General features: G+C 54.8%; 47 protein-coding genes and 1 pseudogene (2 of these 48 only partly in view). 29 read left to right on the top strand and 19 right to left on the bottom strand.

From position 1 onward, the window contains the following. Nucleotides 1–124, bottom strand: partial view of a GntP family permease gene (locus tag CHB79_RS20290; RefSeq protein ID WP_010485988.1) — the 5' end (the start) only. The gene continues 1,262 nt to the left of window position 1, outside the view; 124 of the gene's 1,386 nt are visible here — the first part of the coding sequence; its start codon is at nucleotides 122–124; the stop codon falls past the left edge of the window. Between the two features lie 310 nt (nucleotides 125–434). Next, complete coding sequence (locus CHB79_RS20285) at nucleotides 435–1,913, bottom strand: sigma-54 interaction domain-containing protein (RefSeq protein ID WP_089361252.1); 1,479 nt, start codon at nucleotides 1,911–1,913, stop codon at nucleotides 435–437. Nucleotides 1,914–2,248: 335 nt separating this feature from the next. Between CHB79_RS20285 and CHB79_RS20280 the strand changes: the two genes are divergently transcribed. The 4 genes from CHB79_RS20280 to CHB79_RS20265 all read left to right on the top strand — a co-directional run bounded on the left by CHB79_RS20280 (nucleotide 2,249) and on the right by CHB79_RS20265 (nucleotide 6,420). Beyond that, the gene (locus CHB79_RS20280) at nucleotides 2,249–3,247 is read left to right on the top strand and encodes a DctP family TRAP transporter solute-binding subunit (RefSeq protein WP_010485992.1); all 999 of its coding nucleotides are present in this window, start codon (nucleotides 2,249–2,251) and stop codon (nucleotides 3,245–3,247) included. A gap of 48 nt (nucleotides 3,248–3,295) precedes the next feature. Then, nucleotides 3,296–3,772: a TRAP transporter small permease gene (locus CHB79_RS20275; protein ID WP_010485994.1), complete on the top strand. Its 477-nt coding sequence runs from the start codon at nucleotides 3,296–3,298 to the stop codon at nucleotides 3,770–3,772. Continuing rightward, the gene (locus CHB79_RS20270) at nucleotides 3,762–5,057 is read left to right on the top strand and encodes a TRAP transporter large permease (protein WP_089361226.1); all 1,296 of its coding nucleotides are present in this window, start codon (nucleotides 3,762–3,764) and stop codon (nucleotides 5,055–5,057) included. Before CHB79_RS20275 ends, CHB79_RS20270 begins: the two co-directional genes overlap by 11 nt. Nucleotides 5,058–5,322: 265 nt before the next feature. Then, nucleotides 5,323–6,420, top strand: coding sequence for a GGDEF domain-containing protein (locus tag CHB79_RS20265; protein ID WP_010485999.1), 1,098 nt, complete (start codon nucleotides 5,323–5,325; stop codon nucleotides 6,418–6,420). Between the two features lie 33 nt (nucleotides 6,421–6,453). On the opposite strand, the gene CHB79_RS20260 is transcribed toward CHB79_RS20265, so the two are convergent. Both CHB79_RS20260 and CHB79_RS20250 read right to left on the bottom strand, forming a co-directional pair. Beyond that, nucleotides 6,454–7,416: a class I SAM-dependent methyltransferase gene (locus tag CHB79_RS20260; RefSeq protein WP_089361225.1), complete on the bottom strand. Its 963-nt coding sequence runs from the start codon at nucleotides 7,414–7,416 to the stop codon at nucleotides 6,454–6,456. 613 nt (nucleotides 7,417–8,029) lie between these two features. Next, nucleotides 8,030–9,112 carry a zinc-binding dehydrogenase gene (locus CHB79_RS20250; RefSeq protein WP_089361223.1) on the bottom strand — a complete coding sequence of 361 codons (1,083 nt, stop codon included), beginning with the start codon at nucleotides 9,110–9,112 and terminating at the stop codon, nucleotides 8,030–8,032. Nucleotides 9,113–9,357: 245 nt separating this feature from the next. On the opposite strand from CHB79_RS20250, the gene CHB79_RS20245 reads away from it, so the two are divergent. Beyond that, on the top strand, nucleotides 9,358–10,128 hold the full coding sequence (locus CHB79_RS20245; RefSeq protein WP_089361222.1) for a glucose 1-dehydrogenase: 771 nt from the start codon (nucleotides 9,358–9,360) through the stop codon (nucleotides 10,126–10,128). Nucleotides 10,129–10,273: 145 nt separating this feature from the next. Here CHB79_RS20245 and CHB79_RS20240 read toward each other — a convergent pair whose 3' ends face one another. Further along, entirely contained in the window at nucleotides 10,274–11,290 is a 1,017-nt protein-coding gene (locus CHB79_RS20240; protein ID WP_089361221.1) for an AraC family transcriptional regulator, read from the bottom strand. Nucleotides 11,291–11,705: 415 nt separating this feature from the next. Between CHB79_RS20240 and CHB79_RS20230 the strand changes: the two genes are divergently transcribed. The 4 genes from CHB79_RS20230 to CHB79_RS20215 all read left to right on the top strand — a co-directional run bounded on the left by CHB79_RS20230 (nucleotide 11,706) and on the right by CHB79_RS20215 (nucleotide 18,373). After that, nucleotides 11,706–13,568 carry a DUF1302 domain-containing protein gene (locus CHB79_RS20230; RefSeq protein ID WP_089361219.1) on the top strand — a complete coding sequence of 621 codons (1,863 nt, stop codon included), beginning with the start codon at nucleotides 11,706–11,708 and terminating at the stop codon, nucleotides 13,566–13,568. Nucleotides 13,569–13,595: 27 nt separating this feature from the next. Beyond that, nucleotides 13,596–14,951, top strand: coding sequence for a DUF1329 domain-containing protein (locus CHB79_RS20225; RefSeq protein ID WP_089361218.1), 1,356 nt, complete (start codon nucleotides 13,596–13,598; stop codon nucleotides 14,949–14,951). 76 nt (nucleotides 14,952–15,027) lie between these two features. Further along, on the top strand, nucleotides 15,028–15,978 hold the full coding sequence (locus tag CHB79_RS20220; protein ID WP_245851600.1) for a WD40/YVTN/BNR-like repeat-containing protein: 951 nt from the start codon (nucleotides 15,028–15,030) through the stop codon (nucleotides 15,976–15,978). Nucleotides 15,979–15,982: 4 nt separating this feature from the next. Next, nucleotides 15,983–18,373 (top strand): efflux RND transporter permease subunit, encoded by a 2,391-nt coding sequence (locus CHB79_RS20215; protein ID WP_245851597.1) that lies wholly within the window; start codon nucleotides 15,983–15,985, stop codon nucleotides 18,371–18,373. A 397-nt stretch (nucleotides 18,374–18,770) separates the two neighbouring features. On the opposite strand, the gene CHB79_RS20210 is transcribed toward CHB79_RS20215, so the two are convergent. The 4 genes from CHB79_RS20210 to CHB79_RS20195 all read right to left on the bottom strand — a co-directional run bounded on the left by CHB79_RS20210 (nucleotide 18,771) and on the right by CHB79_RS20195 (nucleotide 24,191). Continuing rightward, the gene (locus CHB79_RS20210) at nucleotides 18,771–20,066 is read right to left on the bottom strand and encodes a DUF1254 domain-containing protein (protein ID WP_089361216.1); all 1,296 of its coding nucleotides are present in this window, start codon (nucleotides 20,064–20,066) and stop codon (nucleotides 18,771–18,773) included. Between the two features lie 121 nt (nucleotides 20,067–20,187). Next, nucleotides 20,188–22,536, bottom strand: coding sequence for a sulfatase family protein (locus CHB79_RS20205; protein ID WP_089361215.1), 2,349 nt, complete (start codon nucleotides 22,534–22,536; stop codon nucleotides 20,188–20,190). 106 nt (nucleotides 22,537–22,642) lie between these two features. Next, nucleotides 22,643–23,458, bottom strand: a complete 816-nt coding sequence (locus CHB79_RS20200; protein ID WP_089361214.1) for a hypothetical protein — start codon at nucleotides 23,456–23,458, stop codon at nucleotides 22,643–22,645. Nucleotides 23,459–23,678: 220 nt separating this feature from the next. Further along, nucleotides 23,679–24,191 carry a 2,4'-dihydroxyacetophenone dioxygenase family protein gene (locus tag CHB79_RS20195; RefSeq protein ID WP_089361213.1) on the bottom strand — a complete coding sequence of 171 codons (513 nt, stop codon included), beginning with the start codon at nucleotides 24,189–24,191 and terminating at the stop codon, nucleotides 23,679–23,681. Nucleotides 24,192–24,828: 637 nt separating this feature from the next. Between CHB79_RS20195 and CHB79_RS20190 the strand changes: the two genes are divergently transcribed. Continuing rightward, nucleotides 24,829–26,460 (top strand): mechanosensitive ion channel family protein, encoded by a 1,632-nt coding sequence (locus tag CHB79_RS20190; RefSeq protein ID WP_089361212.1) that lies wholly within the window; start codon nucleotides 24,829–24,831, stop codon nucleotides 26,458–26,460. Nucleotides 26,461–26,559: 99 nt separating this feature from the next. Here the strand turns inward: CHB79_RS20190 and CHB79_RS20185 are convergent, their stop codons facing one another. Beyond that, complete coding sequence (locus CHB79_RS20185; RefSeq protein WP_089361211.1) at nucleotides 26,560–28,242, bottom strand: methyl-accepting chemotaxis protein; 1,683 nt, start codon at nucleotides 28,240–28,242, stop codon at nucleotides 26,560–26,562. Nucleotides 28,243–28,559: 317 nt separating this feature from the next. On the opposite strand from CHB79_RS20185, the gene CHB79_RS20180 reads away from it, so the two are divergent. Next, a complete protein-coding gene (locus tag CHB79_RS20180; RefSeq protein WP_089361250.1) occupies nucleotides 28,560–29,492 on the top strand; it encodes an AraC family transcriptional regulator in 933 nt (310 codons plus the stop codon). Between the two features lie 54 nt (nucleotides 29,493–29,546). Here the strand turns inward: CHB79_RS20180 and CHB79_RS20175 are convergent, their stop codons facing one another. Next, nucleotides 29,547–31,460 (bottom strand): tyrosine-protein phosphatase, encoded by a 1,914-nt coding sequence (locus CHB79_RS20175; protein ID WP_089361210.1) that lies wholly within the window; start codon nucleotides 31,458–31,460, stop codon nucleotides 29,547–29,549. 148 nt (nucleotides 31,461–31,608) lie between these two features. Then, entirely contained in the window at nucleotides 31,609–32,493 is an 885-nt protein-coding gene (locus tag CHB79_RS20170) for a LysR family transcriptional regulator (protein WP_089361209.1), read from the bottom strand. A 164-nt stretch (nucleotides 32,494–32,657) separates the two neighbouring features. On the opposite strand from CHB79_RS20170, the gene CHB79_RS20165 reads away from it, so the two are divergent. Further along, entirely contained in the window at nucleotides 32,658–34,010 is a 1,353-nt protein-coding gene (locus CHB79_RS20165; RefSeq protein WP_089361208.1) for an MFS transporter, read from the top strand. A 27-nt stretch (nucleotides 34,011–34,037) separates the two neighbouring features. Continuing rightward, nucleotides 34,038–34,493, top strand: coding sequence for a type II 3-dehydroquinate dehydratase (locus tag CHB79_RS20160; protein ID WP_089361207.1), 456 nt, complete (start codon nucleotides 34,038–34,040; stop codon nucleotides 34,491–34,493). Nucleotides 34,494–34,589: 96 nt separating this feature from the next. Here the strand turns inward: CHB79_RS20160 and CHB79_RS20155 are convergent, their stop codons facing one another. The 3 genes from CHB79_RS20155 to CHB79_RS20145 all read right to left on the bottom strand — a co-directional run bounded on the left by CHB79_RS20155 (nucleotide 34,590) and on the right by CHB79_RS20145 (nucleotide 36,953). Next, nucleotides 34,590–35,129, bottom strand: coding sequence for an arsinothricin resistance N-acetyltransferase ArsN1 family B (locus tag CHB79_RS20155; RefSeq protein ID WP_089361206.1), 540 nt, complete (start codon nucleotides 35,127–35,129; stop codon nucleotides 34,590–34,592). Between the two features lie 313 nt (nucleotides 35,130–35,442). Further along, nucleotides 35,443–35,763 carry a hypothetical protein gene (locus CHB79_RS20150; RefSeq protein WP_089361205.1) on the bottom strand — a complete coding sequence of 107 codons (321 nt, stop codon included), beginning with the start codon at nucleotides 35,761–35,763 and terminating at the stop codon, nucleotides 35,443–35,445. Nucleotides 35,764–36,050: 287 nt separating this feature from the next. Continuing rightward, the gene (locus tag CHB79_RS20145; RefSeq protein WP_089361204.1) at nucleotides 36,051–36,953 is read right to left on the bottom strand and encodes a LysR family transcriptional regulator; all 903 of its coding nucleotides are present in this window, start codon (nucleotides 36,951–36,953) and stop codon (nucleotides 36,051–36,053) included. A 145-nt stretch (nucleotides 36,954–37,098) separates the two neighbouring features. On the opposite strand from CHB79_RS20145, the gene CHB79_RS20140 reads away from it, so the two are divergent. Beyond that, complete coding sequence (locus CHB79_RS20140) at nucleotides 37,099–38,598, top strand: purine-cytosine permease family protein (protein WP_089361203.1); 1,500 nt, start codon at nucleotides 37,099–37,101, stop codon at nucleotides 38,596–38,598. Beyond that, entirely contained in the window at nucleotides 38,595–39,422 is an 828-nt protein-coding gene (locus CHB79_RS20135) for a nitrilase family protein (RefSeq protein ID WP_089361202.1), read from the top strand. The genes CHB79_RS20140 and CHB79_RS20135 overlap by 4 nt, the downstream gene beginning before the upstream one ends. Nucleotides 39,423–39,811: 389 nt before the next feature. Here the strand turns inward: CHB79_RS20135 and CHB79_RS20130 are convergent, their stop codons facing one another. Both CHB79_RS20130 and CHB79_RS20125 read right to left on the bottom strand, forming a co-directional pair. Then, on the bottom strand, nucleotides 39,812–40,582 hold the full coding sequence (locus CHB79_RS20130) for a nuclease-related domain-containing protein (protein WP_089361201.1): 771 nt from the start codon (nucleotides 40,580–40,582) through the stop codon (nucleotides 39,812–39,814). Between the two features lie 114 nt (nucleotides 40,583–40,696). Next, a pseudogene (locus tag CHB79_RS20125) lies at nucleotides 40,697–41,134 on the bottom strand (Fic family protein); the annotation flags it as partial. A gap of 29 nt (nucleotides 41,135–41,163) precedes the next feature. On the opposite strand from CHB79_RS20125, the gene CHB79_RS20120 reads away from it, so the two are divergent. The 8 genes from CHB79_RS20120 to CHB79_RS20090 all read left to right on the top strand — a co-directional run bounded on the left by CHB79_RS20120 (nucleotide 41,164) and on the right by CHB79_RS20090 (nucleotide 45,907). Beyond that, entirely contained in the window at nucleotides 41,164–42,141 is a 978-nt protein-coding gene (locus tag CHB79_RS20120) for a toprim domain-containing protein (protein WP_089361200.1), read from the top strand. After that, entirely contained in the window at nucleotides 42,141–42,506 is a 366-nt protein-coding gene (locus CHB79_RS20115; RefSeq protein ID WP_089361199.1) for a hypothetical protein, read from the top strand. The genes CHB79_RS20120 and CHB79_RS20115 overlap by 1 nt, the downstream gene beginning before the upstream one ends. Continuing rightward, the gene (locus tag CHB79_RS20110; protein ID WP_089361198.1) at nucleotides 42,499–42,915 is read left to right on the top strand and encodes a hypothetical protein; all 417 of its coding nucleotides are present in this window, start codon (nucleotides 42,499–42,501) and stop codon (nucleotides 42,913–42,915) included. The genes CHB79_RS20115 and CHB79_RS20110 overlap by 8 nt, the downstream gene beginning before the upstream one ends. Then, nucleotides 42,912–43,088 carry a hypothetical protein gene (locus CHB79_RS22100; RefSeq protein ID WP_176443235.1) on the top strand — a complete coding sequence of 59 codons (177 nt, stop codon included), beginning with the start codon at nucleotides 42,912–42,914 and terminating at the stop codon, nucleotides 43,086–43,088. Before CHB79_RS20110 ends, CHB79_RS22100 begins: the two co-directional genes overlap by 4 nt. 23 nt (nucleotides 43,089–43,111) lie before the next feature. Next, on the top strand, nucleotides 43,112–43,453 hold the full coding sequence (locus CHB79_RS20105) for a hypothetical protein (RefSeq protein ID WP_089361197.1): 342 nt from the start codon (nucleotides 43,112–43,114) through the stop codon (nucleotides 43,451–43,453). 19 nt (nucleotides 43,454–43,472) lie between these two features. Then, nucleotides 43,473–43,937 carry a 3'-5' exonuclease family protein gene (locus CHB79_RS20100; protein ID WP_089361196.1) on the top strand — a complete coding sequence of 155 codons (465 nt, stop codon included), beginning with the start codon at nucleotides 43,473–43,475 and terminating at the stop codon, nucleotides 43,935–43,937. Nucleotides 43,938–43,996: 59 nt separating this feature from the next. Beyond that, complete coding sequence (locus CHB79_RS20095) at nucleotides 43,997–44,785, top strand: hypothetical protein (protein ID WP_089361195.1); 789 nt, start codon at nucleotides 43,997–43,999, stop codon at nucleotides 44,783–44,785. Nucleotides 44,786–44,992: 207 nt separating this feature from the next. Then, entirely contained in the window at nucleotides 44,993–45,907 is a 915-nt protein-coding gene (locus tag CHB79_RS20090) for an Abi family protein (protein WP_089361194.1), read from the top strand. Nucleotides 45,908–45,917: 10 nt separating this feature from the next. On the opposite strand, the gene CHB79_RS20085 is transcribed toward CHB79_RS20090, so the two are convergent. Further along, entirely contained in the window at nucleotides 45,918–46,757 is an 840-nt protein-coding gene (locus CHB79_RS20085; protein ID WP_089361193.1) for a hypothetical protein, read from the bottom strand. 678 nt (nucleotides 46,758–47,435) lie between these two features. Between CHB79_RS20085 and CHB79_RS20080 the strand changes: the two genes are divergently transcribed. The 4 genes from CHB79_RS20080 to CHB79_RS20065 all read left to right on the top strand — a co-directional run bounded on the left by CHB79_RS20080 (nucleotide 47,436) and on the right by CHB79_RS20065 (nucleotide 52,478). Beyond that, a complete protein-coding gene (locus tag CHB79_RS20080; RefSeq protein WP_141133445.1) occupies nucleotides 47,436–51,182 on the top strand; it encodes a hypothetical protein in 3,747 nt (1,248 codons plus the stop codon). A gap of 23 nt (nucleotides 51,183–51,205) precedes the next feature. After that, entirely contained in the window at nucleotides 51,206–51,724 is a 519-nt protein-coding gene (locus CHB79_RS22475) for a GNAT family N-acetyltransferase (protein WP_089361191.1), read from the top strand. Nucleotides 51,725–51,862: 138 nt separating this feature from the next. Beyond that, a complete protein-coding gene (locus CHB79_RS20070; protein WP_089361190.1) occupies nucleotides 51,863–52,066 on the top strand; it encodes a hypothetical protein in 204 nt (67 codons plus the stop codon). 205 nt (nucleotides 52,067–52,271) lie between these two features. Beyond that, entirely contained in the window at nucleotides 52,272–52,478 is a 207-nt protein-coding gene (locus tag CHB79_RS20065; protein ID WP_176443234.1) for a carbon storage regulator, read from the top strand. Nucleotides 52,479–52,560: 82 nt separating this feature from the next. On the opposite strand, the gene CHB79_RS20060 is transcribed toward CHB79_RS20065, so the two are convergent. Next, nucleotides 52,561–53,151: a P-loop NTPase family protein gene (locus CHB79_RS20060; RefSeq protein ID WP_089361188.1), complete on the bottom strand. Its 591-nt coding sequence runs from the start codon at nucleotides 53,149–53,151 to the stop codon at nucleotides 52,561–52,563. 400 nt (nucleotides 53,152–53,551) lie between these two features. Between CHB79_RS20060 and CHB79_RS22095 the strand changes: the two genes are divergently transcribed. Together CHB79_RS22095 and CHB79_RS20050 are read left to right on the top strand one after the other, a co-directional pair. Continuing rightward, complete coding sequence (locus tag CHB79_RS22095) at nucleotides 53,552–54,607, top strand: hypothetical protein (RefSeq protein WP_176443233.1); 1,056 nt, start codon at nucleotides 53,552–53,554, stop codon at nucleotides 54,605–54,607. Between the two features lie 28 nt (nucleotides 54,608–54,635). Beyond that, a protein-coding gene (locus tag CHB79_RS20050; RefSeq protein WP_089361187.1) for an ATP-binding protein crosses the window boundary here: on the top strand, nucleotides 54,636–57,671 show its 5' portion. 207 nt of this gene lie beyond the right edge of the window; the window shows 3,036 of its 3,243 coding nt (coding positions 1–3,036); it begins with the start codon at nucleotides 54,636–54,638; its stop codon lies off the right edge, out of view.

Raw genomic sequence — 57,671 nt, 5'->3', positions numbered from 1 at the left:
TGGCTTCGCCGGAAAACAGCAGCGCCAGCAGGGCAAGCAACGGGGCGAGAATCAGCACATTGATGCCGCGATAAGCGAGGTACATCAACAGTGCGAGTGAAATCAGAATACCGAGGGTACCCATAGGTCATTCCTTTTTGTTGTTGTTTTAGGCGCCGCTCTAGTTGGCGGGCCGGCTAAAGCTGTGCGTCACAGACAGGCATACGCACATCTGGGTTTACTAGAGCGAAAGCTGTGCCAAGTGGTTCAAGACTTTAGTTGTATTGAGGCGAAAGGCCCGAAGAACGGGCCTTTCCGGCATCAATGAGCGGTAGGATTGGATTTAAAGACGAGAGCGGTACTGTCTATTAAATTGGACATGTATGATTTTTTGGAGCGGTTGGCGATTAAGGTGTCTAGTTTTCTAGACATTAAACATTCACCGTTCAGCCCAGTCAGCGCTCGGCCAGGCCGTGCTGTTGCAGCTTGTTGTAGAGGCTGGCACGGGATATTCCCAGCTGGATGGCCGCTTGCCTGCGGTTGCCGGAGCAGGCGGCAAGGGCCACCTGCAAGGCTTGGCGTTCTGCCTGTGCAAGGCTGTGGGCCAGTGGGGGCGCTTGATGCTCGTGCGCTGGCGGTGTCGATTGGGCTGGTACATCGGCCAGCACAGAGAGGCTCGGAGCGGATGAACTGAGCAGCGGTTGGATCAACTGTGCATCGAGCAGGGTGCCTTCAGCCGCGAGCTGCACCCGTTCCAGCAAGTTGCGCAATTCACGGACATTGCCCGGCCATAACTGCCTGGTCAACAGTTGTAGGGCGCCATCGCTAAGCTCCATGGGTGCCTGCCCCGAACGATTGGCGATGTCATCGAGCAGATGTTCGACCAGCGCAGGAATGTCTTCACGACGCTCACGCAGCGCCGGCACATTCAGGCTCAGTACATTGAGGCGGTAATACAGGTCGTCACGGAACTGCCCATTGGCGACCTTGGCTTCCAGGTCGATATGGGTGGCCGCAATCACCCTTACGCTCAAGGGTTTCACCTGGTTCGAGCCCAGCGGCTCCACTTCCTGCTCTTGCAGCACACGCAGCAGCTTGGCCTGTAGCGGCATGGGCAAATCGCCTATTTCATCGAGAAACAAGGTGCCGCCATCGGCCAGTTCGAACTTGCCAATGCGCGCTTTGCGATCAGCGCCGGTGTAGGCCCCGGGAGCTGTACCAAATAGCTCGGCCTCGACCAGCGTTTCCGGAATAGCCGCGACATTGACTGCAACAAAGGCACCGTTTGCCCTTGGCGATAGGTTGTGAATGCCCTGGGCCAGCAATTCCTTGCCGGTGCCGGTTTCGCCACGCAGCAATACAGTTGCATCCAGTTGCGCGGCACGCCGGGCCTGACGTTTGACTTCGCTGGCCGCGTGGCTGGCACCAATAAAACCGGCGATGGTGTAGCGCGCACGCCGGGCCTTGGCCAGCTCATGCTGAGTGGCGAGCAACTGGTTTTGCAGGCTGTTGTATTTGGCCATCAAGGGCTTCAAGTGCCGGGCGCGGTCAAACAGCACGAAGCCAAGTGCGCCGACCATGGTGCCGTCCTCGTCGCGTAACGGAATTCGCGTGACGACAAAGTGCTCATCCCCAAAGGCCATCAGATCCAACATGCTTGGCTGGCCGCTCTCTACCACTTCACGCAACTTGCTGGCAGGCAAGACGTCTTCGATGTCCTTGCCCAGGACGCTGCGGACATCGCTTATGCCCACCTTTTGGGCGTACTTGTCGTTTATCCAGACAATTCGCGCCTGGCGGTTAACCGCAATGGTGCCTTCGCACTGCGCATTGAGGTGATCGAACAATAGTGGCATGGCCACGGCGCGAAAGCGCTCGGGTGAGACGCCGACGATCAAGCCATCGTGGTCGAGGTCTTCGCGGGAAATAGTCATCGCCGGCAGCATCCTGAAAAGCAATCGGGCGATTATGGCCAGCGCCAAGGCCTGTTGTCCAAAGCAGGCGCATCATGCCTTTTGATAATGGCACTTTATGCGGGCATTTGAGATAGTTAGTAGGCTATGCGCTAGCCGCTGGCGAGCCGTTCGTGACTCACAAGGTCAAACGAGCGGTTTCAACGCATAAATGCGTGCATTTGGTGCCGACCCGGCACACCCAGGCGACTCATCCGCTCGCCGCTGGATCTGCCGAACACAGTTTTGAATGCTGTGATCGAGCCTTGAGCCTTACTAAATAAAAAAACGATATCGATCCACATCAAGGATGCCCGATGAAATTTCCCCGTTGCTTTACGCTGCTGGCAACTGCCGCTGCCTTGTCCGTAGCCATGACTGCCCAGGCGCGCGAATACTCAGTTTCAACCGTCCTCTCGGATGCATTTCCGTGGGGACAGGCTGCGCAGAAATGGGCAGACCTGGTCAAGGAACGCTCTGAAGGACGCATCACCCTGCGGGTCTATCCGAACGCTCAACTGGTTGCCGGCGACCAGACCAAGGAGTTTTCGGCCATGCGCTCCGGGCTGATTGATATGGCGGTTGGCTCGACCATCAACTGGTCGCCACAGGTGCCGGAACTCAATCTGTTCTCGGTTCCCTTCCTGATGAAGGATAACGCCGACCTGGATGCCATTACCCAGGGCGAGGCGGGCAAGCTGGCCTTCGCTGCTATCGAGAAGCGCGGCATCATGCCCTTGGCCTGGGGCGAGAACGGCTTTCGTGAACTGTCCAACTCGGTCAAGCCTCTGCGTGCACCGGCTGATCTTGCTGGCTTGAAAATCCGGGTAGTGGGTTCGCCCTTGTTCCAGGATACCTTCACTGCGCTGGGCGCCAATCCAACGCAAATGAGCTGGTCAGATGCCAAGCCAGCATTGACCACTGGTGCGGTTGATGGCCAGGAAAACCCGATCTCGGTGTTCGACGTCGCGCGGGTTGATCAGGTGGGTCAAAAGTACCTGACGCTTTGGCACTACATGGCTGATCCCCTGATCTTTGCGGTCAACCAGCGGGTCTGGAAAGGCCTGCCTGAAGCCGATCGCGAACTGCTGAGCCAAGCTGCTCTGGATGCTGGCAAGTGGGAGATCGAGCTGTCGCGTGGCCAGCAGGCACAACGCTTGGCTGATATCCGTTCGCGCGGTGTGGAAGTGGTGGAGCTTAGTGATGCCGAGCGCAGCGCGTTCGTTGAGGCCACGCAAAGCGTCAAGCAAAGCTGGGCGCCGAAAATTGGCCCGCAGTTGATGAAGGCTGCCGAAGACGCCATCGCCAAACCCTGATCCTGTGTGACCCGCAAGCCCGGGGCTTGTGGGTGTTTTGAGGTGTATATGAATAAACAACCGGACGCACGCCTGGAGCGTGCGCTGGCGACGCTGGCGCTGGTCATCATCAGCCTGATCAGCCTGGCTAACGTAGTAGTGCGCTATTTCACCAATGCATCCTTTGCATTCACTGAAGAGTTTTCGGTGTTCTTGCTGGTTATCCTGACCTTCGCCGGTGCGTCAGCTGCATTGCGCCGTAATCGGCATATTCGCATTGGCATGCTCGAACGCATGTTTCCGGCACTGCGCACACCTTTGATTGTGTTGCAGTGGCTGGCGGCGGTGACAGTACTGGGCTTGATTGTCTGGTATGGCGGTCAATTCGCGCTTGAGGAATACCAATGGGATTCTGAATCGCCAGGCTTGGGCTTGCCCAACTGGTGGTACGTGGTGTGGTTGCCATTGCTGGCCCTGTTGATGTTGTTCCGACTGACCCAGATGACCCTTGATCGACTGCGCGGGAGACTCAGCGATGAGCCCTGACCTGTGGTTGATTGTCAGCTTTATCGGCTTATTGGTACTTGGCGTCCCTGTTGCGTTTGCCCTGGGCCTGTCCGGCGCTATCGGCATAGTGGCCGGGCTCTCCCCGGACATGCTGGCGACCCTGGGCACCAACACCTATAACGGTGTCGCCAAATACCCGCTGATTGCTATCCCGTTGTTTATCCTCACCGGCCTGGTGTTTGAAAAGGCCGGTGTGGCCCTGCGCCTGGTGCGCTTTGCCCAGGCGCTCATCGGGCCACGTCATGGCGGCCTGGCGCTGGTTGCGATCCTGGTCTGCCTGATCATGGGCGGCATGAGCGGCTCCGGTCCGGCCGATGCCGCGGCCGTGGCCATGGTGATGTTGCCGAGCATGACCAAGGCCGGATACCCAAAACCCTTTTCTGCAACGCTGATTGCGGCGTCCGCCTCCACTGCGATTCTAATTCCGCCTTCGATTGCCTTGATACTCTATTCAATAGTGGTCCCGGGCGTGGACTTGCGTGCGCTGTTTGCTGCCGGCCTGTTCCCTGGAATCATTGCGGGTCTGGTGTTGCTGCTGCCCGCATGGTTGCTGTCGCGCCATTACGGCTGGGAGTCACCGGATAGTGCGGAGCGTCCTCCGGTATGGATGAGTTTTAAACAGGTCCTGCCTGCCTTGTTTGCTCCGGTCATCATCCTGGGAGGCCTGCGCAGCGGGCTGTTCACGCCGACCGAAGCCGCCGTGGTGGGCGTTGCCTATGGCGTGGCGATTGGCTTGTTTATCACCCGTGATCTCGACTGGCGCAGCCTGTGGAAACTATGCGGCGAAGCCGCGATGATCTCTGGCGTAGTGATGCTGATCATTGCCCTGGCCGGTATATTCGCCTGGGCAGGAACCATGCTCGGTACATTCCGTCATTTGGCTGAATGGCTGATCTCGCTGTCGGACAACAGCACGGTGTTGCTGATACTGGTGATGGTGGCGGTATTGCTCGCGGGGATGTTGCTTGATGCAATATCGATCTACCTCATCCTGATGCCAATCCTGATTCCGGTCATGCAGCATTTTGGCTGGAACCCGGTGTGGTTCGGTATTCTGCTGGCCATGAACATTGCTATCGGCCAGTTCACCCCACCTGTTGCGATCAACCTCATGGTGACGGCTGAGGTGGCCAAGATACGCCTGGAACAAACCGTGGGTTGGGCACTGTTATTCGTATTGGTGATGGGCAGCGCGCTGGTGCTGGTCGCTGTATTCCCGGAAATTGCACTCTGGCTGCCGCGTGTATTGGGCTATGCGGTCTGACGGCCAGGCCTCGCGCTTTCAGCCCTGAGAAGCGCGAGGCCTGGGGCCGCTCAAGCCTCTGCAGTTACTTGCAAGATGCACTCAATACTCTTTAATTAGGCTGCATGCAGGGAGAGGTTCCATGGATATTGGAGCCTCTGCTTAATTAATTTCTCTGCGCGAGGGCTATCAACGCCATGGGCTTGTATAGTGGCAATTGTTCACTATGGTGCTATTGCAGTGCTATAACTGGATAAGAAGTTACCCACGCGGTCAGGATAATAGGATGTCACTGTTGCGCCCCCAGCACCGCATTAACGACGAGCTAATCGCTTCGGGTATCGAAGACGCCAGCAAGCGTACATTGATGCGGATTATTTTGATCGCGACTGGCATTACGCTAAGTGGCTTTGCGGTCTTGCAGTTCCTTTCCGGCAATCACCTGTTCGCTCTGTTCGAACTCTGCGCCTCGGTGCTACTGGTGTTGGGCGGCTGGCGGATTGTCTATACCCGGCACCTGACTCCCTGGGTGTACCTCTACGTCCTGCCGACCGCATGTTTTCTGGTCTACATCATCGTCATGCCGCAAGCCTCGGCGACTGCATTCGTATGGATCTACATGATTCCATTGCTCAGTTATCTCTTGCTTGGCCGGGCCCGGGGGTTTCTGGTCGCGGTGCCCTTCATGGTGGTGTCGACGCTCTTGTACTTCCAGCAGCATCGCTACGATTTGGATGCCGAAGGCTTGATCGATGTAGGCAATGCTATCCTTTGCGGCCTGTTGACCATCGCCTTTGTGCATATCTACGAGACCCTGCGTGCGCAAGCCTATCGTCAGCTTGAGCGGCTGGCGCAGACCGATGCCTTGACCGGGGTCGACAGTCGCGGTTGCTTCCAGCAGGCGCTGGAACGCAGTATCCAGGAAGCCGAGCGCAGCAATCTGGCTGTGGTTCTGGTGATCCTCGATGTCGACCATTTCAAGCAAGTGAATGATCAGTGGGGCCACGTGGCCGGTGACATGGCGCTCAAACACCTGTGCTCGTCAATCTTGAAGCGTTTGCGCGCCACTGACAGCATGGGCCGGCTGGGGGGCGAAGAGTTTGGCCTGCTGCTGCGAAATACCGATCTCAAAGGTGCCAAGCCTCTGGTCGAAGACTTGCGCAAACAACTGGCCAGCTCGCCCTTGCTCTACGGCAAGCAGCAGATTCAACTCTCGGCAACCTTTGGCGTGGCTGAATGGCCAAGCGATGGGCGCAGTGTCGACGAACTCTATCGCTGTGCAGACCGACGCCTGTATTACGGCAAACAGCAGGGGCGTAACCAGCTGGTGACGGCGGATGAGGCTGGGGTAAAGGCAGATCTGGTCGGCGGTGCCAGCGCCTGAGCCTGGTCGGTTGAGAGCCTGCCAGGCAACTGGTTATTGAGCTGTTTGCCCAGTAGCTGTCGATTGGCTAAATACCAGTGCCTTCAAACCACTGTCTGGGTCAATGTCGGCAAATTCCGGCGGGTTGGCCAGGCGCTGCTCGAACCGCAAGCCCGGTGCATCATTGGCCATGCCATCAATCAGGAACTGCGGACCGACATCAGGGTCGTTGACGCAGGCCAGCACCAGGCCCTGCTCGGTCAGCAGCGTTGGCAGGCGGCGGATGATGCGCTGGTAATCCTTGCTCAAGGCAAAGCTGCCTTTCTGGAAGGACGGCGGATCGATAATGATCAAGTCATAGGGGCCGAGCTTGCTGACCTTGCCCCAGGACTTGAACAGCTCGTGTCCGAGGAAGCTTACCCGGCTCATGTCATGCTGGTTAAGGCGGTGATTGTCGCGGCCACGACTCAAGGCGGCACGCGCCATATCCAGGTTGACCACATGCTCGGCGCCACCTGCGATTGCCGCCAGGGAAAACCCGCAGGTGTAGGCGAATAGATTCAACACCCGCTTGCCTTGTGCATGTTCGCGTACCCATTGGCGGCCCAGGCGCATGTCGAGAAACAAGCCGTTGTTTTGTTTCTTGCCCAGGTCGAGCAGGTAGTTCAGGCCGTCTTCACTGATCACACGTTCATCAACCATCTCGCCATGAAGCACCTCCATGCTGCTGTCCTGCAGGTAGCGATGGTGCAGCAGCAACGTCTGCGCCTGGCTGGCCTGCCAGGCCGTCGATTGGGTCAGTTGCATCAGCATCTGTTTCAGGGCTGTAAGCTCGCCTGCCTCGGGCTCGCGGAACAGCGACACCAATAGAACGCCTTGCAGCCAGTCAGCGGTGACGTGCTCAAGCCCCGCCCAGAGGCGACCGCGACCATGGAACAGGCGGCGTGTTTCAGCAGGAACATGGTTGAGGGCTTCGGTCAGCTGGATGCTGAGGGTGTTCAGGGCTGCAGGATTCATAAATCACGACGTTTGCAAAGTTGCCCGCCATTTTAAATGGCAAGTCTCTGATCGGGTTGGAAAATTTCAAGCGCAGTTGTGATGCCCTGTAACCATGGGTTGTCGAGGCGCCTTAGGCTTGTCGTTAAATGACAACTGGCTGACAGGAAATGACAATTAGTCCGAAAAGGGGAGTGCGATTATTCAGGTCAAATAACAAGTAAATCCCTACGAGGGGAGATTCAACATATGCGCAATCATCTAATTGCACTGTCGCTTGTGAGTATTTTCCTGGGTAGCGCCTGGGCCATAAAAACAGATGTCCAGGCTAAAAAACCTGTAAGCCCCAGCGTTAGCATCGCCCAGGTTTTCAGCAGCCACTGATAGCGCTTTCTCTCCAGGCAGCACAGGCGACTTAGCATAAGCGGTGATTTCCGCTTGTCGCCATGGCGCAATCGCGCTGCAGATGTGAGCTGCCTCGTCATCCCCATTTCAACTTTGCTGCTTCACAATCCTACCCGGCGTCTGGATGGCTACGCGTGCTGATTCAAAGTTGACTCACAGTCCCTTACAGGCTGCACAGGTGGCGATAAACCATCGGGTGCAGCCTGTATTCGTGCAGGGTCGGTAAGCGTTATGCGTTCGGACGAATCATGACCTTGATTTGATCTTGTGGCGTGGCCAGTTGCTCGAAAGCATCGGCGATTTGCGAGAGCGGTACATCGTCAGTGATCATCGCACTGGCATCGAGCTCACCTTCGGCCAAATGGTGCAGGGTTTGGGCAAACTCCTCGGCCGAATAGAAGCTGGCAAAGCCCAGGTTCAACTCTTTCATCACTGGGAACACCGGTTCAATCTGGTCTGCCTGCATGCACAACCCGACAACCATGATGCGTGCGCCATACACGGCCCCAGCCATGACCTGCTGGATCATGCCAGGCACGCCTACACATTCGAAAATCACCGAAGGACGACGCCCTGTTCCGCCGAGCATTGGCGATATGGCGCCGAACAGCTCAGCATCATCGGTCTTGGCGGCTTGCTCCCAGGCTTCGTACGGCGACTGCTGGCGCGGATCGACCACCACATCGGCGCCGAGTTTTTTCGCCTGGGCCAGGCGTCCGGCAGAGAAGTCAGCCGCAACAATGGGTTCGATGCCACGCATTTTCAGCACGGCGATAATGGCCAGGCCGATAGGGCCACAACCGACGACAAGGGGGACGTCGCGCTGCGTGATCTTGGCCTGGTTAACGGCATGAAGTGCTACCGCCATGGGTTCGGTGAGTGCCGCCATTTCACTGCTCAAGCCATTGGGGACAGCAAAGGCCATACGGCTGTCGATGGTCATGCGTTGTGCAAAGCCGCCCGGAATATCGGTGGGGGCTGAACCAATAAAGACCATGCCGTCTTCTCGCGCTAGAAATGGCAAGGCTACAACCCGGTCGCCGCTCTTAAAGCGTGAGTCGCCCTTGAGCGGTTCAAGAACCTCCGCACAAAATTCATGGCCAAGGGAAATTGGCTTGCTGGGATCAACAATGGCCTTGCCCAAGGCGCGCAGGCTGGAGTCACTCATTTCCCTGGCATTATGAACGCAATGCAAATCCGAGCCGCAAACGCCGCAGACCAATGAGCTGACAAGCAACTCGTGGGCCTTGGGGATTGGCTCGGCAACATCCTCGATCCTGAGCGTTTTATCTATAACTACTGCGGCTTTCATGGCAGTTCCTTATGGGGTTCGGCTGCAATTACCTACGGATATTGGGCTGAAGAACGGGCCTGTAATTGTCATTAGGCACCTAATTTTTGGCATTTGACGTCAGCCATGGTGATATTTCAGGCTGGCGCAATATGTCAAATACTGGGCGTGAAATGCACAGCGAAAATGCATTGCCAGGCGCAACCATGCAGTTCGATTAAAAATTTGCCTTCCTTAATCCCCGGGAGGCATGTGAGGAGTCGCAAATGCGTTTACAAAATAAGATCGTTCTGGTGACCGGAGCAGCCTCGGGTATGGGCCTAGCTTTTACTCGCCGTCTTGCAGCCGAAGGTGCCAAGGTTTATTTCACCGATATCAATGCCGAGGCTGGCAAGTGCGCCGAAGTGGAGTTGCGTGAGCAGGGCCTGGATGTGATTTTCGACAGGCATGACGTCACCAGTGAAGAAGACTGGTCGCGCGTGTTGGGTGTGATTCACGACAAAGAACGGCGTCTCGATGTACTGGTCAATAACGCGGGCATGGTCATCCCTGGCAGCATCGAAGAATGCACCCTGAGCGACTTTGATCGCACCATGGATGTGAACCTGCGCAGTGTATTTATTGGCTGCAAGCAGTCATTGCCATTGATGAAAGACAATGGCGGCTCAATCATCAACATGTCATCAATTACGGCAATCTGCGGCGAACCCGCGGCGCTCTCATACAGCACCTCTAAAGCAGGGGTGCGTTTCCTGTCCAAGTCGGTTGCTTTGCATTGCGCGGCCAAGGGCTACCCCATCCGCGTCAACAGCTTGCACCCTGGCTACATTGAAACGCCATTGGTGGCAGATGCCACTCAGGCCATCGGCGAAGAAGCCGGGCGGGAGTTCCATGCACGGTTAATGCAAGAGATCCCATTCAAGCGTCTTGGAAAGCCTGACGAAGTGGCCGGTGCGGTGGTGTTTCTTGCCAGTGATGATTCTGTCTATGTCACAGGTACGGAAATGGTTGTCGATGGTGGCTACGCGTGCCACTAAGGCCCCCGGGGAACAGGCTCGATATGACTGCGTTAAAAAACTTATCGCAGCCTTTGGGTTGCTACTTCCCTTGATCGTTGCGCCTTGTCCTGTCTTTGCCTGCTACCTTTTTCAGCGGTTGCCACGCTGAAAAAGGTAGCCCTTGTCATAGTTGCGTCTCTTGCAGTTGCTTGCGCCGCTCCTTGGGCGAGATCGCATGCCAGCGCCGGCAGGCGCGATTAAACGAACTTTGCTCGGCATAGCCGAGCAGGCCCGCCACTTGCGCCATGGGCATTTTGGCTTCCACCAGGTAGCGGTCAGCCAGATCCATACGAGTTCGGTCAACCAGTTCTTCGAACAACACATCGCGCTCGGCCAGCCGGCGTTGCAGTGAACGTTCGCGCATGCCCAGTCGTTCGGCAATCAAGGGCAGGCTGCAGCGCTGGGTCGGCAATAGGCGCAGTATCAGTTGCTCGACCTGGTTGCAGATATCCAGCGGATTGGCGTCACTGATGGTGCTGACATAATCGATCAGGGTGTCATGCAGCTCCTGGTTGTGTTGGTCAATAACCTTGCTCAGATGCTCAGCTCGCATAACCAGTGCATTGCTCGCCTGACCGAAATAGACGTGTGTGCCAAAGAAGCGCTGATAGCGTATTGGCGGCAAGGTTGAGGTGGTGCGCATCATGACCGACTCGGCTTTAAAACTACTGCCAAACAGCATTTGCAGGGTTTTATGGGCGACACCGAGGGACAGCTCGGTTATTTGCCGGATCCGAGTCAAACCGGGCAGATGGACTTCCAATATCAATTGCGGGCGAGCGGGATCGGTTTTGATGTCGAGTTCAAGCAAAATGCCTGGGGTGTAGATATGCAAGAACTTGGCTATTTCTTGCAGGGCCCCACCCACGGTTGATGAGTTCTGGGCAATAACCGCCAGTGGGCCAAGAATCATCATGCTTTGCCGCTCGGCAAGCTGGAGGCCAAAGTCAGCACAGTTTAGTTGTTCTGCTGAATATTCCAGCAAGTTGATCATTGAACGATAAGAAATGACAGCGGAAATGCTCTCGAGCAATTGCGGCTCGATATTGAAGCGCTTGAGCATTTTGTCGGGGTTGCCACCCAGCTCACGAACAAGTTCTGGGAAGCCAGTGAGCGATGTAATTCTTATAAGTGCAGTCATAGGGCAAATAGCTGTGGATCAATGCCAAAGACTATGATCCTTGCTGCTGTTTAACGCCACTCTTTCTAAGAACTCTCCAGGCTACCTGCTGGTAAACCCCATATTTTTTAGGGATTGCTGATTGGTTTATGAAGCCAGGTCGCCTCGCTCAGAAGGGATGATGCAGCTCTGATTTAAGCGTCCTTGGTGGTCAGGAATCGACCGACTGGTTCTAATTGGAGTTTGCCGGAAGGAGATCTGCGCGCTTTATCGGGTATTGGGTATTTCAGGCTAAAGCTGACAGCTAATGGCAAAAAGGTGTCATTAAAAGACAAAAGGTTCAGCAGGCTGATAAGCATAATGTCGACCACAACAAAAATGCTCATCCTAGGCGCGCAGTAAGTGCCGAGGGCAAGAGCGCACCCGGAGGTCGCCAATGCATAACAATAAATCGAATTTCTGTGCCTTGCTAAAACCACTATCCATTGCGGTCGCCTGTGTCAGCGCTGGCTCTGCAAATGCCATTTCCTTCCAGACTGAAAACGGCTGGGAAGGGCAATGGAACACCACGCTTACTATTGGTTCGCAGTGGCGGGCCGAAGATCAGGACAGCGCCCTGTATAACTCATTCAACGGTGCCTCTGTCGGTAAGTCCGGTGGTACCAGTGGCACAGTCGACGCTGGCAACCTCAACTACGACAAGGGTGATCGCTTCTCAACCATTGGCAAGTTCGTGACTGACTTGTCGATGCGCAATGGCGACCTGGGTGGTTTTATCCGTGTTAAGGGTTGGTACGACTACACCCTTGATCATGAGGATGTGAATTACGGCAACATCTCCAACGGCTATCAAAAGAAGCCATTGGACGATGACGGCTACAGCGACCTGCAAAAATACAAGGGCCTGTACCTGCTCGACTCCTATGTCTACAACACCTTTTATTTTGATGACACCCCGGTTCAGGCCCGCCTGGGTCGTCAGGTCGTTAACTGGGGTGAGAGCCTTTATATCCAAGGCATCAACCAGATCAACCCGCTCGACGTTCCAGCCCTTCGCCGCCCGGGTACCGAGCTTAAAGAAGCACTGATCCCCGTTTGGATGGGCTACCTCAATATCGGTTTGCCAGCAGGCATTTCGATGGAGGCCTTTTACCAGCTCAAGTATGAAAGCACCGAGGTTGAAGGCTGCGGCCATTACTGGTCGGTGACCGAAAGCAACATCGGCCAGTCATTTGGCGATTGCGATGTGGGTGCTTTGCTGGGTGGTGCTGGTACTTCTGCAGACCGCGTAAATAGTGGCCGTTATGTACCTCAGTACAAGGGTGACAAGCCGAGCGACAGCGGCCAGTGGGGCTTGTCTTTCCGTATTCCGGTGGATGCCCTGGATGGCGAAGTCGGCCTGTACTACATGAACTACCACTCGCGCACTCCGTACTTGAGCGTGCGTAACGGTAATCCAGGTTCGCCAAAGCAGTTTGATGGTGCGCAATCAGTGGTGGTTGGTGCAACGGGCCAGACCCCCGGGCCTGCCTGGGAGTATCCAGAAGATATTCGTTTGTTTGGCGCAAGCTTCACCACCGCAATTGGTGGCTGGTCTATCGGCAGCGAGCTGAGCTACTCGCCAAACCAGCCTGTGCAGCTTAATGGTGCTGACTTGCTTAACGGTGCCATTGGCGGTGTAGGTCCTCTGGCGGAGTTGCAGCAGACCGTAATACTCGAGGGCGCATCGATGACCGAAGGCTGGGATCGTTATGAAAAGACCCAGTTCCAAATCAACGGTGTCAACCTCTATCCAAACGTGCTGGGCGCACAAAACCTGACCGTGGTGGGTGAGGTCGGCTTCCAGTGGAATAACGTGCCGCAAAGCGAGGGTGATCGTCGCTATGGCCGTGGCTTTATCTACGGCCTGGGCTCGGATCCATCTATTCCTGCTGGTGGCAGCACCTGCTCGAACCCGGTTGCAGGTTTGGTCAACAGCAGTCCTCAAGGTTGCAAGAACGATGGTTACGTAACCGATTTCGCCTGGGGTTATCGCCTGCGCGGACAGCTGGATTACAACAACGTATTTGGCACCAGCATTACGGCATCGCCCTTTGTTTTCCTCGGCCAGGACGTGGACGGCGTGTCGATGGACGGCCAATTCAACGAAGGCCGACTCACCACCTCGATTGGCCTGAGCCTGGATTACAACAAGCAGCAAAAAATCGATTTGAGCTATGTCAGCTTCGATAACAGCGCTCAGTACGACCCGCTGCACGACCGTGATTTCTATGCAGCGAGCTACAGCTATAGCTTCTAACAAATAGAACAACCAGAGGTTCTGTAAATGATAAATAAAATAAATTCTGCTCGAATGGGTGGGCTCACTGTTGCTGTACTGCTCGCGCTGAGCGGTACGGCCCAGGCTAAAATTACTGCTGATGAGGCCGCGCGCCTCGGGGCTGACCTGACCCCGCTAGGTGGCGAAATGGCGGGTAACGCCGACGGTTCCATTCCTGCCTATACTGGCGGTATGGCTCAGCCACCTGCGGGTTGGAGCGCTAGCCAGGGTTATGTTGATCCCTTCGCTGACGAGAAACCGCTATTTACCATTACTGCGGCCAACCTGGCCCAGTACAAGGACAAAGTGACCCCTGGCATGCAGGCGTTGCTGGCCAAGTACCCAAGTTTCAAAATGCCGGTATACACCACTCACCGTACTGCCATGGTACCGGCTGATGTGGCAGCCAAGGTCAAGCAAGAAGCAGTCAATGCTGAGCTTAACGGCTTTGGCCTGGTCAACCTCAATGGTTCGACGACGCCGTTCCCGATCCCGAAGAATGGTCTAGAGGCTATCTGGAACCACACCGTGCGTTATCTGGGTGGCGGTCTTGAACGTAGCTACAGCTCTTTCCCGGTGCGTGGCAGTGGTGACTACTACAACCTGCGCATTAAAGAGAATCGCGTATTTGACGCCAACATGGACAAGCAGTCGGACAACCGCTTGCTTAACTACACCGCACGCTTTCTCTCGCCTGCGACCCTGGCAGGTACGGTGCAGTTGGTGCACGAGCCTATCGACCAGGTCAAGGAAGTGCGCAACGCGTGGATCTACAACACCGGCCAGCGCCGCGTTCGTCGCGCTCCCGACCTTGCCTACGATAACGTCAACGACGGTACAGAAGGCTTGCGGGTAACCGATGATTTCGACGGTTACAACGGCGCGCCTGATCGCTTTGACTGGAAGCTGGTCGGCAAGAAAGAAATGTACATCCCATACAACGACTACAAGCTCGGTTCCAAGGACGTCAAGTACAAGGACATCCTTACACCGAGCACGCCAAACCCTGACTACATGCGCTACGAGCTGCACCGCGTATGGGTGGTTGAAGGCACCTTGCGTAAAGATGCCAAGCACGTCTACGGCAAGCGGACCATGTACCTCGACGAGGACTCCTGGACCGTCGTGGCTTCGGATGCATATGACACCCGTGGCACGCTGTGGCGCGTTGGCGTTCACCCGATGATCCAGTTCTACGATGCCCAAGTGCCTTGGTATCGCGCCAACATCTGGCATGACCTGAGCAACGGTGGTTACTACTTGGCCGGCCTGGCTAACGAAGAGTCCACACCATGGAAATTCGGGATCAAGGGTCGTTACGTTGACTTCCAGCCGGACGCACTGCGCCGCCTGGGCAAGTAACAGCTTCTACGTCTTTCCGGCACAGCACAGGCTTCCTTCATGGAAGCCTGTGCGTTAGCTATACAGGTTTACCTTTATGTTGTTTTTACGCCACTTGTCATGTCTGGCGGGGGTCTGTCTGGCCTTGGTCAGCGGCTTGAGTTGGGCTGAGAAAGCTCCGCTTGATTATCCGATCCACCCCAGTCGCGTATTGCTGCTCAATATTGTCGATAGCGGCAGGCAGCTTGTAGCCGTGGGTGAGCGCGGCGTGGTCATGCTGTCTGCCGACTCCGCCAAGACCTGGAAAAGTATTCGCACGCCGAGCAACCGCACCCTGACCGGGGTCGCCTTTGACAGCCCGGAAGTAGGTGTGGCCGTAGGTCACGGCGGGGTTGTCTTGCGCACCGAGGATGGCGGTCAATCCTGGAAGTCGATTGAGGCCGACACCAATGGCGATGCGCTGTTGGGCGTCATCTCCATGGGCCAGGGACGCATGGTCACCTGGGGCTCGTTCGGGCTTTTCCTGGTATCCGATGATGCAGGTGCCAGCTGGCAACGAGTCAGCATTATCGATCCTGATTTCGATCGGCATATTTCACAGGTCATTGCCCTCCAGGATGGTCGCTGGCTGCTGGTTGGGGAAAGCGCAACCCTGGCGATATCCGCTGACCGGGGCATGACATGGCAGCGTCTGGAAAGTCCTTACCAGGGCAGTTACTTCGGCGCGTTGCAGACCGCATCGGGCGACCTCTTGCTGTTCGGTATGCGTGGCAACGTCTGGCGATCGTCGGATATGGGCGTCACCTGGAGCAAGACTGAAACGGCTACCACCATGGCCTTTAATGGCGGACTGCAACTCAAGTCCGGGCGCATTGTGCTGTTCGGAAATAGCGGTTTGCTTATGGCCAGCGATGATCAGGGCCAGCAGTTCCAGCGTCTTGCTGCGACCCAGGCAAGCCTGGCCAAGGCCCTGCAGTTAAACGTGGGTCAGGTCGTGGCGGTTGGCGACCGTGGCGTGATGACCATCAATGTCGGGCGCCAGGAGTAACTACGTGAAAAAGCATGAAGAGACTGTAAAGAGCGCCGACGAACTCAATCGCAAGGATTTTTCCCGCGGCATCGTTGGCAAGCTTTCCTATTGGATTTTCCACCAGCGCAAGCCGTTGCTGGCGCTATTCGTTTTGATCACGCTTGGTCTTGGCTACAGCGCCACCCAGCTGAAGATCGAGGCGGGCTTCTTCAAGATGATCCCGCTGCACCACGAATACATGAAGACCTTCCTGGAGTATCAAAAGGACTTCGGTGGCGCGAACAAAGTTCTGGTGGCGGTGAAGAACAACAAGGGCGAAGTCTTCACGCCCGAGGCAATGAGCATCCTGCGCAAAGTCTCGGATGAAGTGTTCTTCATCAACGGCGTTGAGCGCAGCTCAGTCACCTCGCTGTTCACCTCAAACGTGCGTTATACCGAGGTTGTCGAGGACGGTTTTACTGGCGGTAATCTGGTTGAGTCCGATTACGCGGGACGGCCAGAGCAAATCGCCCAGGTGCGTGAGCGCACACTCAAGTCCGACTGGGTTGGGCGGATTGTCTCCAATGATCTGTCTTCGGCAATGGTGGTGGCCAACCTGCAGGAGAACGACCCGGAAACGGGCAAGCGCCTCGATCTGCAAACCGTCGCCAAAAAGCTCGAGGCCATTCGCCAAGAAAACCAGACTGACGATGTCAGCATTCATATCATCGGTTTTGCCAAGTCGATTGGTGACATCGCCGAAGGCGCTTCTGGCGTCATGGTATTTTTCATCGTTGCATTCCTGATCACGGCGGTGCTGCTGTTCTGGTACTCCGGCTCAATGATGCTGACCAGTTGGGCGTTGATTTGCGCGGTGGTCCCGGTGGTTTGGCTGCTGGGCTTGCTGCCCTTGGTTGGGCTTACGCTTGACCCGATGTCGATCCTGGTGCCCTTCCTGATCTTCTCGATCGGGGTTTCCCATGCGGTGCAGATGACCAATGCCTGGAAGCTTGAAACGCTGCATGGTGCCGACGGTGTCACCGCATCGCGCAATTGCTTCCAGAAACTCTTTATCCCGGGCGCGGTTGCCTTGCTGGCGAACGCCTTGGGTTTTGTGGTGATTGCGGTCGTCGATATCGAAATGGTTCGCGAGCTGGCAATCACCGCCACCCTCGGTGTTTCGGTGATGATCATCACCAACAAAATGCTGCTGCCGATTTTGCTTTCGTTCATGCGCTTGTCGGCTGATGACGCCCAGCGCCTGCGCGGCAAGGAAACCATGGGCGCAGGTTTGTGGGAAAAGCTTGGGGTATTGGCGACGCGTCGTGGTGCAACCGTGGCGTTATTGATTGCTGCCGGCTTGCTGGTATTTGGCCTGAATGAAGCGCGCAAGCTGCATGTTGGTGATCTCGGTGCCGGGGTGCCTGAGTTGCGTCCTGATTCGCGTTACAACCAGGACGTCGCCATGATCACCAGTGAGTTCGCCATTGGTGTTGATCTATTGCAGATCATCGTCAAGGCGCAGGGTGATGAAACGCCCTGCGTCAAGCGTGAAGTGCTCGACCCGATCAGCGAGTTCGAGCTTTATTTGCGCCAGGACGACGGTGTGTCCTCGGTGCGCAGCCTGTCCGGTTTCGTCAACAACGTAACCCAGGCTTATGCCGAGACTGACTTGAAGTGGCGCGTGCTGCCTGAGTCGACGCCGCAAATCGCCCAGGGTGTTGGCTTTGCTACACGGGTCGGCACCGAGTATATGAACTCGGCCTGTAACGCGATTCCGGTGTCCATCTACACCAAGGATCACCAAGCCGACACCATCAGCAAATTGATGGACAAGGTCAAAGCCTTCAAGGCGGCATACGACAGCGACGACATTGAGTTCCAGCTGGCTTCGGGCAACGTCGGCGTAATGGCTGCGACCAACGAAGTGGTGCACGCCGGCGACAAGCTGGTGAACATTGCACTGTTCGCCTCGGTCAGCATTCTTTGCCTGATCATGTTCCGCTCACTGCGCATTACCCTGTGCGTCATTATTCCACTGGCATTGGTAACGGTGCTGTGCAACGCGCTGATGGCCTTCCTGGGGATTGGCGTCAAGGTCAATACCTTGCCGGTCGTTGCCTTGGGCGTTGGTGTGGGCGTGGACTACGGCATCTACTTGTTCGAGCGGATCAAACACGAAATGCATGAGCGCAACATGGACCTGCGCGAGGCCTTTGTTGAGTCGCTTAAACAGCGTGGTACCGCTTCGGTATTTACCGCCGTGACCATGACCTTGTCGATTGCCACCTGGGCCTTCTCAACCCTGAAGTTCCAGGCAGACATGGGCATCCTGCTGGCGTTTATGTTCCTGGTAAATATGTTCGGGGCGATCTTGCTTCTGCCTGCTCTGGCGGCTTGGTTAATCAAGCCGACTGCTCACAAAAAACACTAACCTGTTTATTGAGCAAAGCGGTAGCCCAACTGGCTACCGCTTTTTTTTTGCCTGTTGTCTGGTGGTGCAAGAATGTGGGCTGTCGAACAAGGCTACGGCGCTCTAGCCTGCCGTATTGATAAAATACCTGGCATACCGGCCCCTGAAACAGCCCATCTATGGCAACAATGAGATAGGTCCATATACCTGTGGCTAGGCTGTGCTGGCGCGCGTAACAACCTAGTGCAGGGGAGGGATATCGACCCCATCAATGGCGATTTATCGAGTGGTCAGGCAGATGGGGGCTGCGAGGTCAGTTTGGCAGGGGGCATATCAGCGCGTTTGCTATGGGCAATGAATTCCATTGGTGACATTGCCCGATAGCTCTGCAGGTTTGAGCTACCGGGCCGCGAGGCAGCTAAGGCTTGACCACTTGCAGAGGCGGAAATTTATAACTGCCTTTCTGCACGTCTTTGCTAGGGCCGTACATACGCAAGATGATGTAGGCGTCCTTCTCCGGGATCGGCAGGTAATTAGGGTTGTTAGCGTCCCCTTTGGCAGCAAGCTCGATGGTGTACATCCCGTCAGCGTCCGCTTTCAAGGTGCGGTCGCCACGGCTATGACGGTTCAGTTCGTTATGGGCCATGAGTCGGTTGTCGGACCCATATACGGTGTATGACCAAAACTGGCTAACGTCCGGAGCCTTGAAGTGCATTCGGTACGCCTTGCCATTGGAGCCGTTGATTGGCTTGCCGTCGCTCCCTGTTTCCGATTTGAGGTAAGTGCTTTCCTCTGGCGGCAGGCCCCACTGGCCCAGGTAAGTGCCTTCGGCGAACAGGTCACGTGCGCCATCGCCAAGTTGTTCACGGGTGCCCAGCAACTGGGTGGAGTCGGTCATTTTTGGCGCGAGTGTCTTGATGTGCTTCATGCCCAGTTCTTCGCCTTTTTGCGCAGCGGCGAGTTGATCCTGGGTGAAGTCTTCCTTGCACGGCTTGAGGCCAACAGAGGTGAACTGATCCAGCCAGATTTTATCAGCCTGGCCCATGTTGCCGTCGCAGAGCACGAAGTTGACTCGTTGTAGCCAGTCAGTCTTTGCCGGGTCGGGGTAGGTTCGCTGTTTTTCCTTCGGTCCTGGCAGGCCTAGGTAGACTGAAAGCGTACGCACGTTCCAGTCATCCATATAGTTGAGCGCTATCTTTTCATCCTTTGGCCCGGTGGCCATGATCCGCCCCATGAGCTTGATCAGATTAGAGTCAACCCGTACCACCTCGTCCACACTGGGAGGTACTTCACCTTTCCAATCGGTTGCGGCGAACATGAAATTGCCGCCTTCGGTGCCGCGGGTGCGCGAGCCGATCATTGATGTTGTGTAGTGACCCATGTCCATGGTGTGCAAGATCCAGTAGCGGCCCTTGTCCATGTTCGGCACGCTGACAATCACGGGTTCAGAGGCCACATCCAGCCAGCCCATGAGGTGCAGGGTGTCGTTGTTGATGGTCGGGTGATCGGTGTAGGTGTCATCGGCCAGGTGCCTGATGTTCTGGAAGCGATTCAGGGGGGTATCGGTCTTGACCGCCGTTTTATAGAAAAACTTGTAAGCCTCATCAATCGAGTAGGCATAGATGTAGGCGTCTTGCGCAACCTTGTCCGGAATCTGGGCGAAGGCTGGAGTCGCCAGTGAAAACAAGGTGGCGGCAAACATGGTCCATTTCATGTGAACTTCCTGTAGTGCTTCATTGATCTTGTACTTAACGCATCCTGAATGGTTCAGAAAAGACACAGCTGCACCCCGCACGGCTATGTGCTGGGCGCAGCGATAAGTAGATGAGGCGTCCTTATTTGAGATCGATTACTACTTTTTCGATTTCACCTTCGAAAGGGAATGGGGGCTTGTAGGTGTTCACTACGGGCTGGGCGCTGTCTTCACCGATGCCGAACGTATCGATTCCAAAGCGGCCTGCCACGGTTTTGTCGACACGACCTTCAGCGACTTTCTTGCCATCAACCGAGATGGTTGCCATGCCGCCTTTGCCAGCACCGCCCCCATCGTAGACAAAGTCGACCTTGAGTGTGGATTCGCCTGCTGGCAGTGGCTTGTCGCCCTTGATTATGTAGCGATTTTCTTCAAACCAGTTGTAATGGAATACCGGCACACCTTTATCGAGATAGATCGAAATACCTGCCGCGACACCACCGAAGGCCATGACCACACCACTTGTTTTCGAACCTTCGGTTTTAATGCCTGCAGTTAATGTCCAGGAGCGGTTTTTCATCTGTGGTGCTGCGGTTTCTGGCAAATGAGTTGCCCCAGCATAGTAGGTGTACCGCTTGGCTTTAGGGTCCGAGCCGGGCACACCAGGCTTAGGCACGGCCAGGCGGGCAGCGCCGCGGTCGTCCAATGGATAGACGTTGTATTTGGTTGCCAATTCGTCAAACTTCTTCTTCATTTCCTCTACTTTTTCAGGCATCTGCGCGGCTAAGTCGTTAGCTTCGCTGAAATCTTCGTTGAGGTTATAAAGCTCCCACTTGTCCTTGTCCCAATTGCCTGGAGCAAGGTCTTGGCGCCAAGGCAGAGTGTGCTGCGCATCAGCTTTCCAGCCCTTGGAGTAAACCGAACGGTTGGACAAGACTTCGAAGTATTGCTCGTCACGAGGCGATGGTGCCTTGGCGTCGGTAAATGCACTGAGGAACGATGCACCGGCCAGAGGCTTTTGCTCAACACCCTTTACTTTGGTCGGCATTGGCAGGTGTGCTGCTTCAAGAATGGTCGGCACTATATCGACCAAGTGCAGAAACTGGTCGCGTGGATGGGTATCTGGCTTGATCTTGGCTGGCCATGAAACCACCATTGGGTTGCGTGTGCCGCCGAGGTGCGAGGCCACCTGTTTAACCCACTGAAACGGGGTGTTCCCCGCCCACGCCCAGCCTACTGGATAATGTGGCTCGGTATTAGGGCCGCCAATTTCATCGTAACGCTTGAGGGTTTCCTCAATGGTGGTCGGCTGTCCATTGAGCGCCTTGATCTCGTTTACTGTGCCGTCCGGGCCGCCTTCTGCCGAGGCGCCGTTATCACCTGCGATGTAAATGACCATGGTGTTGTCGGCATCAGGCAGTTGCTTGATCGAATCCAGCAGACGGCCAATTTCATGGTCGGCGAAGGCAAAGAAGCCAGCGTAGTTTTCCATCAGGCGGGTATAGAGTTTTTTCTGATCAGCAGACAATGAGTCCCATGCCGGCACCCATTCAGGGCGTGGCGTAAGTTTTGTGCCTTTAGGGATGATGCCCATATCAAGCTGTTGCTGGTAAACCACCTCGCGGTATTTGTCCCAACCCATGTCGAACTTGCCCTTGAACTTGTCGCGCCACTCTTTGGATACCTGATGTGGGGCATGCATGGCACCGGGGGCAAAGTACATAAAGAACGGCTTATTGGGCGCAACGCTTTTGGAGTAGCGCACACGGGCAATGGCTCGATCCGTTATGTCAGTCATGAAGTGGTAGCCCTCTTCAGGTGACTTGTCCGGATTTACAGCTTTGGTGTTCTCGAAAATGGTCGGGTAGTACTGGTTGGTTTCACCGGCGTTGAAGCCGAAGAAGTATTCAAAACCCAAGCCTGTTGGCCAACGGTCAAAAGGGCCGGCAACCGAGCTTTCCCAGTCAGGGGTGTTGTGGTTTTTGCCAAGCCAAGAGGTGCTGTAGCCATTGTCCTTGAGAATCTCACCAATGGTCGCTGTATCACGCTGGATCATGGTGTTGTAGTTAGGCAGGCCTGTCGCCCACTCCATCAAGAAGCCATTGCCTGTATCGTGATGATTGCGCCCGGTAAGCAAGGCTGCGCGTGATGGGCCACAGATAGCCGTGGTATGGAAGCGGTTGAACTTCAAGCCTTCGGAAGCCAGCTTGTCCAGGTTCGGTGTCGGGATCAAGCCGCCAAAGGTGCTGGTCTGGCCAAAGCCGACGTCGTCGAGCAGCACCACCAGCACATTGGGGGCGCCCTCTGGGGCTGTTGGTACCTGTTGCCAGTCATCCTTGGTTTGGGTGTAGTCCTTGCCAATTTTACCTTTGAAGGGGGATAGCGAAATGGGCAGGACGCTACGATCTGGCCATTCGGCCACCTCCGCCGCCATCGATAGCACAGGGGCTGCCAACAATATAGCCACGGCAGGCAGATTCCAGATTCTCATCGCACAATTCCTTTTAATCAGGAGGCAGATTGGTCGTGGAATGCCTAATCTCGAATGCGTTGCCAGTGGATGCATGGCACCAGCTATGCGTCATGAATAGGCATTCTTACTTAGGGAACAACAAGACAAAGTTGAGGCGAAAAGCCAGACCCTCGGGACCCGACTCAGTGCTTTGCGCCCAATAACGCAGGCCAGCACCGTACTGGATCATTTGCCCAGCAATTTTGCTGACCTTGTTAATTTGAAAGTTGATAGGGATGGCGCCTTCATTACCTTTCCAGTCGTACGTCGCTTCCGTATTGACGGTATAGGTCACGCCATTGGGGGTTCCGTAAACCAGGAAGGGTTGCAATAGCGTGCTGCTCACATCGGCGCGGTCATCTTCGCCGGCAACACTGGAGATATGGTTGGTCAGCGCGCCGAAGGTCCAGGGGCCTGACTGCTTTAGGGCCACGGCGGTAGGCCCAATGCCCCATTTATCAGCCGTGAGCAAGTCATCGGAACCTGTGGGCAAGAGAAAAGCCGGGCCAACACCCCAGATCCAGCCGTTGGATGTTGGCGCCTTGGGTGAGAGAAACAGGCTCTGTACCACATCACCGGTACCGCTTTGGTTGCCTGTTCCGGGGGCGATATCGGTTTGGTCGATTATCGGCAAAATAGTCCGGGAAATAAGGTTCCAGTCTTCACTGATATCCATCGGGATGACCGGTTGGATATTCAGGGTATGGCGACTGCCTTTATCATCCGGGCCGATATTCTCATCATAGTTATACTGGAAGGGCACGCTGATCAACGCGGCGACAGGGTTGGCCAGTTGCTTGGCCAGTTCTGCACTGCTTTTTTCCGCCGCGTAAGCACTGCTGCCGAGTGTCATAACCGATGACATTGCCAAGACGCTTGCCGGTGAGATTTTATTGTTCATCTACTGCATTCCCTGTACGCCGTTGAATGAGTGCATGCACCTATGGACACACGGATTCAAGCATAGACCGGCTGGCTAGACTGACGGGTTTGACATGATGAAATTTGGCCCTGGCGTATAGCGCTGTCGGCGCAACGCTAAACCTTTGTTAAAGCCCTAAAACGCCTGGAAGGGTTGAGACCGCATTCAGCAGGCGTGTTGAGGTGGCGTTCTGCCCAACTCAGGACTTGGTGAAGCTCGGCACCGGGCTGCTGATGTAGCGGACATCTTCCGCGCCTGGCTGCTCCTTGATCGCTTGGTCAACCCAAGTCTTGATCAGGCCCGCGTCCATCATATTGATGTATTCGCCGGTTTCGGTGAAGTTGACGTTTGCGCCGAAAACAATCATGAAGGTATCAGTGTCTTCGGTGTTATCGGCAGGGACATTCAATTGATGGATTGATCCACCTGGTTCGAACAGATAGCTGCCAGCAGTTTGCTTCTGGTCCGGGTACTCGGTGTAGTACCAGCAACCAGACATTGTGTAGAAGTGAACCACGCCGGTGTGGTAGTGGAGCGGCAGGGTTACACCTGGTTTGAACTTGACGCGCAGGCACCACACGCCGTTGTGTGTATCAAGAAACATTGGCGCAACGCTGATGCCGGGGTGCAGCAGGCCATCAAGGAAGGGCTGGGCGTTGCTTGAGATCGTGAGCAATTCGTCTTGATGGGTAAAGGTTTCTGGCAGGGCCATATCAGGTTCCTCGTTATTGTTTTGGCTTATCAACAGCTTCGGCTGTGATGGTTTGGTTAGAGGACGCAGTCAGCAGCATTGAGCCAATCGCATCGAGATACCTCCAGCCATTGCTGTCTCTTCGTATGCAGAAGCCTGATTCTGGAACCTAATCAATTGCAATTATTGGCATGACCCGCCATATATTTGACAAATTACGCCAGCTCTGCCTGCGCTGATTTTCATTGCAGGCTTGATGGGTTCAGGTACTATCGCGCGCCGAAATCCGCGCGCAATGCCGGCCAATCAAGCCGGTTATCCAGTGCCATGTCCTGAATGCGCAAACTGGCTGATGGCACCGCATAGGGCCTTGAGTTGGTCTACGCTTGCAGCAAAAGCGCTAACCGTTGAGGTGAGTTCGCTGGGCGTACTGCCAAGGTGGCGCCAAGCTGTTGTACTCAAGCCTGTCCCAAATGCTTGAGCCCCTGGAACGTCGGCTATTCCTTGTCCGAGGAACGCCAGTTTAGTTTGGAAATTGTTGCCGCTGTCGCTGTTGAATGATGCTCCCGCTCGCTGTTGTGCAGAGGCTTGAAAAGCTCTTGCGCTGGCGCGATGGGGCCCACAAAACTTGAGTAGTCCGCATGATGGAGAGTCAGTAATGCGTGTTGTAGGCAACTTCTGGATGGCTGTTTGCTGCTGTGTTCTGTGGTCAAGTTGGTTTTCGCTAGCCTCGGCGGATGACGCCTCGCCGATGGTTGCCGAAGGTGTGCCCGCCGAGTTGACAATTGCCAACAGAAGCATCGTTGTACTGCGTGCAACGCTGCTTAGCGAGACCCCCGAGCAACGTGTCGGTCGTGCACGCGCGGTAATTAATGAGGCCTTGGACGGCAATGAAGCCCTGGCTGTCAGGATTGAGCCGGTGCTCAAGAGCTACGTCGTCCTGCTCGGGCAGCGGCGAGCCTTTATTATTTCCCCCGGCGACATTGATACCGCAGCTAGTTCCGCACGAGAAACCGCCGAGATAGCCGCCGAAAAACTGCGCATCGTGGTGGCCGAGACGCAGCAAACGCGCAATGTGCATTTCATGCTTATGGCTGCGGGCCTGAGCCTGGTCGCTACATTGATCTACTTTGTCCTGCTGCGTGGCGTGAGCTGGGTTCGGCGCATGCTTGCCAACCAGTTGCCACGCTTGATGCAGCGTCACACCAGCGCCCTCAAGGTGGGACACACGCCGCTGATCGATATCAAGAATATCTATTACCTGGTCGATCGCCTTTTGTGGCTCTTGTACTGGATGCTGGTGCTGTTGTTCAGTTATCAGTGGCTGAGTTTCGTGCTTTCGCGTTTCCCCTATACCCGGCCGTGGGGAGAGAGCCTCAACGTCTACCTGTACAACCTGGCCAAGTATGTCTTGCAAGGTGTGATTGATGCCTTGCCGGGGCTGGCCATCGCTGTTGCTATCTTCTTCATGGCACGCGGGATTATCGGTTTTACCCGTAGTTTGCTGATGCGCATGGCGCGCCCCGGGACCATCAGTTGGCTGAGCGGTGAAACCTTGCAGCCGACAATGCGGCTGACCTCCATTGCGATCTGGCTGTTTGCCCTGGCCATGGCTTATCCCTATTTGCCGGGTGCCGGAACCGACGCTTTCAAGGGGTTGTCGGTGTTGGTCGGTCTGATGATCTCCCTCGGCGCGTCGAGCGTGGTCGGGCAAGCTGCGGCAGGGCTGATCCTCACCTATTCGCGGACTTTGCGTCCGGGCGAGTTCGTCAGTGTAGGCGGGCACGAAGGTACGGTCACCGAGCTTGGGATGTTCACCACCACGATTCGCACCGGTTTGGGTGAAGTGTTGACGATTCCCAATGCGATGATCACCAGCGGCGTGACCAAGAACTATTCACGCACTGTCGATGGCAGTGGGTATGTGGTCGATACTGTCGTCACCATCGGTTATGACACTCCGTGGCGACAGGTCGAAGCCATGTTGCTTGAGGCCGCCAAGCGCACCGATGGTATCGTCATGGAGCCAGCACCGCAGGTGTTCCAGACCGCGCTTTCAGATTTCTACCCTGAATACCGCCTCGTTGCGAAAGCCATCCCCAGTGAGCCGCGGCCGCGGGCTCAGCTACTCAGCGTGTTGCATGCCCATATTCAGGATGTATTCAATGAGTACGGCGTGGCGATCATGTCTCCACATTACCTGGCAGACCCGCAGGACGCCAAGCTGGTGCCTCGTGAGAATTGGTATGCGGCTCCCGCTCGGGAGCCAGGCGCTGCCTCGGATAAATAAAACGCTGCTGTGCGCTGAAGCCGGCAAAAGGCCCGCGCAATAAAAATGGCGACAGACGTCGCCATTTTTGTGCTGCTTTGCCGCCGTGCGGCTAAGGCGTCAGATACGGAACTGGCGCGCCAGCGAGCCCAGGCGATCACCCAACCCGGCCAGGTGGCGCGCAGTTTGAGCGCCTTGCTGGGTTTCATCCGCCACGTTGTCCACCGCCACCGCAATCTTGTGCACGCTGCGGTTGATCTCTTCGGCCACCGCGGTCTGCTCCTCGGCTGCACTGGCGATCTGCGCGTTCATTGCATTGATGGTGCCGATCAGCTGTGCAATGGCGTCCAGCGAGGTGCCTGCATGGTTGGCTTGCTCGCGGGTTACATCGCCAGCGTCACTGGAGCGCTGCATCGAGGTGACCGCATCCTGGGTGCCTTTCTGCAAGCGGTCGATCATGCCTTGAATTTCCTGGGTGCTCTGCTGTGTGCGGCTGGCCAGTGCGCGCACCTCATCGGCAACCACGGCAAAGCCACGTCCGGCTTCACCGGCGCGTGCCGCCTCGATCGCGGCATTGAGCGCGAGCAGGTTGGTCTGCTCGGCGATTGAGCGAATCACATCAAGCACGCTGACAATCGAGGTCACGTCCTTTTGCAAGGTATCCAGGGACAAGCCGCTGTCGCGAATGTCCTGCACCAGGGTGTGGATGCGCTCGATGCTGCCGTCGACCACTTTTTTCGCAGCCTGGCCTTCGGTGTCGGTCTTTTGTGCTGCCTCTGCCGCACCCTGGGCGCTTTGTGCGACCTCTTGCGCGGCTGCCGACATTTCGTTGATCGCGGTTGCAACCTGGTCGGTCTCGTGGCGCTGGCGCTCCATGGCGTCTTCGGAGCGTTGTGCCTGCGTCGACACCTGGCCCACAAGCTCGGTCAACTGGCTTGTTACATCGACCATCTGGCTGACCATGCCGTGAATCTTCTCGATAAAGCGGTTGAACGAGCCAGCCAGTTGGCCAAGCTCATCGTCGCCATTGATGGGCAGGCGGCGGGTCAGGTCTCCTTCACCGGCTGCAATGTCATCGAGGTTGTTCTTGATCTGCTGCAGTGGACGCAGGAAGGTGTTGCTCAGCACCACGCCGGCAATACCGAATACCACCAGCAATACAATCGCGACCACCACAATGCTGCTGATAATGGTGCTGATGCGCTGATCAATCGCAACCTGCACCTTGGCGATCTGCGCCTCGACACCGTCAAGGTTGATCGCCGTACCCAGGGCCATGTCCCACTTTGGCAGGTAATAGCTGTAAGCCATTTTCGGCACCATTACCGAGTCGTCAGTCGGCAGTGGCGAGCTGTAGTTGACGTAGTTGGTGTTGTCCTTGGCGACTCTGACCAATTCGCGATTGATATACACGCCATTGGAATCACGTCGGTCGTTTAAATTCTTGCCTACATCCACGGGGCTGTCGCCGCGAAACAGGCGAACTACATTGGAGTCATGAGCGAAGAAATAACCGTCCTTGCCGTACTTGATCTTCGACAGAATGGCGATGGCTTGCTCACGGCTGGCCATATCGCCAGGGGCGGCATTGTCATACAGGCTCTGCACCGAGCCCAATGCGATCTGTGCGTAATGTTGTAGTTCATTACGGCTTTCTTGTAGCAGGCGCTCGCGAGTCTCTTTGAGTTCTTGGGTCGCGAGGTTCTGCAATACCCATGCTGCCGCGCCACTAATGACCAAGGCAAAGAGCAATACAGGTATGAGTGCCAGCAGCACCACTTTGGTTTTCAGTTTAAGCAGCATTCGGTTAATCCTCGTACAGCGCCAAAGGGCAGATTACTAGCGCGTCGAATACCTTATCGGTCGACTAGCCGAAAGATTGAGTGTGAATTGCTGCGCAGGGATGAGTCGTCATCAACCGGCAAGTTCCCCCCTGACCCTTGCTGTTGGGTTTATTTCAAAATATGTCATCTGTTTGTAACTTGGCCGACATAAATTTGCAGGCCGATAGCCGTGGGCTCGATGCCACGGCTGTGCTTCTTGTCGGACGCGATAATCATGCAGGAATTACTATGACGGCCGGTGCGACCCGCAGAAAAGTGATAATCAGGTCGGATGACATGAAGGCGGATGATTTCATGCATCTGACTTCAATTATGGTGGGCGCTGTCTATGCCAACTTACCGCGCTTGGACCCGCACATTAACATCGCTGGCGTGTACGGTCGTTATGAAGGGGTCAGTTTCCGCCACATGCTTTACAGCGGAGACTTTACGATCGAGCTGCCACCGATCAGCGATGAAATAACCTTCGTACTGCCGGTTGCGGGCAAGATCATGTTCAACCAGGCCAGTGACCTGGTCGGTGTGCCCAGTGTCGGCCTTGCCATGGACAAAGCAGACCTGCGTTCCACACGCTTTATCGACAGTCACGAACAATATGGTTTTTCCATACGCCGGGGATTATTTGCCGAGCGACTTTCAACGCTCCTGGGCAAACCCATTGTCAACAGCGTCAGGTTCCAGCCCATGGTGGACCTGGGCCAGCCTGCATTCGCGGGTCTCAGGTCATTGCTGGAGTTTGCGACCGGCGCCGAGGCTGATGTGTTGATCAACTCCAGTGCCCTGATGCCCATGCGTATTCAAGAGATGCTGGTGGATGCGGTGCTGGAGAGCTGGCCACACAATTACACTGACGCGCTGCAGCACAAGGGCCCGCTTATTGCGCCGCGTCATGTGAAGTTGGCTGTTGAGTTCATTCAGGAGCACCCAGACGCGTCGATCAACAGCGCCCAACTGGCTGAGCTGTGCAATGTCAGCCTGCGTGCCTTGCAAGATGGTTTCCGTCGTTTCATGGGTACTTCAATTGCGGCCTACCAGAGGCAAGTACGTCTGGAACGTGCCCATGGTGCCATTGTGCAGGACCCTTCGCGTTCCATTGCCGAGATAGCCCTGGGTTTGGGGTTTACCAATATGGGGCGCTTTAGCCAGTATTTTCAGAATGCCTTTGGGCAAAGCCCGCTGGATGTGAAAAACGCTATACGCAGGCGTTAGCTTCGCCGCATGCCTTGCCTGTATTCGAGGCAGGGCATGGGGCGATCTAGCCGTTTAGAAAGCAATGCTCGCGTTGATCTGGCCGCTCAAGCCTCTGCTGTCACCGCCTGAAAGCACGTTGAAATCGGCGCCCAGGGTCAGGGCTTGATGCGACGCGCTTATGTTCATCCCGGCTTTGATCATGTTGTCCGAGTCGAACGCCGAATCCTGATCAATACCCAGCCCAAGTACTGTGGCCGAGCTTTTAACCTTCGGGTCGTTGAGCATGTGCTCATAGCCCAGTTGCAAGCCGGGCGTCACACTCCAATCAGCAAGCAGGCGTGACTCGAACCCCAGTTTCACCCCGGCAACCAGGCTGTTGAGGCTCCGGTTGGTGCTGTCGACGTCCAGCGCAAGTTCACTGCCTTTTTCCTTGAAACCGTCGAGTTGTACATGGCTGGTACGCAAGCCAATTTCCGGTTCAATGAGCATGCTCCCGCGCGTCATGCGATAACCCAGGCTACCCTTGGCGCCATAGAAGCTGCCATGGGTGTCGCCCTTTGCCGTGCCGAGGCTGCCGCTGAGGTCGCGCTTGCTGCTGTAGTCGATGTAGCCTGCATCGAGTTGGACATCCAGGTAGGCGCCACTTTCGAGGCTGTCGAAGGCATAGCGACTGCCCGCGCTGATAAAGGTCGAGTCGGTCTTTGCATCACCACTGGCACTGCCGATAGTGCCCTTGTTGTAGCCAAATGCGAGGTTGGCGCTGGTGCGCTGGTTGAAGCGATGAACACCACCGACCACTGCGCCCTTGGTGTGTTCGTTACTGCTGGCGTTGCTATGGGAACCGTCGGTGCCCAGGTAACCGGCCAGGCCCGTCATCCATAGCGAAGACTCTCCAGCCTTGAGGTTGCTGCCTGCGGCATAAGGGCTCAAGGCATCGTCGATCAGCGACGCCTGACGCAGCAGGTAGGCGCTGGCATCGGCATGCACCTGGCCACCGACCTGAGATTCCAGGCCGCCCAGGCTGCCGGCATCAATAGCCGACTGCAGATAGAAGTTATAGGCGCTGTAGCTACCTGCAAGGCTGGTGTCTTGCAGGTCATTGAGCAGGGCGGCGCCTGCAGCAGCGTTGCCGCTGAAGTTTTCCTGGCCCGGCAGACTGGTGTAGCGAACCATCTTGCCACGCAGTACATAAATGGTTTCCTGATCCAGGCCAAGGCCTTCCTTGAGATAGTTGTCCATGCTGCCATAAGTGGCCTCAACCTGATCAAGACCCGCTTGCAGGAAACTGGCCTGCACACCCAAAAGTGGCTCATAGGCGGCCGCCATTTCCGGGGAAATAGCGTTCAGTTGGGCCAAGGTCGCGGCTACACGATCAGCCGTGTAGGCGTTGGTTGACAGGTAATCGGCCATCACCGTTTGCTCGTCAACCCCGGCCAGGCTTTGCAGAACCGCGGCTGTCCAGCCGGTGCGATCCTTACCCGCCGTGCAGTGGAATACTGCCGCGTCCTCGCTGCTGGCTAAGGCGCGCATCAGCTTGCCAAACTCTGAGCGCACATTGGGGTTGGTGACGAACTCGCGCTCACCAGCCTCCATCATCGCAATGCTATCGGCCGCCGAGCTGAAGTTGATATCGGTAAAGGCCTGGCCAGTGACATTGAAGTTGGTGTAGCTGGCGCCTTCGGGCAGGAGGTCCGGCGCCGTTGCAATTTCACCGGGCGTGCGCAGGTCGAAAACGTTGCTGATATTCAGGCTGTTGAGGGTCGCAAGATCAGCCGGCGAAACCGTAAGTTGGTTTGACCGGTAAAACACGCCACCGCGCATCACGCCATTGTTGCTTGTGCTGTAAGGCGTGTTATTGCCAGCGACATCGCGGAAGTTATCAGCGCTTGCCAGTCTCGGAGTATCGAGTGCGTTGGTGCTCGCCGCCTGTGCGGCGGAAATGGACAAACTAAGAACAGACAGGGAAAACAGAATACGGTGGAACACTGAGTAGTCTCCTCGGACATGGGCTTGTCCGGCTACTATCGGCACTCAGTTGTTGATCCATGTTACAGAAATTGTTCCACGCCAAATGGCTGCGCGATCTGTCCTTTTGCTGCGCAAACTGTCTGTCCGGGTACTTATCAAACGTGGCTCACTCCCAGGCCTGGGCTTCTTCGATGAAGTGCAATACTGCCCTTGAGCGCTCATCAATACGTGATATCAGGGACAGTTCACTGATCATTTCAGGCTGGTCCAGGGGAAAAATCTGTACACCGGGCATGGTCAGGCGCGCCATGGGCTCGGGCACAATACTGATGCCAATGCCGGCCGCGACCAGCCCGGGAATGCTCATCAGTGAAGGCACGTAGAGAATGTTTTCAGGATGCAGCTGGTTCTGCCGGCAGGCTTGAAGTGTGTGGGAGGTAAGCCCTATACCGCTTGGGTCTTGCAGGAAAATGAATTTTTCATGCCGTAGGCTGGCCAGTTCACCACTGTAGCTGCTGGCAAGTTTGTGGTTGTCAGGAAGCAAAAGAACCAATCTGGACTGGCTGAAGTGATGGGTGCGTAAACGCTCCGGCAGGTGATCTTTGAAGACACGGGCAAAGCCAAGGTCGATCTTGTGTTCGAGCAACATTTCAAACTGAGCGCTAATGCCCGCATCCACCAGTGTCACGCTGACTTCGGGAAATGTGCTGAAGTAGTGTCGCAGCAATTGCGGCAGGTTGTGTTCCAGCAATGCCGAGTGATAACCGATGTTGAGCGCACCCACTTCGCCGCGTCGGGCGCGCTTGGCTGCGGCGCTGGCCAGCTCGCTGGATTTGATCGACTGCTGCGCATGGGGCAGGAATGCCAGGCCGGCAGGGGTCAGAACCACCCCGCGATTTTCCCTTCTGAACAAGGGTATACCCAGTTCATTTTCCAGGGTTCGCATCAACTGGCTCAAGGCGGGTTGAGCGATACCCAATTGCTCCGCAGCCTGACTGAAGTGTTGGAGCTCGGCAGCGACGACAAAGGCTTTAAGGTGGCGCAGCTCCATGGGAATTACTCATAAGCTTGTCTTATTGATTATTGCTGATTTCGATAATTATTTTGCAGGTTCACTGGGTTAACGTCTACCCGAGTTCACGCAACCTGAAAGAAGGGACTTGAGACCGGGTCGCGGGATGACTTCATAACCATAACAACAATGACGAGCCTTCTATGAGTACAAACAGCAGCCCTCATGATTCGCAAATGTCACGCAAGGCGGTTACCGCAGCGACTATAGGTACGGCCCTGGAGTGGTTCGACTTCACCCTGTATGGCGCGGTTTCAGCCACTGTCCTGCCCAAGCTTTTCTTCCCTGCAATGGAGCCTACCGCAGGCCTGCTTGCTTCATTGGCGACATTCGGTGTGGGGCTTGCCGCTCGGCCTTTGGGCGCCATTATCTGTGGTTACCTTGGCGACAAGCTTGGGCGCCGCAACCTGATGCTGGCCACCGTCACCATGATGGGATTGGCCTCTGTGCTGATGGGGCTGTTGCCGACCTACAATCAAGTCGGTGTCATAGCGCCGATTCTTCTGGTGCTACTGCGCATTATCCAGGGCTCCGCACTGGGAGGAGAGTCTACCGGGGCGCAGCTTATGGCCCTTGAATATGCGGCACCTGACCGGCGTGGCCGCTATTCCGGACTGCTGGGTTTGTGTTCGCCGCTCAGCCAGATCATGGCCAATGCCATATTGATGGGGTTGGCGGCTACGCTGAGTACTGAACAGTTCATGAGCTTTGGTTGGCGTATTCCCTTTGTCATGAGCTTTGTACTGGTGTTGGTGGCAATCTACATCCGACTGAAGGTTGACGAAACGCCAGCCTTCGTTGCGCTGAAAAAGACATCGCACAAGCCTGCAAACAGCCCGCTCAAGTCAGTATTGGGCAATCATCGTAAGACCATCTTGCGGCTGATGTTGTTCTTTTGCTCGCCGGCGGCATTGTTCTACCTGATTGTGATCTTTTCCCTGAGCTACTTGACCAAGCACCTGGGCATGAGCCAGTCGATGGGCTTTATGTCACTGATGGTGGCGAACATCTTCGCAATATTCGGCGCGCTTGCCGGTGGCTATCTGTCTGATCGCTGGGGGCGAAAGAAGGCACTGGCGTTCGGCTCATGCATGACGCTGGTGATCCTCATGGTTTACTTCCCGATCCTCAACACCCAGAACGCCGCTGCAATCATGGCGATCATGGGCTTGTTCTTGGGGTTCACCCAGTTTCAGAGCGGTATTCAACCGGTGGCATTCGCCGAAGCATTCCCGACCCAAGTGCGTTTCTCCGGATCGGCCCTGGCTTATACCGGTGCCAATTTACTGGTGGGCGGGCCGATGCCGATGATCGCCGTGTGGTTGATGAGCCAGTCCAACAACTCACCCTGGCCACTGGTTTCTCTCTGTGCCGTGATCAACCTGGTGTCCCTGGCAATGATTGTCATCGGCCCGGAAACACGAGGCGTTGATCTCAACAACGTCACCCCTGAGGAGTCCGTCGATAGCGTGGCGACACCTCTTTACTCCAAATAACCTTTATCAATACTCGGCAGAACGATCATGAACCGCACCGTCTTTATCCTCAATGGCCCAAACCTGAATATGCTGGGCCGCCGTGAACCACATATCTATGGTCGCACCAGCCTTGCCGAAATCCAGGACCGTTGCGAAGCCACAGCTTCGCAACTTGACCTGCAGTGTGAGTTTCGCCAAACCAATCATGAAGGAGTGATGGTTGACTGGATTCAGGAAGCCTTCGAGCAGGGCGCGGCCCTGATTATCAATCCAGCCGGGTTTTCGTTTCATTCCATTCCGGTTCTTGATGCCCTGAAACTGATCGAAGCCCCGTTGATTGAGCTGCACTTGTCCAATATTCATGGGCGTGACGAGCTGCATCGTCATTCGATCATGTCCGGCGTCGTTAATGCGGTTATTTGTGGCTTGGGTGCCGATGGTTATCCATTGGCGCTTCAAGCCATTGCAACCTTGCTGCATGCCACCGACAGCAGCCAGTAACGGCAGTATTGCAAAGCGCAGGTACCAGCAACCAGGCGCCTGTTTCGAGTTGTAAGCCCGCGTACCGATCAGCTTGGCACCAAGCCTCTTGGTTGATCAGTACGCGGCGAATGCAATGATCGGAGCAGGTGGGGTGGCATCAGCGAGTGCAATACGCCAGTAGCCCAGGTCGTGCCACTTGCCGTGCTTGAATCCTACCTCGGGAAAGATGCCTAAATGGACAAATCCCAAGGACTCGTGAAGCCCGACACTGCGCTCATTGGGCAGCGCAATACCTGCATAGGCGGCGTGAAAACCCTGCTGCTTGAGCTTGGCCAGCAACTCCTGGTAAAGCGCCCTGCCAACGCCTGATCGGCGTGCCTGCGCGGCGACATATACCGACACTTCAACCGACCATTTATAGGCCTCTCTAGCTTTGTATTGGCCAGCGTATGCATAACCAATAACCTGCCCATCCTGTTGGGCTACAAAGTAGGGGTAAGTTTGTATTGTCGTCTCGATGCGGCGGGCCATCTCGGCCACGGAAGGTGGTTCCAGCTCGAATGAAATTGCGCTGTGCTCCACCAGCGGCGCGTAGATCGCCTGGATGGCTTGTGCATCCGAAACATGCGCGATCCTGATAATTCTGCAGCTCATTCTCTGTCCTTTCCCGGTATTCCAAGCCTTCGCTCTGAAGTCTCTCAACGTCCGTGGCCTCCCAGAACGAACTTTGGTGGACCCGTCACGCAGCAAGTTTTACCAGGCCTTATTTCAAACCGTCCGGCAGGTTTTCGCAATGCAGCCATAGCAACCTTGCACCCACCGACTGGCGCGTTGGCATTGACTATCATTCCGACTTGATTAGGGTGATGGTTGGCACAGTTGCCGGGGAGGGAATAGAGGCAGGCCGGCAGATTTATTGCGCGAGCCCACGTGCTGCGCGCTAATAAACCTGCCTTCGTGTTACTAGCTAGACGAATGCCTGCTTGGCGGCGCCACGCGGCAAGCGGTTGCGGCCCGGCATCTGCTCCAGCTTCTGACGCCATGCGCTGCGCACACTCTGGCTGGCTTTTGGCGTTGCAGTTACAGGCGCAGCCTTCGCGGCCTTGGCCGCAGCGCGCAACTCGGCAAGGCTCGGCGAGCGATTGACAACGGTTGGCGCGGCTTCTTTCTCGATGCTGCGCAAGCAAAGCTTGCATGAAACCTGCGCCTTTTCCTCAGTGCTGCTAAGGCTTGCGCCAGTGCGACCGCAAGCCACGGCATCAGGGGTTGGCGAGTAGTGAATAGCCAAGTGTAGATCTCCAGCTTTTTAACAAAGCCGGCGATTTTACCTACCAACCCCCACCCCTGTCCTCGAAAATCACTCCCTAAGTGCGACCGGGCTTGCGCTGGATCAATGGGTGGCGGTTTGCCGAGGATGCGGTGTAGGTTGAGCACTCAAGATGAATCGAGCCTGTGCGTTTGATCGTCGAAAGCTATTAAGTGACCCAGTAAATTGTGGTCTGTCCCCTATTTACACGGGATGACTCCGCATCTGAAAGCATCGGCCTCGAAGCTACTGTGCGGCTGTTTCTGAGCTTACCCTGCTGCGAAAATTTCGATTAACTCCGCCAAGAATGCGCCCACCAACTCCCGTTGCCGCGACGAATGACGTACGGCCGCATGGAAGCCGACTTCATAGCGCAACTGTTCAGAATTGAGCGGATGCAGTTGCCCCAGCTGTTCATGTTTGGCCGCATAGTGTTGAGGCAAAAATCCCAAATGCTGGCCTGAAAGTATGAGCAGGGCCGCGCCATCCATGCTATCAGTGAGTACCGTCAAGCGTTCGATGGAAGTGGGCGCGGGCATTTCCGGTAACGGGTGGCTGGGCCAGACCCAATCATAATCGCGCACGTCATTGCCGCTCAGCGCCCCCGCGTGACTGAACAACGGGTGCGCAGGGGCGCAGTAGGCAATTTGGGTTTCCTGGAACAGCGGGTAGTAATCGATATTGGGCAGGCGGTGCCAGAAGTAACCGATGGCTAGATCGATATGGCCGTTGATGATTTTTTCTTCTAGTAACGATGACGATAGCTCGGTGAAGTGGAAGTACAGCCCCTCATGCTGCGAACGTAGGCGGGCGATGGCTAGGGCTATGTTCTTGTTGGCAGACGGATCGATTTGACCGAGCAAGCCGACGTTGATGTTCCCCGACACCTTGCGATTGATGTGCTGAACTTCAGCCCGAAAACCCTCTGCCGCCGCCAATAACCGACGCGCCGCTTCGACAAACTGCTCCCCCTTGGGCGTCACTGAAAACCCACAGCGCCCTCGCTCGCACAAGCGAAATCCCACCCGCGCCTCCAGCGTCGCCAACTGTGCGCTGATCGTGGGTTGCGTTGTATTGAGCGCCGTTTGCGCAGCGGAGATTCCGCCTGCCTCAACGACGGACAGAAAGACTCGGATCAAACGCAAGTCCAGCTCCGATACAGTGCCCAGCATGTGTTTCTCCGAAGTTCTTCACATAGACGTGGATCTATGTAAACAGTGCGGCTGCGATATTTTACCGGCCAGATCAACGCCCTACATTGCAATGAAACCGGCGCATTGCCTATAAAAATAACAATTCCAGCATAGGAATACTCATATGTCAGGGTCCTCACAGTCTGCGCATGCCCTTGAAGCGAGCAGCGGGTTGGCCATCGAAGGCCGCTCGATTGATTACATTCCGGAAAATGAACGTCACGCCAAACTCAGTAGCCAGGGACCATTCTGGTTTCTCGGCAACTTTCACTTCTTCACCATCTCCATCGGTTTCGTCGGCCCAAGCCTCGGCTTGTCGGCGCTGTGGACGATGCTGGCCGGTGCGCTGGGCATCATGTTCGGCACCATTTTCATGGCCTTCCACGGCTCGCAAGGTCCGGAAATGGGCCTGCCGCAAATGATCCAGTCCCGTGCCCAGTTCGGTTATCGCGGGGTAATCCTGGCCTTGATGGCGACGATGTTTGTGTTTGTCGGCTTCAACGTGGTGAACATCTCGCTGATCATGAACGGCCTCGAACATGTGTTCGGTATCGACCCGACCATTGTCGCGGTGGCGGTAGTGCTGATTGGCGCGCTGCTGTCGATCTATGGCCACGATCTGATGCACAAAGCCTTCAAATGGGCGTTGTTGGCCACGATGCCGCTGTATGCGCTGGTCACAATAGCTCTGATGTTCGGAGCTGGCCAAGAGGGGGTCACCCCGGCGACGGACCTTGGCTTCAGCTGGGTTGCGTTTGCCACACTGTTCGCCATCGGTGCCAGCTACAACATTTCCTACGCGCCCTATGTGTCGGACTATTCCCGCTACCTGCCGAAAAACACCAGCCGGCCGAAGTTGATTGCCGCCGTGTTCATCGGTGCCTCATTGTCCGGCGGCTGGATGATAGGCCTTGGTGCATGGCTGGCGCAGCAGCTGAAAGCGGTAGATGCGCTGGTGGCGTTGAGTCAGGTCGGCTCTTCGATCGTTCCGGGTCTGGGCAATGTGTTAGTGATTATCTCGGTCGCGGGCTTCCTGCCGATCATCGCGCTCAACACTTACAGCGCCATGTTGACTCTGCTGACCGGCGTTGACTCGATCAAAAAAATCACCCCGACATCTCGTGCTCGGGTCCTTTCCATTACCGCAATCAGCGTGATTCTGTTGACCTGCGTGCTGTCGATCAAAGGTGAAGGCATCGCGCTGTTGAACACCTTCTTAGTCCTGCTCCTGTACTTCCTCGTGCCCTGGACCGCCGTCAATCTGGTGGACTACTTCTTCGTGCGCAAAGGCCGGTACGCGATCCCTCATTTCTTCACGCCGAACGGCATCTATGGTGCCTGGCAATTTCGCGGCATCGTCTCGTACCTGATCGGCTTCGCCGCTATGGTGCCGTTCTTCTACATCTTTAATGCCGCCGCCAACAAAGAAGTGTTCGTCGGTCCACTGGCGCGCATGCTGGACGGCGTGGACATCGCTTGGTTGGTGGGACTGCTGGTCTCGGGCCTGACGTATTACTTGCTTAGCCGTTCGCTGGACCTCGCATCGGAATGGCGGATCATCGACACGATCACCGAGAACGATATTCTTGCCATTAGCAAATTAAGTGCGGAGGCGGCACGTTGAAAATTGTCAAAAACACCGTGGTCGCCTGCTGCCAAGTAGCACCGAAAATCGGCGACCTTGCGTTCAATCGCACATTGACCGAACGCGCCATTCGTTCAGCGGCCCATCAAAGGGCTCAGGTTGTGGTGCTTCCAGAGTTGGTTCAGAGCGGATACGTGTTCAACGACCGCGACGAAGCATTGTCCTTGGCAGAAACGACCGAAGGTTCGACCTTGCGCCTGTGGATGGAACTCGCCCGCGAACTGAATATCGTCGTGGTTGGCGGCTTTTGTGAGCTACTGGGCGGCGGCGAATTGGCCAACAGTGCGGCGATGATCGACCCCCAAGGCCTACGCGCTGTGTACCGCAAGGCGCATCTATGGGATGCCGAGAGTGAAATTTTCAGTGCCGGAGATGCCACACCGCCGGTGGTTGAAACGGTGCATGGGCGAATCGGTATGCTGATTTGTTATGACCTGGAATTTCCGGAGTGGGTGCGTCTACCGGCGCTGGCCGGGGCGGAATTACTTTGTGCACCAGTTAACTGGCCAGATGGACCACGACCACTGACCGAGCGTCCGGCCGAAGTGGTTCGTGTTCAGGCCAATGCGTCGGTGAATCGAATGTTTATCGCTGCGTGTGATCGATACGGGCATGAGCGCGGTGTGGGCTGGGTACAGGGTTCAGTGATTGTTGATGCGGATGGTTATCCGCTGGCAGGGCCGGCAGAAGAAGGGGGGGAGCAGATTTTGTTGGCCGCATTGAATCTTGGTGAGGCGCGGAATAAGCGGATTAGTGCGCGTAATGATTTGCATCAGGATCGCCGGCAGGGGTTGTATGGGTGACAGGTGATGAATAACGTTGGGCAGATTCAAATCTGCCTTATCCGTGCAAGGTTCTTGCTTCAAGACGGCGGACGACATGGTTCGTCCCTACTCAGTGATAATCAGGACCATATTTCATCATCATAATCTGCAAGCTAAGGGTACAGCGATAAAGGCCAGCGGATGTGCTGCCCTTTGAGGGCCTGGCTTGATATTCGCACCCTAAAGTAGGGATTGGCGGGGCACGTCTTAGGATAACGTTTAAGCGCTTGTCGGGGCTCTTTATAGTAGGCAGCCCTTTCTCGACAAAGCAGCTCTATGTGGTACGAATTTGCCCCAGTTTCGAGACCGAAGCAGACAGTTGTGCAGCAATAGGGGACAGACCACGATTTTCAATTTTCTTCTACTCCTCACAGACGCTGAACCGCCCGGCACTTCGGAAACCCCGAGCATCCCCAAAACTGCTCCCCTGCCTTCGCTCCTGTTTTTCGGGTGCGAATCAGCAGCGCACTGCCGCATTTCGGGCATAGCCGTTCGGCTGTCGGATCACTGCGGCGCTTGAGGTTTTGCACATGCTCGCGGTGGGTAGCGAGGGTCGGCGCGCGGCGGCCGGTTTGTAGGGCATGCAGCATGGCGTCGACTTCAGCCTCGCTGAATAGCGGCTGTTGGAATGACTTGATATAGCGGATAAATCCGATGCCCTGGGTGACGTTGGCTGGGACTGCGGTTTTGAAAGTGCTGCCGCCGACAAAGGTGATGACCGAGTGCAGGTGCTCGGGGTTAACGGCAAGGGTGGCTTCCAGCGCCTTGAGGTGCTTGTAGTTCTGCCGCAGCGGGTTCTGGAATTTGAAGCTGTGCTTGGGGAATTTCTGCATCCACTGAGCCTGATTCTCGCTGCCGAAGATCCAGCCGCTCATGTTCTTGGTTTCCAGCACAAAGATGCCGTAGGGCGAGAGGAATACATGGTCGATCTGCGTGGTGCCGTCTGGCGTGTTCAACGTGACATTGTGCAGGCGGCGATAGGTTTGCTTGTCCAGTTGCAGGTGAGCGAATAGTCGCACCAGCTGCTCACCGATGTAGCCCTTGAACCAAGGCGACTTGAGCAGTGCTGCGATAAACGCGAGCGGAATCAGCCAGCTCAGCGTGCCCCAGACTTGCGCGATGATGGGGGTGAAGTCCATTTCCTGACCTTCTGTACACCATGGTTATCTTGATCTTACCGGAACCTGGCGTAATGGCACTATAGTATTGTTTGTCTTTCGAGTGGGCGTGCTTAAGCGCTCTGAACCCTTAAGCTAAGTGTTACCACCCGCGTCAAACCTCACTTTATAGCGGGTACTGCGGCCACCGCTGGGCAGGCGTATCAAGCAGCCCTTCGCAAGCAGGTCCGTCAGGTGTCGAGTCGCGGTAGCTTTTGAAACCTTAGCCACGGCTTGGTATTGCGCGGCGCTGATACCATCCTCAAAGCCGCGTTCACCACCATCAAGCAAACGGTTGAGTACTTTTATTTGCTCGGCAGACAGGGCTTGGCTGCGGTGTGTCTGCCAGAAGCGTGCCTTGGCCAAAACGCGGTCGATGCGGGCAAGGGCTTGTTCCAAGCTTTTGAGCAGCGTGCTGAGAAACCACAGCAGCCAGGACGTGATATCCAGCGTGCCTTTTTGGCTGGTTTCGAGAGTTCGATAATAGCCAGCGCGGTCGTCAAGGATGCTGGCTGACATAGCGTAAAAGCGGATCTCTGATTTTTAAGCGTCAAGGCGACCCGATGCGCGAAATCACTTTGCGCACCAACGCACGCGGTGAAGAGTGCTGGATCGCCGTAAAGGGCGGTAAAGGCTCCGGCGTCGGCGGCGATGTGTTCCACCTACATCAGCACGCCACCGGCGCGGGCTTCCTCGAAACCCGCGACGAACTGCGGAAAATCGCCTTCGGCCGTGATTTCGAATCCGGGGCCAAGTACCAGTGTGTGCCGACTGCAGAGCGTGACGCACTGGCCGAGCAGCGGCGGGAGGAGGAGGCTCTGCAGGCCGAGTTCCGCCGGGCAGCGGTATATAAACAGTACAAACAGACCAACGACCAGCCCAACGCCTTCCTCGCATCGCGTGGCATTGATGAACAGACGCTCGCGGAGACGAAATGGCGCACCGACCGGCACGGGAACGCCGTTTTCCCGCATGTCCGCGAAGACGGAAAATTCACCGGCTTCGAGCGCAAGCACGAGGGCCCGGCACTTTTCTCGAAGAGCCAGAGGGGCGTCTACATCGCCAACCTAAGCTGCGCGAACCCCGAGCGAATCAAGGTCGCCGAGGGCGGTCTCGACGCTCTCAGCCTGTATCAGCTCGATACCCCCGAGCAGCGCGCCCGCACGCTCTACGTCAGCTCGGGCGGAAATCCTGCTGAGGATACTGCCCGTGCCCTGCGAGGCCTGGCCAACCGTACCGGTGTTCGGCAGGTCGATCTCGTTTATGACCAAGACGATGCAGGTACTCGGCACACCGAAGTTCTGAAGCAACTGCTCGCCGAGCAAGCTCCCGGCCTGCAGGTCGCTGATCGCCGTGACGACTACCGGATGACTGAGGGCGAGGATCCCAACGATCTCCTCCTTCGCCGTCATCAGCAAAGTCAGCCCCCCCAGGCAGTGCCCGAGCAGCAGGACGAGAACCCTCAGTCGCAGGCTGCACCGAAACCTGCGACGGCGGAGGAAGAGATGCAAGAGACGGCAGCACACAGGAGATCTATGTAATGACCGACCTACATATCACCCCCGCCGACTTCCCGGACGTGCGGCTGCGCCCTATCACCCCAATCTCTGCCGGTCGAGGCTGGCGCCACCTGATTCGCGAGGCCCTGGCCGTGTTGCCGGCCGGCGTCGAAATCCTCCAGATCAAAGAGAAGTTTGGCTCCCTGCGCGTCATCACGAACGCCTGCTCTCCTGATGTCCGCAAAGCGCTGCAGCCGATCGAGCATCGCTCCCTGCAGGTTTGCGAGATCTGTGGCGACGATGGCCACTTATGGCATGACGGCGACCAAGGCCAACCTGTCGGCTGGCTGCGCACTCGCTGCCAGAAACACGCTCAGACGCGAACTCTGGAGGTCGCCGGTGTTTGACACCCTCATCGAGATCCAGCGCCTGGCCGAGGGGATGCGGGATCACCAGATCGCCTGCCTGGAGGCACAACTCGAAGAGCTGCATACCTCCCCAGGCAACGGCATGGCCGGCCCTTTCATCCTGGCTATGACCATCGCCAATCTCGTTGTGCCTGTAACAGCTGCCTATGTCGTGCCGAGCCACGCTATCGGCCTGCCTGGCGACTGCAACACCAACTGGCACCTGGCGCTATTCAGCGTGTGGCCTCCGACAGAAACGGTTTTATTGGATCTGCGAAACGCCCTGTTCGACGACGCCCCGCTGAGTGTGCGCAGTCGAGTCGAACTCTTTTCCCACGACAATTCCGCAATGCTGGCGAAGTGCCGGGCGGCCGGCATCCAGATCTATCTGCACGGTGCTGCACGATGACTATCCAGATCAAATTGAGCCTCGATTTAAACGCTAACGACATTGATGCGCTGCGTACTCTTGTCGACCATCCTGAAGCTGTCGCAGCAGCGGCAGCACTTCACGATCCACGTTTGCAGGCGCGGATCATCGGCGTTCTGGCAGAGATCAAATCACAACTCACAGAATATTAATTACGAACTACGAGGTGTCTCCGATGAGCCAGCGCAAGAATCTTGATGGCCTGCTCAAGCAAGGTGATCTAAGCGCTTCACAGTCTGCTGAGGGAAAGGCTTGGGAGGAGGCACCCGCATGCGGCCATGAAAACGGAGTGATCCCTTCTGAGGAATCCGTTGAACTGGCCATTGAGCAAGTTATCGCGCAGGCTGGACGGGCCGCCGCAGTTCGTAGCAAAGCCTTTCTGGATGCCTTAGGCATCGATTCAGCTGGGCTTCAAGCTTGGGTCAACGAGAGGGTGGAAATCGGCAGCTGGCCCGAAGGGGATCTGATTCGAGCCTTCTCGGAATGGAAGGCCAAAAGACCTATGCACGGTGCATAGCTCAAAGGAGCAACCCCGGATGACGATGCGCCGCATCTACCTGGACACCGAGTTTACGAGCCTCAACCGCTACCAGGCAAAGCTGATCAGCCTCGCCCTAGTAGTGCAAGAAGGCCCCGAGTTTTATGCCGAGTTGACCGACAACTGGGATGAGAGCGATTGCTCTGATTTTGTTCGGGAAACCGTTCTGCCGCAGCTTGATCTGTCTAAGCACGGGCGCACTACGGAGCTGGCTAGGGGCGAGCTGCTGGCTTTCCTGCAGGCGCTCGGCCCGGTAGAGGTCATTACTGACGCTCCCGATTATGACTGGACTCTGCTGCTGTGGCTCGTCGACCCGGCAGGGTTGCCGGCCAACGTGCAACCTCAACCCGGGCTGCTGTGCATCGACTTCGATGCCGACTACAGCGGCGACGAGCCGCCCCACCATGCTCTCCAAGATGCCCGCCTTCTCGCCGCACTAGCCGAAAAATCCAATCCCGCATGACGATGCTTCGTGTACGTTAAATCACAAATCTGTGATTTAACGTACATGGACGGAGCGTGATGAAAATTAATGCCGGCACCCTGCGGGACTACCTGGTGGCAACCACTGAAAACGCTCAGGATCATGCGGCTGAGCCGCCTCAGCTGATGTGCCTGGTAGACCAGATGGATCAGATCTTTCAGGAGGAGATATTCGCCCGGGATTTCGAAGTGAATCCAACGGCCGGCCTGCTGGTGATGAACGCCTACACCATGCTTCTTGGCGGGGTACGGCAAGCGCTATCGGGGCATGTTGTGTCAACATTTCCGATTGTTCGTACAGCGCTTGAGTCGGCCTGTTATGCGTTTCTGATCGCACGTGACGAAGCGAAGGCCGATGTCTGGTTTCACCGACACGATTCAGAAAAAGCTCATAAGGATTGTCGGGACACTTTTACAGTCGGAAGGGCTGTAAAAGAGCTCAAGGTGATCGATCCAGTGATGGCCGAGTACGTACAGGCTCACTATGAGGCCTCGATCGACTTCGGCGCTCACCCCAACCGGAAGTCAGTGATTGATCACCTGGAGGACTCCGGTCCGCTTGGAGAGGACTTTCACAGTTTCGAGCTGACTGGCGTTTATGGTCAGAATAGCTGGCACGTAAACTTCGCGTTACTGGTCTGCGTAGAGGTAGGCCAGGCGATCGCGTTCCTGGTCGCAGCATCTTCGGAGAATCACCCTCTAATCAATGAGCGTGTCGATTTGCTCCAAGACTGGGTGGACGCGAAGAACCGCATGGCTGAGGATATCAACGGCGAGCCGATCAATTACACTGGGCCGATGTACTCCTCAGTCCTTCCGCCCGTGTAAGCGCGAGGCCCCGCTATGTGTACAGGACGCACCAGAGCCGACAGTCAGACCGCTCTAAGTGGCGATACGTCAGAGGTTGACGACACCGTCAAGCCCGATTAAGATTGATCTCAAGAATAACCCCCACGCCTCGGGCGGGACTTGTCCCGTACTGCGCACCAGGGGGTTAGTTTTTTCTGCGAGAAAAAGCCAGCAGGACGCTTCGGCATGCCGCTAACCCCCGTCGTTTACGCCAAGCCGGCGAAGACCCCGAAAGCCCTTCTTAAACACCTGCGAGCCAAAGGCCTGACCACGCGAGGCCAATCCGCTCTTGCACTGCAGGCGCTTACTTATATCGGCTACTACCGCCTGCTGATCTACATGCGTCCACTCCAAGACGCAGCGAAACAATTCCATCCAGGTGTTCGTTTCGACGACATTCTCGCGCTCTACAATTTCGACCGTGAGCTGCGACTTGTTTGCCTGGATGCGATTGAGCGCATCGAGGTCGCCTTCCGTGCCGCTATCGCCAACACTTTGGCGAACGACCGCACTTGCGGGCCGCATTTTTATCTTGATGCCATCCACTTTGAGAGTGGTGATGATCACCGCAACTTCCTGAGGAACGTAGTGGGCCTCAGAGAAAATCTGCCGATGAAGCACTACTACAGCACCTACAACACCCCGTCGCTCCCGCCCATTTGGGCAGTCCTGGAAGCGATGAGCATCGGGCAGCTATCCAAGCTCTTGGCTGGCCTCCATCTCGATCACCGCAAAAGCATCGCAGCTTGCTTTGGCTATGACGAGAGTGTGATCACATCCTGGTTGAAGAGTCTCACTCTCCTCAGAAACCTGTGTGCTCACCATAGCCGCTTGTGGAACACCTCGATCACATCGAATGCCCCAAAATATGCGAACGCCATTCAAGCCGAATTCCCGCCACAAGTTGATCGAGGTCGGGTTTTTTCGCGGGCCGTCGTGGCCCAGGCGCTGATGCACGCGATCGATCCCAGCTCAAACTGGAATGACAAGTTCAAGCAAGTGATGGCAACGCTTCCCTTGGCCACTATGGCAAAGGCCGGCTGCGTTCCGAGCGTGCTGGGTCTGGTTCAAGGCTGGGAAGGCAGGCCTTTCTGGAACTGACCAACCCCAGCTAACCACCGGCTTTCACGAAGTCGACAGCGGCTTTCAACTCCTTCTTACTTGGCTTTTGGGGGGCAGCTGGAGCTCCGACAGCAAGATCAGCTTGTTCCGCGTCTTCCTCCGGCCAATAGCTTCCCAATCCTCTGACCAAGTAGCGATTTGTCCTGTCCATCGGATCCATATCTCGAAAATCACCCTGCCTGAAGGAGATGAGGTTCATGTCATACAGCTTGGTGATCGCGTCCGCGACCCGATATCGGGGCACACCAGTTATTTTGGATAGCGCGTCGTAACTCAACCGCGCAATGCCTGCCCGAGACTTATCGCGGTGGGAAAGTATGGCGATTAAGACCTTCAGCGCATCTAGGCTGGATTTGCAGTAGTTGAATTCAGCCAGTAATAGCATCCGATCGCTGCCACCGTCATGGAGATGAAGCTTCGGGATCTTTCCCCAGGCGTACTCGTCATTCCAACCAACAATCCTTACGGACGTGCCGCTCTTTGTGGCCTGTGCTTGGCGCTCTATCAAGCCCTCTTGCTCAAGCCTGCTGAATGACCTCGCTATCACCGCCCTAGACATTTTGGCGAGGCATGTCAGCTGTGGGTACGTGACATGGGCGACCCCTGTCCCAAAGTCGGCCCTGCAGCACAGCACCAGATACAGCCGTAGTGCTGCGATGCATTCGTTTCGCAGGGCCTCAACATCGACCTCGCGCTCGACCTCGAGTCCGTGCGGCATGAAAGGCATGGCTACCGGCACCTTCCTTATGGCGCGACCAGTGAACCTGCCTAGACCACCTTTATGCACCCAGCGGATAGGGAGCTTTGCCCATTGGCTCCGATCGCTCATTTAGATCTCCAGGCAACTGCTGCGAGTCCGCAGCTGAGTACCAAGATGCAGCAAAGCGCCAAAGTTAGAGGATCGGTAGTTAGTGCTTTCTCTACCAAGCTAATGAATGCAACCATCTCGTAACGCTCCAGGTAGTGGATGAGGCTGCAGATTTGCTTACCTTGAATGCACTATCTAGATATAGGCGTCCGCAAATCTGGCGTGCAGGCCAATAGATTCGGGGTTTCTTGCCGAAATTTCTAGTTCATTCTGGCCAACCTTAACTGCCTTAATCCGGGGTTGGTGCATAGCGCCAGATCAGGAGTCCACCCGCCACCGTGCAACCCATCAATCCATTGAATAGCCCGTGCGCCGCCTCATAGGAGACATGGCCAATTTGGGGGCTGGGTTTGGCTATCAGCTAGCACCTGTAAGGTGGGGCGCGAGGTTATCGACTTAGCCTGCAGCTAGTAATGAACTAGGTTCTTGCCAAACCCCGTCCGGGGAAGCCGAGATCCAATCAAAATAGACCTGCATTCGACGGCAGGGTGGCATCGAGCTGCCACAAGTAGCTTGCCATCCGTGGGAACAGCCGGTTTCATGCGTGAATGCAGGTACTTAGCGAAAAGTAAGCATCGGCCACAGCAACAGCCAAAACATCATCCTTACCGAAAGACTTCAGCGATCAGGGTTTCAGCTATGACTCAGTATAGTCTTATTGAAGATTTGGAAAAAAAATTAAGCCTATACCGAGAGCTACATAAAAATGAAAGTTTCAAGCAATGTTATACGCATCGTGAAATTGCAGCGCTGATAAGTCGCGCGAAAGTATATCCAGCTGAGCTCAGTAGAGAGATGGTCAGATGTATTTTGGAGGATGGAGAGCCTTGGCCTGCAGGCGATGGAGGATTGCTCTCTGTTCGTGCCAGGGTATCTATGCAAGAGCTGGAGAGTGCACGAGTAATTAAATTTCGAAACGATAGGCTTGAAATTATTCGTCACGTAGAGTCATCTCCAGATATGCCGGAGAAATTAAAGGGGCAGTTGGATGCGTTACGAACTCTGTATGAGATTAGATATGGAATAGGTTGCGTGGCGCCGCACTTGAGGTTGCAGAGCTCAGATGTATCAGTATCTACATTTATGCAGGCCAGTACTAGCCTGGTTCCCATTGAAGGGGGCTACAAGATTTCACTGGAGAGGCAAGACATTCCTGGCGTGGCGCTGAACTTGTGGCGAATATTGAAGGCGGAGAGTAAGCCTGGGTTGGAGGTCTTTAAAGTATGGCTTTCCAAAATAGTCATGGCTTCAGATGTGTCATATGTATTTGATATGGAATTCTCGGGGAATGATGAGCGCGATGAGTTTCTGGAGGCGGCATATAAATATGTAGAGGCTGATGATTCGCTGTTCGAAAGTTGGGATAAAATTGCTGCTGATATCGCATTAGACGTCAATCGGATTGGATCAATTGTCGAGATGGGCAGGGTGGTGGCATTCGGCTCAGATGGCAGGAACGATAGTCCGCCGCAGTACTACGAGCAGCTTGATTTAGAGCCATTGGCAGGTGTAATTGCTCGATTGCTTAAAAAGCCGCGCGAAGGATTGCTTGAGGCTTATCAATGGTGGATGGAAGCTGAAAGGCATAGTGGTCACTACGGAATGGTGCATAATATTGTATGGGCTATAGTAAGTGGTGAACGAAATTTATATAACGTGAATAGCAGTTTCCCAATTACGAGGAGGCTATTTGAACTGTCAAATAAGTCGCCGCGGTTGCTGGGTGTTCTGGTAAGTGGAATATCTGCGCCAAAGTATCTCTGTTATTTGCTTTCAAACTTAAGCACTAATCATTTAGGGCTTGTCAGAATATCAAATGAACTGCAGCGGTCAGGGCGGGGATTATCTGAACAGGTGGATTATGAGCGACTATGGTGGAATTTAGCTTGGACACAGGCATTAGAGATCTACGTAGGCTCTCATTATCGTAATGTGCATGAGGGAAATGTAGTCGATGTGCTGCAGAACATTGGTGAGCTTATAGTTTGGATCTCAGACAGGGAGCTGGGCTTTTCCTCAAAATCGACGTCTATTCGGGAAACATTAATTCCTCAGCTGAAGTTGGCTATTGAAAGCATAAGATATTTTTCTGTAAATACTATTGGTGAGGTTAGCCTAATCAGGCATGAGTGTCATAATATGGCAAATCTGTTTATGGCTAGCCCGCGCGGTAAGCGATATGAAGATGGAGAAATTCCTCTCGGTCAGTGGGTGCTGTTATTTTGGTGCTTAGATGTGTTGGATTCTAAGCAGTCGTCAATAGGCGGCGAGGGTAGCAAGGCAGAGATAGAAAGGGTTGTCGAATATTTAATCGAGTGCTATTTAGGTGTTTTACGATATAGGGTGAGCTTTAGGTGCAATTCGAGCGACGACCCAGAGGCATTCGAAGAGTTGGGCTGGGAGTTTCTTGTTAAGCACGCGAAAGCCTCTTCAAGGCGCAAGCTTATATTCGCATTTGATGATTTTGAAATAAAGGAAATTCCTAAAGATTCGAATCTTCGCAGTGGCTTCCTGTCTGCTGTGCGTACCCATATTAGGCTTCTCTTGAGTTTGTATGCCAGTGAGTTGCATTCAAAGGTCAAAGTTGACTTGGTTGAAGCGATGTTATCACTTACTGCTTCGTATGGATTTGGCGCTGATCGACTCTCAGGTGTATTTGAGAATCTTGTTGATGAGTCCTCGTATAGCAGGATTCGGCTTTGGAAGGACTTGTGTGAGAAGGCAAATATTTTTGGAGATGATGAGTTTAAGCGGCTTGTAAATATTTCAAAAAATGAAGCGCCGCTGAGTTGCTTGCTCAAAATGTACGTTGGAACCAACTCGTTATCGAGGAAGTCTCAAGTTCAAGAAGTGATCGATGCTAGGGATCTGTCTGAGGAGAAAATATATTCTGCTCCAGAAATTTCAAAGATGATTGCTATGGCTGCCAATATTGGTCTTTCAGGATTGGTGGCTAGGCTATTGAAGCTTGGAAGAGAGAATGCACATAAGTCATTCCAGAAAGAATTCGATTCTTTAGAAACGCAGATTGAGCTAAAGGATATTTTTGAGTCCAGTTATAACTCAGTGGAGGAGCGAGTTGAAGCATTGAAGGCGTATCAAGTTAAAGGGGATGATGCAACGTATGCCAATGAAATGGGGCGATTCAAAAGATACTTGTTGGCACTGGCTTATCTTCAGGTGGATGCTAATAAGGCATTAGCATTTTTTGAGTTATTGCTGAAAGAGAAGAAGCAGATCCAATATGCTACCGGAGTAATAAAGGCGCATATGGCTTTGTCTGATGCGTCAAGCGACCAGGTCAGCCCGTCACATTATAGGCGTTTGTATGCTAGTTGGCTGGAGGTTTACCAAGATCTTGGGCACGTGGAACTTGGGATGCCTGATGTGTATGAGGTGCTTTCTCTCCTAAAGCGTGCTAATGATCCGGATACGTTTGAGCAGTTCTGGAAAGGGGCATCTTCACACCAGCGTAACTCCTTTGAGTTGGCTCCGCTTTGGTGCGAGCACCTACGAGCAACTGGTCGTATAGAGGATGCATTGGCACACTTGGCCGCAGTTAAAGAGCATCATGGGGAGTGTCCTGCCTCGGAGTCTAAGAGACTCGAAGAACTAGAGGATGCACTGAATAATGAGAACTTCATTAAGATAAGTGGATCTCCGTATACTCTCGAGTTGTTCGCAAGATCTTCACACGATCAAGCGGGTATTGTTTGGAGGCAAATAGGGTCAATGGATGCTCGGCAGCAATGTCGTGTAATAGCTGGAAATGATTGCACTGTTGAGAAATTTATCTCCAAAAATACAGAATTGGCGGTGCGCGAGCTATTGAGTCGCAAGAGTAATTTGCAGCGTAAAAAAGTAGGTGGTGGAAAAACTATCCCGCTTGATGATGAGGACATGATCAACGATTGGCTTGTTTCAATTCTTAGGCATCGCTTGAATTATTTAAAGTGGACTGTTGCTGATCAGTCCAGGGCGGGTAAGTCCGCCTCAGGGAAAGGTGTAGGGGAAGGGGATGGTTGGATTTTTGACGGTGATTCAAATCGTGTTTCGCTTCTTGAGGCCTTTCGAGTTCAGGGGCTCAATACAACAGTTATTAATGAGCACCTAAATAAAGTAGCGGGATACAATTCGGTTGGTGCGAGCCCGATAATTGTTGTGGTTTATGTGGCTAGTCCGGATTTTAATAAGCTATGTATGGACTATCAGTTGCATATTAATAGTATCGACTATGAAGGGTTTGATACAAGGTGCAAAGGTCATGCAGCGAATGACTTGATTCGTGAATCGCATTTGAGTTGCTATCACGAAGTAAGAAGTATTCAGGGGTGTGGCATTCACTTCTATCACTACCTCGTTGATTTATATCTGTCAGACGATTAATTTTGGCGAGTAGGAAAGAAAGTATGTGGGCTATTTTTAGTTTATTTAGGCGCAGGAAGACGGAGTTGCAATTGTGCGAGGCTTCGGATGTGGATTTATCGACTGTGCGAGCACTGCTTATGACGGAGGCGCGTAACGGTCACTTTACAGGCCTGGACACTCCCACGGCGGTCGACTCATACATGCAGCAGTTACGCCTATCGGTCGACTCTTATAGAGCAAGGCAGCAAGTGGGTGTGATTTTGCAGATGCTCGTTGTTGGTCGTGAATCTGTGGGGTTTGTTATTTTACGAGCATGTCCAGAACCTGCGGAAATGGAGCTTCATATGCTGATAATAGCTCCTGAATATCGGAGACGGGGCTATGCGAGTCAAGTAGTTCAATGGTTTGTGAATGATCTAAGAGGAAATAATCGTCGATTATTGGTTCGGTGCCTCCCTGCCTCCGAGGCCATGATTGCTCTTTTAGGAACGATGGATTTTACCCGGAAGCCAAGTACAGGCGTGTTCGTCCGTCACTTTCTCTCTCCACTCCTCAGCTAGGGTCGCCAATCAGCACCGCACGTCTTGGAGCGCCTTCACCGTAGGAAGCAGCCAAGTTGTGAATCGCCACTTGGTACCTAAGCTGGGCGGCCGGAAGGTGTGGCAATCTCAGATCATCCGAATCTTCAAGGGCAGAGCATGACGAAAGACGAACTGCGCGCTGAGCTTGAGCGCCAGAAGCAACGGTTTGAGGCGGTTTACGGCGGGGAAGTCGTGACCTATGCGGCGCAGCCTGAGCCCGACCGCAAGCCCTGGAGGAAGCGCCCTAGCTTGTTGGATGAGGCGTTTCAGGAGGAGGTCAAGAAAGAAGAGCGCCGGCAAGCGTCATTGCATCAAGACTGATCTTGCCATTCCAGCAAGGAGAGGCAGTGGGCGACTACTTCAGCGACCGAGAACATGGGCCTGCTGCCCGTTCCGAACAAGTCATTTTACCTGTCGGTATCCGATGCATGAAACACAAGCATGAGAAGTGCAATCCATAGGCCCGATGGCGCTTTTCTCGCAACGCGCTAACCTCCTTGAACCATTATCCAAGGAGGGCAACACAATGGGTTATCTCGTGCTCGCGCGTCATCAAGGAGAACGGCTTTGCTTAAGCATTAAGGAGGGTGCCGACGAGGCGGCGCTGTTGGATGATCTAAGGTCCGGCGGCATTTACATTGATGTCGTAGAGCTCAGCGACCGAACCGCTCGTATCGGCATCGACGCGCCGCGGGAGCTTTTAATCTTGCGTGAAGAATTATTGCCAGCCTAGCTTTTGTTCTCAAATCAATGATTAAACCCAGGCAGCTGTTTTGCGTAGGCGTCTACACGGCCAGACTTAAGGCTGTTTGCCGTTAGAAGCGAATGCCCACAACTTCACCGTTGGCGTTCAGCGCTGGTTGCCTATAGGTATCCACCAGTTTTCCCTTGGAGAAGACGAAGCGTGGAGGCCAAAACGAGTTCTTGCTCACGAGCGACAAGAGTTGCTCGATTGTGGTCACTTGGTCGGAGCGCTTCAGTCGGAAGAAGTACATGCTGCCCCAGTCATCGCTGAAGTACTCTTGGAGATCACTCGGATCTAGCGTCTCCGAAATAGGCCTTTCATCAGGATCTTCTTCGTCAAGCTGACTGGCATAGTTTTCAAACAGTCGATCTTGCAGAAGGTTGAAAGCATAAGGCTCCCACTTGAGAGGCGAGTCTTCATCCTCTGTGTCAAGCACTTCTGATGGGTCGAAAGCCAGCAGAAATCCTCGGTGGTATGCATCCTCAATCGGCTTGCACTTCTCCGCAGCTTCTGCGACCTGATGCCAGTTATCAAATCCAGCGGCCTTGGCTGTGATCTCAAGAGCTTCGTGATGCGGGATATCTTTTTCTCGCTTCATGCGGCGAGCACGTTGCTTAAGGCGAGAGATGGCTTCTTGCGGGATCAAGTAAATGCGTTGCATGTAAAGGCTCCTCTGTTCGCGGAGTGCCGGTGCCCACTGCCGAGATCCGCACAGGGAATCCCAAACGCATTAAGTAAGAAGAGAATCGTCCCATTCGGGTTTGCCAAGGTGGGCAGCAGGCTCCGATCCAGCCTGCATCAATCATACGAGCTTGCTCTCTGCTCATTCAAGTCTCGTCTCGTCACTCGGCTATGGAGTTCGGATGTGGGAGTGTTTTGGCAGTGATTGAAAATGGGGGTAGTTGCTTTTTGCTGTATGTGCGTACAGTATTTGTTGGCGGCACCTGTTGGCCATACAGCATGCGGTGGCCTCCCTCGAGGTATGGCTTGGTACCCGCCTCTCCAGCTGCAGTACCTTCAATCACCGCCACTTTTAGAAATTCAGAATTTAAGTAGGGTATATGGAAAAAAGAACTCTGTTTATTAAGCCAAGTAGAAGTTTAGGTGGCGAGGAGAGGCTAGATCCAGTTGTGGTGGCGCGAAATCACGCAAGAGGAATTGAAACTTCATTGTCTTTGGATACCAATATTCTTATAAGCATGGAGAAGGTAGTAAAAAATGGAAATAAATGGTCGTCTGTAAAAGCTCAAGGCTTGCATAATTTGATTAGTTTGTTGCAGAGATGCCCGCCCAAGAGTATTTGTATTTCTCCCGGGTTAGCGCTAAAGGAAATGCCGCCTGAGGCGGCCAATAGGTCGAGAGAGTACTACGAGTCCTTTTTGTCTGCACATCTGCCTGGGTTTGTTGATACCCCGAATAGCACGCGAACCATTTTCAAGGCAGCTAGTGATGGTTATGGTTTTGAGGATCTTTCTCCCGAATCGCAAGCAGTTATGGCGGTGCCGTTCACGTGTATTGCATATTTGAATCTGGTTGATAAAAAGAACCATGGTAAACCTATTGATAAATTCAAGGCGTATCTAGATTGCTTGGAGAGCAAGGTTGATATTTTAAGTGCGGCGGAGATTGAAATTGCAAAGTACTGTTTTGCTGAGCCTCCCGCTGATTGTAGGGAAGTTATTGATATTAGAAGGAGGATTAGGGGTAATTTTTTGAAAACGCGTGATAATAAATCTCCTCGTAGTCCTTCTGAGGTGTTGGCAATCGCCTTTAATGGGACAAGTGATTTATTGCTTCTTCAAGCGGCAAACTCTATGGATGAGCACGGTCTTGATGGTGTAAAACAAGACTCATGGATTGCAACTAAAGATGAAAAGTTGGTTGACTTTAGCAATATATTTCATCATGTGAATATCGATGGTGAAGCTGGAAAATATGCTGTGGGTTCTGTGATTTTTGAGCACTCAAAGGATGGCTACTGGCAGCAGGCGGAAATGGATTTTGGGATAAGAAGTATGCGGCGGGCGCACTATCATCAATCTCGCGAGATAGATATGGACGTTTTTGTTGCGGCGGCTCACGCTGTTATCGAGGAAGTTAGGCTTCAGTTTGAATGATATGACTCTGGACGGTTAGGGGCTGGCAATGGCTATGGAGCAAGATTCAAGATTATCGCCTTCGCACTTTATGCGGCAGCTGCGTCCGGAGTTTTACTCCGATAGTGCTGATCGAGTGTCCTACCTGTTGGACGCCAAAATGCTTGAGTACTGTCTGGAAAGCATCACCTCGCGCAATGAGATGCATGACTTCGAGATATTTTGTCGAAAACTGTGCGAACGGATGATCTGTCCCAACCTCAAGCCATCCACGGGGCCTGAAGGAGGAGGTGATAGCAAGGCGGATGCAGAGACCTATCCTGTTGCCGAGGAGCTCGCCGAGCATACTTACATTGGCAATATTGCGGCCGGCCAGGAACGCTGGGCCTTCGCGTTCAGCGCGAAAAAGAAATGGGCGGAAAAGGTACGCAATGATGTCGCTGGAATTGTTGCAACTCAGCGCGGATACAAGAAAATTATCTGCGTTACGGCACAATTTGCACCCGCCAAAAAACGCGCGCAATTGGAGGATGAGCTCTCAAAACTGTACGGAGTCATCGTCACGATCCTGGACCGCAGTTGGATCGTTGATAAGGTCATTGATCATGACCATAGAGACTTGGCCTACCACTACCTGCATGTCGGGCAAGAGGTGGCCGACAGTCGCCGTCTGGGGCCGTCCGACTACTCGCGTAACCAACAATTAGAAGAGCTTGAGCAGTCGCTCGCACGTCCCGGTGAGTTCAAGGGAATGGAAATGCAACGAGCGACGGAAGCGCTTGTAGCTGCCAAGCTGTCCCGTAACCTGGAGCGTCCTCGGACAGAAACAGATGGTCGGTTTGAAAGAGCCATCCGCTTGGCTGCACGCTACGGAAATCACCGTCAGAAGCTTGAGGCCCACTACGAAAAACTCTGGACGGCCTTTTGGTGGTTCGATGATATAGCTTTGATGAATGAGGGGTACGAGGCATTCGAGCAGTTGGTTCTGGATACCGGCCATGCCAAGAACCTTGAGCTGCTTTGCAATTTGGCCCAGTTGCTTTTCAACTCAGTAATTCATCAGCACCTGACAGCTGAGGAGGCTCAGCTCGATGAGCGTGTTCGTCGTCTACGCGAAAAATTGACCTTGATGGCGGCCGAGCTAGAGCGGCCGAATCACGCTTTGGAAGCAAGGACATCAATGCTTGTCCTTGACGTTAATCGAGCCGCATTGGCTGATGACCAGCAACTACTAGTTGAGCTCTGGCCGCAGTTCTCAGAAGTGCTTCGGCAGGCGCGAGGTCTAGGCGAGTTTTCCGCGGAGCGGTTAACAAACTTGATCGAGGTTTTCGGCAACGCCGCAGCCAATGACCCTGGCTACGCTGCGCTGGTTGATGAAATGGCTGCGTTCGTGACCGAGCGTACGGGCGAGGCGCAGGGAGCTCTGGTACTTCTGAAGCGGGCAAGGCAGCTCGACTTCAAGGACAACTTCGAGATGATTCGGCTGCTAGGCAAGGCAGTCCGACAATTGACTAAGAAGGAGTACTCCGAAGCTCTGATTGAAGCATCACAGCTTCTCGCCTTGGCATATCGTAGTGCGGGGCTTCTATGGGCAGCACGCGCCAGTTGCATTTTTGCGATTGCATCGATGTTTATTGCTGCTGACGAAGACCATGACCTTCCCGCATCGATTGTTCCGACATTAATGATCCTAGTCTGGATTACTGTCGAGCTCCGTCATCTACCCGACCTGCTGGAGGCGGTCCGGCTGGTACATGGCTGTGCGAACGGGCTACCGCTCGATGATCAATCCCAGGAGCGAGTCAGGAAACGCCTGGGAGAGTTGGATCTGATCCTCACCTGCCAACTTGTGAACTTAAATGAGAATAATCTCCGGCGAGTCACTCAACTACCTGAGGTGCTGGAACGGTTGGGTTTGATGCATAGCCGAAATGCTCTGCTCTATGTTCTTGGCCACGAGGCGAAGCTGCGAGAGGAAGGGACCATCCCTGAGCAGGAGACGTTCGAGCAGGTTGCTGAGCTTTTCTCCCAGATTGCCAGTCAGCCAGCTGGCAGCAATACCGATTACCCCGTGATTTTCAATGAGGGAACATCGCAATATCTCGTCTCACGGGTGCAGGGCATGCTGGTTTCGATTCAACATCCATGCACTGAGACATCAATTCCCTTGGCAGAGGCCATCTTAGGCACTATTGAGGCTCTTTTTGCCACTGCTCTCCAACTCAGAGTCGCTGCTCACACCGAGTGTTTCAGAATTACCGTTCAGGAGACCGGCCAGAATGCGGCACCTGGATTCAGTGCGAATGAAGAGGACATGACTGCTACGGTGACGTGGCCTAGCGGGCTGGCGGCGAGCTCGCACGCTCGAACACAAGAAGTTCAGCAGACGCTGATCCATCTGGCGGCCACCATCTTTGCCGCGACCTGCCATGTTCCTGACCTAGAGACCACCCTTGATCAGCTGTTCGAGAACGAAGCAGTGCTGGATCGGATTGCCATGATCGTGACGGTCGGCAACAGCCGACAGCGTCTATTCAATCACTCCTTTTCCACGATCACTGCGTGGTCTGACATGGCGAATACAGAGTTTGCTCTTGAGCCCACACGGCCTGTGATTAAACGTGTCCCCCTAACGGTGCGTAGCGATGAAACCGCCGAGGTCGATGAGGAAACCCTGATTTCGCCCGACTCGTTGAGCGATCACCGCCAACTCGGGGTACGGTCGGTCATTGATGTCCATCTTTGGGATCAGGCTGGCTGGCGAGGAGTCTTCGTCGCTGATTTTGCTCGCAATGCCCCGCCGGCGTTGGCGCTGATGTTCACCGATGCGGGGGCGGCCACCAAAATCTTTGCCCGCTGGCGTGAGCGCATAGGAAGTGCCGATCTAAATGAAGAAATCTACTTGGCGGTAATACAGGGGATATCCCGTGAGCACCCGGCACATTACCGGCTCCTAATTACCTCGAGCCCACCTGAGACAGAGGAGCCGTCGAACCGGAAGGCACACACAATAGTTTCGCGAATGCAGACTATGGAAGCTGCCAGCGATGCCAATTTGTCGCGTTTCTTGGGCGCTTTTAAAAGG

Source organism: Pseudomonas segetis, assembly GCF_900188155.1.
Lineage (GTDB): Bacteria > Pseudomonadota > Gammaproteobacteria > Pseudomonadales > Pseudomonadaceae > Aquipseudomonas > Aquipseudomonas segetis.
Note: the sequence above shows the minus strand (reverse complement) of the source record. Positions and strands in the feature narration are given on the sequence as shown.

Excerpts from the sequence above, each read along its gene's own strand:
- CHB79_RS20115 (WP_089361199.1), top strand. The coding sequence starts at position 42,141 with ATGACCGACCTACATATCACCCCCGCCGACTTCCCGGACGTGCGGCTG.
- CHB79_RS20180 (WP_089361250.1), top strand. The coding sequence starts at position 28,560 with ATGAAGGCGGATGATTTCATGCATCTGACTTCAATTATGGTGGGCGCT.
- CHB79_RS20100 (WP_089361196.1), top strand. The coding sequence starts at position 43,473 with ATGACGATGCGCCGCATCTACCTGGACACCGAGTTTACGAGCCTCAAC.
- CHB79_RS20245 (WP_089361222.1), top strand. The coding sequence starts at position 9,358 with ATGCGTTTACAAAATAAGATCGTTCTGGTGACCGGAGCAGCCTCGGGT.
- CHB79_RS20160 (WP_089361207.1), top strand. The coding sequence starts at position 34,038 with ATGAACCGCACCGTCTTTATCCTCAATGGCCCAAACCTGAATATGCTG.
- CHB79_RS20085 (WP_089361193.1), bottom strand. The coding sequence starts at position 46,757 with ATGAGCGATCGGAGCCAATGGGCAAAGCTCCCTATCCGCTGGGTGCAT.
- CHB79_RS20260 (WP_089361225.1), bottom strand. The coding sequence starts at position 7,416 with ATGAATCCTGCAGCCCTGAACACCCTCAGCATCCAGCTGACCGAAGCC.
- CHB79_RS20275 (WP_010485994.1), top strand. The coding sequence starts at position 3,296 with ATGAATAAACAACCGGACGCACGCCTGGAGCGTGCGCTGGCGACGCTG.
- CHB79_RS22095 (WP_176443233.1), top strand. The coding sequence starts at position 53,552 with ATGGAAAAAAGAACTCTGTTTATTAAGCCAAGTAGAAGTTTAGGTGGC.
- CHB79_RS20120 (WP_089361200.1), top strand. The coding sequence starts at position 41,164 with ATGCGCGAAATCACTTTGCGCACCAACGCACGCGGTGAAGAGTGCTGG.
- CHB79_RS20130 (WP_089361201.1), bottom strand. The coding sequence starts at position 40,582 with ATGGACTTCACCCCCATCATCGCGCAAGTCTGGGGCACGCTGAGCTGG.
- CHB79_RS20280 (WP_010485992.1), top strand. The coding sequence starts at position 2,249 with ATGAAATTTCCCCGTTGCTTTACGCTGCTGGCAACTGCCGCTGCCTTG.
- CHB79_RS20070 (WP_089361190.1), top strand. The coding sequence starts at position 51,863 with ATGACGAAAGACGAACTGCGCGCTGAGCTTGAGCGCCAGAAGCAACGG.
- CHB79_RS20145 (WP_089361204.1), bottom strand. The coding sequence starts at position 36,953 with ATGCTGGGCACTGTATCGGAGCTGGACTTGCGTTTGATCCGAGTCTTT.
- CHB79_RS20170 (WP_089361209.1), bottom strand. The coding sequence starts at position 32,493 with ATGGAGCTGCGCCACCTTAAAGCCTTTGTCGTCGCTGCCGAGCTCCAA.
- CHB79_RS20250 (WP_089361223.1), bottom strand. The coding sequence starts at position 9,112 with ATGAAAGCCGCAGTAGTTATAGATAAAACGCTCAGGATCGAGGATGTT.
- CHB79_RS20225 (WP_089361218.1), top strand. The coding sequence starts at position 13,596 with ATGATAAATAAAATAAATTCTGCTCGAATGGGTGGGCTCACTGTTGCT.
- CHB79_RS20090 (WP_089361194.1), top strand. The coding sequence starts at position 44,993 with ATGCCGCTAACCCCCGTCGTTTACGCCAAGCCGGCGAAGACCCCGAAA.
- CHB79_RS20230 (WP_089361219.1), top strand. The coding sequence starts at position 11,706 with ATGCATAACAATAAATCGAATTTCTGTGCCTTGCTAAAACCACTATCC.
- CHB79_RS20220 (WP_245851600.1), top strand. The coding sequence starts at position 15,028 with ATGTTGTTTTTACGCCACTTGTCATGTCTGGCGGGGGTCTGTCTGGCC.
- CHB79_RS20165 (WP_089361208.1), top strand. The coding sequence starts at position 32,658 with ATGAGTACAAACAGCAGCCCTCATGATTCGCAAATGTCACGCAAGGCG.
- CHB79_RS20195 (WP_089361213.1), bottom strand. The coding sequence starts at position 24,191 with ATGGCCCTGCCAGAAACCTTTACCCATCAAGACGAATTGCTCACGATC.
- CHB79_RS20285 (WP_089361252.1), bottom strand. The coding sequence starts at position 1,913 with ATGACTATTTCCCGCGAAGACCTCGACCACGATGGCTTGATCGTCGGC.
- CHB79_RS20205 (WP_089361215.1), bottom strand. The coding sequence starts at position 22,536 with ATGAGAATCTGGAATCTGCCTGCCGTGGCTATATTGTTGGCAGCCCCT.
- CHB79_RS20080 (WP_141133445.1), top strand. The coding sequence starts at position 47,436 with ATGACTCAGTATAGTCTTATTGAAGATTTGGAAAAAAAATTAAGCCTA.
- CHB79_RS20060 (WP_089361188.1), bottom strand. The coding sequence starts at position 53,151 with ATGCAACGCATTTACTTGATCCCGCAAGAAGCCATCTCTCGCCTTAAG.
- CHB79_RS20190 (WP_089361212.1), top strand. The coding sequence starts at position 24,829 with ATGCGTGTTGTAGGCAACTTCTGGATGGCTGTTTGCTGCTGTGTTCTG.
- CHB79_RS22100 (WP_176443235.1), top strand. The coding sequence starts at position 42,912 with ATGACTATCCAGATCAAATTGAGCCTCGATTTAAACGCTAACGACATT.
- CHB79_RS20140 (WP_089361203.1), top strand. The coding sequence starts at position 37,099 with ATGTCAGGGTCCTCACAGTCTGCGCATGCCCTTGAAGCGAGCAGCGGG.
- CHB79_RS20270 (WP_089361226.1), top strand. The coding sequence starts at position 3,762 with ATGAGCCCTGACCTGTGGTTGATTGTCAGCTTTATCGGCTTATTGGTA.
- CHB79_RS20105 (WP_089361197.1), top strand. The coding sequence starts at position 43,112 with ATGAGCCAGCGCAAGAATCTTGATGGCCTGCTCAAGCAAGGTGATCTA.
- CHB79_RS20210 (WP_089361216.1), bottom strand. The coding sequence starts at position 20,066 with ATGAAATGGACCATGTTTGCCGCCACCTTGTTTTCACTGGCGACTCCA.
- CHB79_RS20065 (WP_176443234.1), top strand. The coding sequence starts at position 52,272 with ATGGGTTATCTCGTGCTCGCGCGTCATCAAGGAGAACGGCTTTGCTTA.
- CHB79_RS20240 (WP_089361221.1), bottom strand. The coding sequence starts at position 11,290 with ATGACTGCACTTATAAGAATTACATCGCTCACTGGCTTCCCAGAACTT.
- CHB79_RS20155 (WP_089361206.1), bottom strand. The coding sequence starts at position 35,129 with ATGAGCTGCAGAATTATCAGGATCGCGCATGTTTCGGATGCACAAGCC.
- CHB79_RS20265 (WP_010485999.1), top strand. The coding sequence starts at position 5,323 with ATGTCACTGTTGCGCCCCCAGCACCGCATTAACGACGAGCTAATCGCT.
- CHB79_RS20095 (WP_089361195.1), top strand. The coding sequence starts at position 43,997 with ATGAAAATTAATGCCGGCACCCTGCGGGACTACCTGGTGGCAACCACT.
- CHB79_RS20185 (WP_089361211.1), bottom strand. The coding sequence starts at position 28,242 with ATGCTGCTTAAACTGAAAACCAAAGTGGTGCTGCTGGCACTCATACCT.
- CHB79_RS20200 (WP_089361214.1), bottom strand. The coding sequence starts at position 23,458 with ATGAACAATAAAATCTCACCGGCAAGCGTCTTGGCAATGTCATCGGTT.
- CHB79_RS22475 (WP_089361191.1), top strand. The coding sequence starts at position 51,206 with ATGTGGGCTATTTTTAGTTTATTTAGGCGCAGGAAGACGGAGTTGCAA.